This is a genomic window from Cupriavidus sp. WS, from assembly GCF_000395345.1.
GTDB classification, from domain to species: Bacteria; Pseudomonadota; Gammaproteobacteria; order Burkholderiales; family Burkholderiaceae; genus Cupriavidus; species Cupriavidus basilensis_B.
The window spans coordinates 1-54676 of record NZ_AQPL01000073.1 but is presented as its reverse complement, the minus strand read 5'-3'; the positions used below and the strand labels follow the sequence as shown (position 1 = coordinate 54676).

Sequence of the window (54676 nt, the reverse complement as noted above, 5' to 3'; positions counted from 1 at the left end):
GCTCGCCGCGATCCGCGACACGCGCCTGTGGTTCGAGGAGAACGAGCCGAGCAGCCCGGTCATCGTGCTGCTGCGGCAGGCCGAGCGCATGGTCGGCAAGCGCTTCTCCGAGCTGGCCCACATCATCCCCGCCGACCTGCTGCCGCTGTGGGACGCCGTCGATGCGTAGTCCGGGCCGGCCTTCCCGTTTATCCAGCGCCCCCGACTTCCGCGCGGGTTTCCGCCCCGGACCCGCCTCGTTTCCACGCCGTTCCCATCTCACTCCCTTCCAGCCATGAAAAGACCTTTCGCGCTACTGGCCTCCCTGTCCGCCGCCGGCCTGCTCGCCGCATCGCCGGGCGCCTTCGCCGAATGCCGGCCGATGACGCAGCCGGAGATCGACTACTCGGTCAACGTCGAAGGTATCAGAGCCCAGGCGTATTCGTCGTTCCAGATCAACTTCCCCGGGCCGGCCGAGGTCGATCCCGACCTCGGCATCGGCGAAACGATCGCGACAGGCGAATACAGAATGGACGACCGGCTCCGGTTTGCCATCTGCATCACTCCGTCCGGGACAATCAACTACGGGTTCTTCGCACCGTTCACGCTTTCCGTGCTGGGACAGAAAATCTATGACACCGGCATCCCCGGCGTCGGCTTCCGGCTCAGCTATCAGCGCCCCAACAACGGGCGTGTCGACGTCATGCCGGTCGCGCTCCCGTGGGCAGGCAGCAGCAGTGTGTACTACAACATCAATGCCGGGGCGGTATACCGCATGGAGCTGATCAAGACCGGCAACAACATGCCGAGCCGGTCGGTGGTGAATCTGGGAACGGTTGCCACCTTCTACGGCGACCTGCCTGCTCCGGCACTCGGGCACATCAGCGTCAACAGCATCGAACTCAAGGTCCTGCCGAAGTGTCATGTCGACAGCAGCACGCTGAACATCGACTTCGGTCCGTTCGGCCCGGCCGACGTCTCCACCACCGCGGGCCCCACGCGGCAGGTCGATTTCACGGTGCGCTGCTCCGGCCCGACCCCGCCCGCCACGATCACCGCCACGCTGGCCGGCACGCCCGACGGCGACGATCCCCGCTTCATCCGCAACACCGGCGCCACCAACCTGGCGATCCGGCTGGCGGACCGGAGCACGTCCTACGTCCTCAAGCCCAACGACAGCAACAGCGCGCTCATACACGAGCCGTATGGCGCGATGGCGTCCAGCTTCTCGCTCGACGCCACGGTGCTGCGGGTCGGCAGCCGGACCCCCACGGCCGGCCAGATCCAGGCCACGGCGACCGTCACGCTGAGCATCCTGTGAACGAACACCTTCCCTTCTCATCACCGCATCTCATGAAATGAAACCCACGATTTTTGTCCAGATGGCCAGCTACCGGGACCCCGAGCTGATCCCGACGCTGCGCGACCTGATCGAACGCGCGGACCGGCCCGACATGCTGCGCATCGTCGTGTGCTGGCAGCACGCGCTGCACGAGACCGTCAGCGAATTCTTCGCGCGCGGCTTCGCCAAGTGGCGCCTCGATGCCAGCGGCCAGCACACGGTCCATACGCTGGCCTATGGCGATGCATCGATCGAACTGATTGACGTGCCGCACATGGCATCGCAGGGCGCCTGCTGGGCGCGCAACCTGATCCAGCAGCAATACCGCGCCGAGCGCTACACACTGCAGCTCGACTCGCACCACCGCTTCGTCGATGGCTGGGACAGCCAGTTGACCGACATGCTGGAGTCGCTGCGCGCGGCCAGCCCCAAGCCGGTCCTCACGGCATACCTGCCGTCGTATTTTCCGCACGACGATCCCGGCGGGCGCCGCCAGAACCAGCTCGAAATGCGCTTCAGCCACTTCAGCAAGCGGGGCGTGGTGGTCTTTTGCCCGGCCCGACTGTCACACGCGACACCGCGGCAACCCGTTCCGGCACGCTTCTACAGTGGCCATTTCACGTTCGCCGACGGGAGTTTCTCGGTCGAGGTGCAACATGATCCGCAGTATTTCTTCCTTGGCGAGGAAATCTCGATCGCCGCGCGCGCCTATACCCACGGCTACGATCTCTATCACCCGCATCGGCTGATCGCCTGGCACGAGTACACGCGCAAGGGCCGCACCAAGATCTGGGACGACCACTCGGCGCAGGCCAAGGCCGACGGCGCGATTCCGATGTACTGGGGGGAGCGCGACAATATGTCGTACCAGCGCAATCGCGCGCTGTTCGGCATCGACGGCGAGCCGCGCGGCGACGCCGAATTCGGCACGTACGGACTGGGCAGCGAGCGCACGCTCGCCGAGTACGAGACCTACGCCGGCATCGATTTCACCCATCGCGGCGTGCAGCGCGCGACCCTCGAGGCCGCGCCGCCGGCGCAGGGAATGGTGCCGGCGCGTGGCACCGAAGCGGAGTGGAAGGCATCGCTGGTACGCTCGAACGAGCTGCGCCTGTGCCTGCATCGGAAGACAATGAACGTGGCATCGACGAAAGTCCACACCTGCCGCATGACCGTCCATGACGCCACAGGCAGCGTGCTGCACCATCGCGTCATGGAGGCCGAGGAATTCGGCCAGGCCATGCGCGGCGAGTGGTTCGACCGCAACCTAATCTTCACCTCCGGGCTCGGGCAGCTTCCCGCCAGCTACGTCGTCGAACTGCTCGACGATGCCGGTGAGCAACTGGGACGGATAGAGCAGGCGGTCGAGGCCTGACATCCGGAGCGCGGGCGCGCATGGCTGCATGCGCGCCATTTGCACCGCATGCCCGTCCGGATTGCCGCCGGTCAGCGGATTGAACACGTAGCGGTACGGGCTCGCGCCGGCCGGCGCGGTGCGGTCGGGGCTCAGATAACGGCCGGCGTCGGGATCGTAGAAGCGCGCGCCATTGAGATGCAGCCCGGTTTCCTCGTCCGCGTATTGCCCCGCGAAGCGCAGCGGCTGCCGCGCCTGCTCGCGCAGGCCGGTCGACGGCGCCAGTCCGCCCCAGGCCTTGTAGCGGCCGCGCCAGACCGGCTCGCCGCTCTCGTCGGTGAGCGCCACGGCGGTGCCGGCGCCATCGGTGTGATAGTGCAGTACGCGCATCGGGCCCAGCGTGCCGTCCTCGAGGCGCTTCTGGTCCACGCAGGCCAGCGGCGCGTATGCCGTCAGGCCATCCGCGGCCGGCTGGTACAGATAGGTCCGGATGCTGTCGCCGGTGCGCTCCTGCGCCAGGCGGCCGCCCTGCCAGACCAGTTGCGTGGCCTCGTCCTGCGCCCCGCCAAAAAGTGACCCCGGCAATCCGGGCAGCCCCTGCAGTCCGGCCAGGCCGGGCTCGGCCGGGCCGGCGCTGCGGCGGATGCAGCGGCCCAGCGCGTCGTAGCGGTAGCGCACCACGCGGTCGCGCTGCCGCGCGGCGACGAGCCGGCCCTCGGCATCCCACTCCAGCGACAGCGCGCCGGCCGCGCCGTGCTTGCCCGTCACCTGTCCCCAGGCATCGAATTCGTAGCGGTAGCCGCGGCACTCGAGCAGGCGGTGGTCCGCGTAGATGGCGGGCTGCCAGCCGGCGCGCGGCGTGTCGAGCAGGTTGCCTGCACCGTCCCACGTGAAATACTCGATGCCGAGGTCGTCCGACACGCAGCGCAGCAGCGCGCCGCGCCGGTCGTAGTCGAAATGGATGCGGCCGTCGTAGCGGTCGTCCAGGCGCGCGAGGTTGCCCGCGGTGCTGTATTGCAGCTCGCGCCATTGCAGCACCTCGCCCGGCGCCATCTCGCCGTTCTCGCCAGGCACGGCGGTCATGGCGAACCAGCGCAGCGGCCAGCCGGTCTCGGTGTAGTGAGTGTGGAGATAGAGCGCGCCCTGCGAGCGCAGCACGCAGCGGCGCATGGCGTCGTGCTGGAACGCGGCGATGCCATGCATGTCCTGGCCGCTGCCCAGGCCGAGCAGCGCGGGCGCGCCCGCTTCGTCGTGCTCGGTCTTGACCGTCTGGCCGTGCGGCAGCGTGACCTCGGTCGCGCGGCCGGCCGCGTCGTAGAGATAGGTCAGCGTGCCGTTGGCGCCGTGCTCGGCGGTCATGCGGCCGAGCGCGTCGTATTCGAAGCGGATCGTGTCCGGCTCCAGGCCGAGCGCGCGCCCCGCCTCGGTAGGCTCGTAGCCGACCGCCTCGGGCAGTCCCCGGCGCGTGTAGATGAAGCGATAGCGGGCATGCTGCGTCTCGCGCGAGACCAGCCGCCCGAGCGCGTCGTGGTCGAACGTCTCGGTGCGCGCGAGCGCGCCCGCGGTGGCCGTGACCTGCCCCAGCGTGCCCGCCGCCGCGTAGGCGAACTCGCGCCGCACGCCGTCGGCGTCCGTCACCGACTGCAGGCGCCCGGCCGGGTCCCAGGCCAGTTGCTGTATCGCGCCGTTGCTGCCCGCGGTGCGCGTGCGGCGGCCGTGCGCGTCGTACTCGTGCAGCGTGACATGGCCTTCCTCGTCGACCGCGCGCACGACGTTGCCGCGCGCGTCGCGGTGCCAGTGCCGGGTCTGCCCGTCCGCGCCGGTCCACGACACCGGCTGGCCGGCGGCGTTCCAGGCGTGGCGCTCCTCGCGGCCATCCGGCAGCGTCACCACGAGCGGGCGGCCCAGCAGGTCGGGCTCGATCCTGGTGAGCGCGCCCTGCGCGTCGATGACGGACACGACGTGGCCGGCGGCGTCGCGGCCATAGGCGGTGGCGCGGCCGCCCGGCTCCACGCGCCGCGTCAGCTGGCCGCGCGCGTCGTACTCCAGCACGGTCGCCTGGCCCTGCTCGTCGGTGCGGTGCTCCGACAGGCCGCCGTCCTGCTCTTCGTGCCGGATCTGCGTGATGCCGTGGCGCGGCGACTGGCGGCGCACCGCCTGCAGGCGGTCGTTGCGCTGCCACAGCCAGGTCCGGCCGTCGTCATGACGGATGCTGACGAGCTTGCCGGTGGCGAAGGCATAGACCCGCGAGCATTCGGCGCCGAGCGGGTCGATCTCCTGCGTGACGCGGCCCAGGTTGTCGTAGACCGCGCGCAGGCGCCGCTCGCCGGGCAGGCCCAGCATGACCGGCCATCCCGCGCCGTTGTATTCGAAGACGTGGCGGCGCCCGTCGAAGCCGACGTGGGCGCGCACGCGGCCGTGCGTATCGTATTGCCAGTGCGCCGCATGGCCGAACACGTCGACCGCCTGGCTGGTGCGGTTCTCGATGCGGTAGGTGCAACGCTCGTGCGCGCCGTCGCTGGTGATCCGCTCGGCCACGCGCTGCGCGCCGCCCACGGGCTGCCACACGTAGCGCGTGACGTGGCCCAGCGGCCCGGTCTCCTCGACCATGCGCCCGCCGGCATAGGCGAAGCGGCGCACCACGTCGCCGAGCCGGTTGCGCACCTCGGCAAGCTGGCCATGCGCGTCGTAGCCGTACCTGGCCAGGAAGCCGGCGGCGCCGCCGTCGACGCACTCGATGCCGGTCAGGCGCGAGCTCGCCTGCGCGTAGTGCAGGCGCAGCTCGTGCCCGCAGGTGCCGCGCATGCGCAGCAGGCGGCCGGCCTCGTCCCAGATGCAGCCGATGCGATGCTGGTGGATGTCCTCGACATACTTCAGCCGCGCCACGCCGCGCGCGTCGAAGTCCCCGAACACGCGGTAGCGCGGCGTCAGGTCGGCCACCACCATGCGCCCGTCGGGCAGGCAGGCGATGTGCAGCTGCTCCGCCGACACGATGACCTGGGCGCCGCGCGCGGGCGCCGGCACCGACAGCGCGCGGCCCTGCTCGTCGGTGTAGACCAGCCGGTCGTGCACGCGCGCGAGCGTGACTTCCCAGGGCGAGCGCCAGCCCGGTCCCAGCAGCCCGCCGCCGGGCAGCAGGCTGGAATAGAAGCGGTTCCAGGTGATCGGCAGGCGTCCGGGCAGCGCGAAATCGGCCTCGTTCCACGGCAGGCAGATCTTGGCCCCGGTGGTCATGTCCACCGTTTCGCACAACAGCCCCGAGAGCGCGCGGCGCGCGCCGTAGCGCCCCGCGAGGTCGCCCGGCTGATGCCGGAAGCGGCCCGCCGGCGGCGCCACCTCCAGCGATTCCAGCACCACGCCTTCCAGGCCGGCCAGCACGCCGCCCAGTCCTCCGATCCCGCTCATGCTTCTCCTTTGCTCAACCGCCGATGGAGACGTCGCCGGAGCCCGTGACGATGGGCGCTCCGCATGACGTCAGGCTGCCGACGAACGCCGCCGGCAGGCCATTGATGAAAACCGAGCCGGAACCCAGCACCACCGCCTGCGCGGAACAGTGCGGCCCGCACACGGCGATGCTGCCGCCGACGAAGGCGGCGGGGATGCCGTTGATGGACACGTCGCCCGAGGCCGTGACGACCACGCCGCCGTGGCCGATGGCGTCGCCGAGCCTTGCTGCGGGACTACCCATGATGAATCTCCTTCAGAAGAATGGGGCGACTGCGCCCTGGTTCGCGTAAACGCCGCGGCCCCTTTTCGGTCCCGCGGAGGGACCGCGGCGGCGCCGGATCAATCGACATCACCTGTAGTTTCGGGATACGTCTCGGGCGGCTCCGGTGTCGATGGTTCCGGCGTTGACGGCTCTGGTGTCGACGGCTCAGGCGTTGACGGTTCTGGTGTCGACGGCTCCGGTGTCGACGGCTCAGGCGTTGACGGTTCTGGTGTCGATGGCTCCGGCGTTGACGGCTCCGGTGTCGACGGCTCAGGGGTTGACGGTTCTGGTGTCGACGGCTCAGGCGTTGACGGCTTCGGCGTCGACGGCTCCGGCGCCGGCGGCAACGGCCGCAGCTTCGGCACCGTCACCGAGAACCCGAACGCGGGCAGCGGGATCGGCGGCACGACGCCGCTGCCGCCGCCGCCGCCGCTGGCGGCGCAATCGGAGTCGCCCGGGTTGAGGTCGACCTGCGAGCCCTGTATCACCACGTGGCTGCTGCCGATGATGCGGATCTTGGTGCCGACGATCTTGATGCTGCCATCGGGCGACAGCGTGATCCCGGCCGCGCCGCAGCAGAAGTTGATCAGGCCGCCCACGGCCAGCGCGTAGACGCCGCCGACCGAGGTCGAGTAGGCGCCGCCGACCGCGACCGCGCGCGCGCCGCCGACGTTCAGCGCGGACGCGCCGCCGACCTGGGTCGACTCGGCGCCGCCCACGGAATAGCTGGCGGCGCCGCCGACGATGCTGGTAAACGTCGCGCCGACCGAGCACGAGTACGTCAGGCCCACGCCGAGCGAGAGGTTCACGCCGACCGTGTGCGACTCGTTGTTCTTGGTCAGGCGGTTCATGTCCTTCTCCGCCTGGATCTCGACCTCCTCCGCGCCGAGCTTGTCCTCGAAGCGGATGGCGTTGTAGTTCTGCCGCCCGCCGGTGATGGTCTTGCTCTTGAAGCCGCTCTTGGTCGCTTCCGCGGGCAGATCCCACGGCGGCGGCGTCATGGTGTTGTAGAGGCTGCCGTGAATCAGCGGGCGGTCCGGATCGCCGTTCAGGAAGCCGACGATCACTTCCTGCCCGATGCGCGGAATGTAGATGCCGCCGAAGTTGGTGCCGGCCCAGGCCTGGCTGACGCGCACCCAGCACGAGTCGGTGGCGTCGTTGCGCGCGTAGCGGTCCCACAGGAAGCGCACCTTGACGCGGCCGAATTCGTCGGTCCACACCTCCTGGCCCTGCGGCCCGACCACGATGGCCGACTGCGGGCCGTGCGTGGTCGGCTTGGGCGTCTCGCGCGGCATGCGGAAGACCTCGCCGGTGGGCTGCACCACCAGCTCGTTGTTGCACTCGTAGCGGTAGCCGCTGCCGGTCTCGTCGGCGACCTCGGTCAGCGCCAGCGCGGATTCGATCACCAGGTATTCGCGGTTCGCTTCCTCGTGCTGGTGCCGCGTCAGGACGAAGGTCTGCCCGCAGCCGATGCCGCGCACGTTGCCCTTGCCGTAGGCCCGCGTGCCGGGCGCGCGCCGCTCCTCCATGCGCACGCGGCTGATGAGCTCGCCGTGCTTGCTGTCGGTGTAGTCGCCCGGCCACTCGTAGAGCTCGCCCTCGCCCCAGTTGGTCTCGCGCGGCTGGTGGTTGGAGGTGCCGATCAGCGCGCGCGGGCGCGTGAAGTCGAAGTCGTCGATGACCACGCGGCCCGGCCGCAAGGCCTCGTCGGTGGAGAAGTAGCCGATGTACTCGATGTCGATCTTGCCGCCGTCCGGATGGTGGACCAGCTCGTGATAGGCCTCGCTGGGCGACTTGCGGTGCGCGCCGATGTGGTCGCACAGCACGAGGCGGTGCTTGTTGTCGGTGTGCTCGAAGAACCAGTAGATGCCCCACTCCTCCATCAGGCGCTGGATGAAGTCGAAATCGGTCTCGCCGTACTGGACCTGGAACGCGCGCGGCTCGTTGCGCTCGCTCTCGCCGCGCACCGAGTACTTCTCGATGTCGAGGCGCTTTTCCACCGGGTAGGGATAGTCGTGCAGCACCGTGTCGATGATCTCGACCACGGTCTTGTCCTGGAAGATCTTGTAGTCGCTGGTCAGCGTGGCCAGCCACAGCCAGGGCCGCAGCTCCACGCGGTAGATGTTGTAGCGGCCCTCGCCGCGCAGGAAGCCCGCCTTCACCACCAGCCCGCTGATCTCGCGCACGCCCGCGCCCACCCCGCCCAGCGCCCCCGTGCCGATGCCGTCGAGCTGCAGGCTGACCGTCATTTCCGTGCCGATCATCGCCTTCAGGTCCAGATTGGCGCTGGTGGACAGCGGCACGTGGAAGTCATCCGGCGTGCGCAGGAGCAGCTCATATGCGTAGAGCTTCCCGAGATGCTCCTCGCCCCGCAGGGACAGGAACCGGAGTGCCGGCTGGCCAAGCAACCGGGGCATCGCGTCGCTGCGGATGGCCACCGTGTGATCCTGGACAATCCGGCTCGCAGAAGAATTCATTGACATACAGTCCTCTCGATCCTACTCAACCAAACAAATTTGCGCCACGCGGCCGGCCCGGCCGCGCGGCTTCGCACCGCGCCGCTCAGGGCCGGGCGCCGCCGCTGTTCAGCGGCGGCTGCACGCGCACCTGCGCGCGCCGCAGCAGCACCTCGATCAGCAGGTCGGCGCCGATGCCCTGCGCGGCCTCGACCAGGTAATCGGCAGCCAGGTCGAGATCCCTCGGACCACGCGCGTCGACGATCTTCTGGCCGAACTCGGCCACCCGCCGCATGCAGTAGACCGCCCGCGGCCCCGGCACGGCGGGCTCCCCCGCCGCCGTGGCGATGCCCTTCACCCATCCGACCGGCGTCGCGTGGACGCCCAGCCACTCGCCGAGCATGCCGGCAATGGTGTGGAGGTTGCCGGCGGCGCACAGCGCGGCCACCCTGGCGCCGTCCACCTCGCGCAGGCGCCAGGCGGCGCGCCACAGCGCGCTCTCCAGCTTCTTCGCGTGCGGCAGGCGCCGGAAGGCGACGATTTCCCGGTATTCCCGGTGGCGGCTGCGCAGCGTGGTGCAGTTCGAGGCGATGGCGCGCTCGAGGGCGCGCGTATCCGGCTCGTGCCGGCTCGGCAGCTTGTCGAAGGTGTAGGTGTCAGCGTCCCTGATGTTCATGAATCCGCCTATTGTCCTGTTGACGAGTAAGGGGCCGTGCCGCCGGCCGGCTCAATGCACCGCCGGCAGCCCGGCGCCGGCCGGCCGCGCCGCGGCCATCTTGCGCGCGCCGCCGGGGCCGCGGCCCGCGGTGGTGCCGGGGCAGCGGAAGTCCTTCAGCAGGTTGGTCGCGAGCGGGTTGAACTGCCCGCCCGTGACCAGTTCCAGCGCCGCGTGCCGGCCGTCGAAATCGAAATCCACCACCAGCCGGCTGGCCGACGCGGTGCCGCTCAGGCGGCCGCGCTCGATCAGCCGGAACAGCGCCCACGGCCCGCTGGCGACGATCGTCGAGGTGTCGGGCCGGATGCGCGGCTTGGCCGTGATCTCGGCCACCGCGCCGCCGCGCGGCCCGGGCCAGCTCAGCGCGAAGGGCCGCACCGGGCCGTGCGCGTAGCGCAGGCCCTGGCCGTCCACGTCGACCGCCAGTTCGGTGATCTCCGGGTCGATGGCGGCGATCCTGGCATCCATCTTCCACGCCATGCGCTTGGCGCCGGGCTCGCGGAAGAACAGCTCGCGGATCGCCGCGGCGCGCTCGAACGGCTCCAGGCTCGGCCCCTGGATCGGCGGCATGCCGGGATTGAGCGCCTTGTAGCGCCACGGCCTGACGTTGGTGTCCACATAACTGGCGAACGATTTCTGGAAGAAGTCGTCGAGCAGGCCGCCCGCGGCGAACACGCGGTTGAAGTCCTCGATGTCGACTTCCTGGCTGCTGGCCGCGAACGGATATTTCCCCTCGATGGCCAGGCGGCAGCTCGCGCCGACGCTGGAGTCCATCTGCAGCGCCAGCAGCGCGCCCACCTCGCGCCCGACCTTGCTGGCCGACTGCGAGGCGATGCCGCCCAGCACCAGCCGCAGCGGCGCGGGCAGCTTGTCGGCTTCCATCTGCAGCGTGGTGCCGATGTCCAGCGCGGGCGGCATGCTGCTGCTGGCCAGCGCGTTGTCGGCCACCGCCAGCCGCGTGTACTGCTCGTTGAGCAGCGCGATGAGCGCGTCGAGCTGCAGCGCCTTGCTGCCGCTGACCGGCGGATTGCTCATGGCCGGGCCGCTGCCGGTGTCCGCCTGGCCGGTGACGACCTCGCGCAGCGCGGCGAAGCGGTTGTCCACCAGCTCTTTTTCCAGCCGCTGCTCGGGCCGCTGCGCGGCGATCCTGGCGGCGGTGGTCGCCGCCGCCTGCGCGGTGCCGGACTTGCGCCCCACCGCGGCCAGCGCCATGTCGGCCAGCGACGAATCCTCCTCGCGCCCGGCCAGCGACAGCGAGGTCTCGCGCACGGCGGCGCGGGCCAGCCGCACCAGCGGCGAATCCGGCGAGGCCAGCACGCGCAGCGTGTTCAGATCGAGCGCCAGCGTGCCGCCGACACTCTGCGCGCCGGCCGCCGCCGGCCGCACGTCGGCCAGGAACTGCTGCCAGTGGTTGCCGTAGTCGGTCAGGTACTGGCGGCGGATGTCGTCGGCGACCGCCGACCTGCCCGCCACCAGGCTGGTGTTGCGCAGCCCGCCCAGCGGCGCCGCGGCGGCCTCCGCGCGGCCCATGACCCAGGCGTCGTCGCTCTGCGCGCGCGCCAGGAACTCGGGCAGGCGCTTGCCGAAGACCTCGTGGTAGCCGTCATAGGTGTAGAGGCCGGGAACGCCGCGCTCATACCGCGTGCCGTCGGCCAGCACGAAGATCGACGCGCCCTGGATGCCGGCCGCGCGGGCCAGCGTGAAGTTCTCCGGCGCTTCCTTCTCCATCGAGGCCATCGCGCGCTCGTAGAGCCGGCGCGGCGCCGGGTTGCTGCTCAGGAAGCTGCGCGCGCGCTGCACCAGCGCCGCGTCCTGCGGCACGCCGGGTCGGGCCGGGCGCGCGGCGAACATGGCATCCAGATGCTGGCTCATGGCCTCGCGGCCGCCCATCGCCGTGGCGCCGTCGGTGCGCTCCCAGTCGCGCAGCACCCAGTTCCCGACGGTCTGCGCGTCGAAGCGCTTGTCGTCGTAGAGCATCAGGTAGGCCATCAGCGTGCGGTAGACCTCGTCGGCGTTGCCGGCGTCGACCTGCGCGCCCAGCACCGCCTCGACGCGGCGCACCACCTGCGGGAACAGGGCCTGGTGCAGCAGGCTCGAGTATGTCGTCCGCGACGCGTCGACGATGACGGGCGCCGTGTACAGGCCGTAGCGGTAGGCGCCGCCCGGCGCGAGCAGATCGAGGCTGCGGTACTGCGGCAGGTCGCGCGAGGCGTCCAGCATGCCGGCGATGGCACCCGCCTGCGGCGCCTTGTTGTAGGCCTTGACGCCGGCCGCCAGCTCGCCGGTCTTCTGCGAGATCACCGTCAGGTAGGCGCGGTTGTTGTCGAAGCTCACCGTGAGCGCGCTGACCAGCCACAGGAACAGCGTGGCGACCAGCAGGTGCCCGGCCCAGCGCACCATGCACAGGCGGATCTCCCATTTCAGGTTGGGCCGCACCAGGTGCGCTTCCGGCACGATCACCTGCCGGAACACGTCGCGCAGGAAATAGCCGCGGTGGACCGGCGGCGCCGCGTCGGCGCGGGCGGCCTCGGCCGCGCCGTCGTCCGGGCGCAGCCTGGCGAGCCGGCGCCGCAGGCGCTGCATCAGCGTCTCGCGATCGGCCGGCACGACCTGGCCGGTCTGCTCGGTGCTGGTGAAATAGACGCCGCGCATGGTGGTCTGCAACTGCGTGTCGTCGTAGCGCGAGTCGAGGAACACCAGCCCGAGCGTGTCGACCAGGACCGCGCACAGGCTGCGGAATTCCCGCGGCAGCGCGTAGAGCGTCTTGCGGCGGTCGTTGTCGTACTCCTCGAGCAGGCGGTTGTTGAGGCCGGCGTCGATGCGCGCCTCCAGTTGCGCGAGCTCGTCGGCGCAATGCCGGCGCAGGTCGGCGACCTCCGCCGAGGCGCCGTCGCCGCCGTGCGGCAGCGTGAAGCCCCAGGCCTGCGCGCGCCCTTCCGCGCTCAGCGACTGGAAATACTCGGGAAAGCCCGGCAGCAGGTCGAGCTTCGTCACCAGCACGTAGACCGGGAAGCGGATGCCGAGCTGGTTGCGCAGCTCGCCCAGGCGCGCGCGCAGGCTGGCCGCCAGCGCGGTGCGCTCGCCGTCGGACTTGTCCAGCAGTTCGGCCGCGCTGATGGCCAGGATGGCGCCGTTGACTGGCGCGCGCGGACGGTGCTTGCGCAGCAGGCCGAGGAAGCCCCGCCATTCCGCCGCGTTGACCGCCGCGGCCGGTCTGTCTTGCTGGCCTTGTTCGCCGCGTTCCTCATCTCCGGCTTGTTCGGCCTGCTCGGCCTGTCTGGCTTGCTCGACTTGTGCGTCGCTCCGGCTCTCGTGCTGGACGTAGCGCCCGGCCGTGTCGATCAACACCGCCTCGTTGGCGAACCACCAGTCGCAGTTGGCGGTGCCGCGCGCGCCGCGCGGCGCCGACTGCGCGCCCATCTGGTCGGCCAGCGGGAATTCCAGCCCGGAGCCCAGGATGGCGCTGGTCTTGCCGGCGCCGGGCGTGCCCAGCATCAGGTACCACGGCAGCTCGTACAGATGGCGGCCTCTTTCGAGCACGCGCGTGCGCAGCGTGCCGCCGCGCAGCCGCTTGAGCTGCCCGACCGCCTTGGCCACCACCAGGCTGACCGTGCGGATCTCGTCGCGCGCCACCGGGTCGGCCTTGTCGGAGGACGGATTGAGGATCCGCTTGAGCAGGTCCGGGTTGGCGCGCACCGCGTGCCACAGCCGGTACAGGCCATAGGCCGAGTAGCAGAAGACGATCACCGAGATCAGCAGCACGCGCACCCACACCGGCGCCAGCGGATGATGCTCGGCCAGCCCGAACAGCGGCCCCGCGTGCCACAGCAGCACGCACAGCGCGACGGCGGCGACCGGGCTCAGCGGCCACCCCAGCAGCCAGAACAGCAGCAGCGCCAGCAGCAGCACGATGACGGTCACGCGCGGGCCGGCATCCTCGAGCGGATGCAGCTGGCCGAAGGCCAGCAGCGGGCCGACGAACCACACCGCCAGCGACAGCAGCGCGACCGCGATGAACGCGAGCGTCTGCCGCGAGAACAGGAATCGGAAAAAACGTTTCAAGTAAGACATGGCGGGCTCCGTCGCTACAGCGTCACCGTGATTTCCACGCGGCGATTGCGCGCGCGGGTTTCAGCGGTGGCGTTGTCGGCGACCGGTTGCGAATCGCCCCGGCCGACCGCCTGGATGCGGCTGGCGGGGGTGCCGTGGGCCTGCAGAATCTGCGCGACGTAGGCCGCGCGCTTCTCGGAAAGCACCTGGTTGTTGGGAAATTCCGCGCTGCGGATGCGCTGGTTGTCGGTATGGCCGGTCACGGTCACGCGGCCGCCCACGCGCGCCACTTCCTGCGCCACCTTGACCAGGATCGGGTCGATCTCCTGGCGCACCCGGGCCTGGCCGGACACGAACATGGCGTCGCCGCGGAACACCACCACGCTGCGGCGCTCGTCCTCGGCCACGGTCAGCAGCCCGCGCGCGATTTCCTGCTTGAGCAGGATCGACAGGCGCAGGCGCTGCGCCGGCACGGCGGGCGCCTCCTTGCCGATGGCGAGAATGCGCGCGGCCAGCGCGTTGCGCTGCGACAGCAGGTGGTATTGGTAGAACGCGAACAGGCCGAACAGGAACAGCACCGCGCACGCGGCCGTGGCCCACACCGGCACGCTGCGCAGGAACGGCAGCTTGCCGGCCTGCGCGCCGCGCCAGTGCGGCGACAGCTCATGCTGGAGGGCGTCGCGCGCGCCGGCGATCAGCGTCCACAGGCGCTGGCGTATCTGCTCGAGATGGCGGCGGCCGTCGGCGACCACGCTGTAGCGCCCCTCGAAGCCCAGGCCGAGCACGCGGTAGAGGATCTCCAGGATGTCGACGTATTCCTGCGGGTCGGTCGCCATGCGGCCGATCAGCAGGAAGAACTTCTCGCCGCCGTCGACCTCGCCCTCGAACGTGATCAGCAGGCTCTGCGCGGCCCACACGCCGCCGCCGCCCCAGCGCGTACGGTTGGCGGCTTCGTCGAGCGCGGTGCACAGGCAGTAGCGCACCACCGCCATGTGCTTCCACGGCAGGTCGGCCTTCTCGCACAGCTTCTGGAACACGCTGACCTCGCGCACCAGCAGGGTGCGCAGGCTGGCCACGGCGTCCGACGAATCGAGCGCAGCCGGCATGTCGGCCAGCGCCCGCAGCAGCGGATGGGCGGCCTCGAGCAGCGGGTTCGCGGCCGCGCGCACCGCGTCCAGCCGCGCCGGGATGTCGACGGGCAGGTCGAACGCGCCGTCGCCTTCGGGCGCTTCCGGCGCGCCGAAGGCGCCGAGGGTGCCGGAAGCGGGCCGCGCCATCCCGGGCAGCAGGCCGGCGTCCGCGCCGGCGCTGGCGGCGGCATCGGACAGGAAATCGAACGCGCCGTCATCGAACGTGGCCGAGCTCATTTATGACGCACTCCCCACAGTTCGAGCTTGAGCTCGGGGAAGCGGCCGGCGATGTGCATGGCGAGGCCGCCCTGCTGCGCGATCTGCTCCCAGAACGGCCCGCTGCGCGACAGCTCGTAGTAGATGAAGCTGGAATTGAACGGAATCTGGCGCGGCGGCACCGGCAGCGGCAGCAGCGTGAGGCCCGGCAGGTGCGAACGGATGAGCTCGGGCAGGCGCTGCGGCTGGCTGATCTTGGTCTGCGCCGCGAACTGCTGCTGCAGCACGTCGGGCGACATCTGCGCGCCGACCGCGAGCACCAGGCTGGAGTAGCCCGCGAGATCGGCCGGCAGCATGGTGGCCACGCGGATGCCGTGCGGCTGCTCGGTCAACGGGATCGGCTGCGCGCCGCGGATCAGGACCTGGTTGAGCAGGTAGTGGACCTCGTCGACCAGCGGCCGGATGCTGCGGTACAACTGCGCGTGGTCGTAGCCCGGCGTGGGCAGCGGGCGGCGCGTCTGCGGGCGCACGAAGGTCGACAGCTCGCCGGCCAGCATGGCCAGCTCGCGGTACAGCGTCACCGGCGGCGTCTCGCGGATGCGGCAGACGTGCTCGAGCAGCGGCTCGTAGCGGTTGAGCACCTGCAGCAGCAGGTAGTCGGCCACTTCCGCGGCCGCGCCGGCGCGGCCGTCGCCGCCGGACAGGCGGGCCGCGAGCGCGTCGGCGCGCAGCTTGGCCAGGCCATGCAGTTGTGTGGCCCATTCGCGCAGCAGCGGATTCGCGCCGTAGTGGCAGACCGGCGGGATGTGGTCGGTGTCGTGCAGCGTCACCGAGCCGTCCGCGCGCAGCGCCTTGACGCGCGTGAGCGCGATGCCGATCCACGACTGGGTCAGCTCCTTCTCCGGCAGCAGGCGCAGGCGCAGGTTGGCCAGCTGGACCGGCTTCGGGCCCTGGCCGATCGCATTGCTGTCGCGCAGCTCGTTCTCGAAGGCGGCATAGCGCGCCAGCGAGCCGGGCTGCTCGTCGAACGCGGTTTCCTCGGTGTTGGGCAGGCGCAGCGGCACCGCCAGGTAGATCATCTGCTCCTGGTGCTCGGGCCCGATGGTCAGCGGCGGCGGCGGCGGCGTGTGGCCGGGCACGTCGAACGGCGTGCCGTCCGGGAACACGCCCGTGCCGTTCTTGAACACGAGCTTGCCGAACGACAGCGATTCCTGGTCGATCTCGTACTGGCCGAAGCCCCAGAAGAACGGGCCGAGCACGGCCGCGCGCTTGTGCGCGAAGTGCTCGAAATAGCGTTCCTGCTGCTGAAACAGCTGGGGAAGGAGAAACAGCCCTTCGCTCCAGACGACTTTGTTATGCCAACTCATTGCAACTAATCCAATTCAGTAACCAGAATGGCCTGCTGGCCGATATCGACGTTCAGCCTGACCTTGGTGCGCGGCATGACCGCCCGGTACCAGCCTTCCTCGGGCACCGGCGGCGCCTGATAGACCGCGCGCCATACGGATTTGCCCAGTTCGCGGTAGGCGGCCAGCACGCCGATCGCCACGGTGGCGGGATTGGCGCGCCGGCGGATGTCGCGCGTGTCGCCGGGGCGGAGGATGAATTCGTCCATCGCCAGCGCGTCTTCGCCGAGCACCTTCCTGCTGTCGTTGTGCAGCGTGAAGAAGTCGGCGTTCTCGAACGCCGTCGCCGATTTCAGTTCGTAGATCCGCACCATGACGGGCGCCGGGCGCCCCTTGTCGTCCGGATTCGTGCCTTCGCCCGACTTGATCCGCACGTGCAGGTCCGCCCGCTCCTTGCGCGGCTGGGGCAGGCTGCCGCAGGCGGGCAGAAGCAGGCATAGCGTCCCCGACGCGAGCCACCGGGTGGCCGCGCGCCGCGTCATGCGCCGGGAGGAAAGTCGAGAAGGCATCTGGATGATCATGTCGGGGAGGACCGCTGGCCGCACCGCCCGCCGCGCGGGCGCTCCGGTCAGCAGCCTCGGGCTCCGCCGCGGCGCGGCGGAGCCCTCTTCCGGAAAACCGGCGTCGGGGGTTAGGCTGCGTTCTTCTTGACGTCGAACGTTGCGGTGATCGCGCCGCCGCTGCCGCCCTGGGCGTTCTGCACCACGTATTCCTGCTTCAGGCGCGAGAACGACAGGCGCACGCTTTCACGCGGACGCGATTCGCCGGTGGCGACGCCGGACGGGCTCACCTGGGTCACCAGCACGTCGCTCATGGTCAGCTTGATGTACTCGAGCGGGTTGCCGCCGGCCTTGCGGACCACCAGCTTGGCTTCGTCGATATGCTTGCCCAGCAGGCAGTACTGGATCAGGTTGGGGCTGGCACGGTCGATGTAATGCTCGAACTGCAGATCGTCCACGGTCGCCTTGCCGGCGCCGCCACCCGAACCCAGATGCATGTTCGATTGCTGGGACACGTTCCATGCCCAGCTCAAGACTTCGATTTCGCCCTTGTGCGTGGCGTCTTCCGCTTCACCATCAATGCCGTTGATCTTGAGGAAGATGTCGTGCGACATGGCAATACTCCTTACGTTCTCGGTTAACAATGCGTTGAGGCAGGCAGGGATGTTTCACGAGCGCCTGCCCGTCGCTCGGCCGGGCGGCCGTCAGGCCGCCCCGCATGCCTTGATGCCGGCCGGGACCGCGCGGCAGGCCGCGCCCGGCCGCGGCCTCGCATCGTGTGTGTGGGGTGGCCGTGCCGCGGCGGCACGGCCGGGCGTCAGGCGGCTTCCTTGACCGAAGGCAGCTTGGCGACGAGGCGCAGCGATACCGTCAGGCCTTCGAGCTGGAAGTGCGGGCGCAGGAAGAACTTGGCCTGGTAGTAGCCCGGGTTGCCTTCCACGTCCTCCACGACCACTTCCGCGGCCGCGAGCGGGCGGCGCGCCTTGGTGTCCTGCGAGGAATTGCCGGGATCGGCGTCGACGTAGTTCATGACCCATTCGTTGAGCCACGTCTGCATGTCGCTGCGTTCCTTGAACGAGCCGATCTTGTCGCGCACGATGCACTTCAGGTAGTGCGCGAAGCGCGAGCAGGCGAACAGGTACGGCAGGCGCGCCGACAGGTTGGCGTTGGCCGTGGCGTCCGCGTCGTAGTATTCGGCGGGCTTCTGCAGCGATTGCGCGCCGATGAACGCGGCGTAGTCGGTGTTCTTGCGGTGGATCAGCGGGATGAAGCCGTTCTTGGCCAGCTCCGCCTCGCGGCGGTCCGAGATGGCGATCTCGGTCGGGCACTTCATGTCCACGCCGCCGTCGTCGGTCGGGAACGTGTGGCACGGCAGGTTCTCCACCACGCCGCCGCTCTCCACGCCGCGGATCAGCGTGCACCAGCCATAGTGCTTGAACGAGCGGTTGATGTTGACCGCCATCGCGTAGGCGGCATTGGACCACGCGTACTTGCGGTGGTCGGCGCCGTCGGTCGATTCCTCGAAGCCGAACTCGTCGACCGGGTTGGTCTTGATGCCGTAGGGCAGGCGCGACAGAAAGCGCGGCATGGCCAGGCCGATGTAGCGCGCGTCCTCCGAATTGCGCAGCGAGTTCCACGGCGCGTACTCGAGGTTCTGCGTGAAGATCTTGGTCAGGTCGCGCGGGTTCGCCAGTTCCTGCCACGAATCCATCTGCAGCACCGACGGCGAGGCGCCGGTGATGAACGGCGCGTGCGCGGCGGCGGCCACCTTGGCGATCGAGCCCAGCAGGTCCACGTCGGGCGGGGTGTGATCGAAGTAGTAGTCGGCCACCAGGCAACCATAGGGCTCGCCGCCGAGCTGGCCGTATTCCTCTTCGTAGATCTGCTTGAAGAACGGGCTCTGGTCCCAGGCCACGCCCTTGTAGCGCTTCATGGTGCGGCGCAGGTCGTCCTTGGACACGTCCATGAAGCGGATCTTCAGCTTCTCGTCGGTCTCGGTGTTGGTGACGAGGTGGTGCAGGCCGCGCCACGCGCTCTCCAGCTTCTGGAAGTCTTCGTGATGCAGGATCAGGTTGATCTGCTCGGACAGCTTGCGGTCGATCTCGCCGATGATCGCCTCGATGCTCTTGTAGGCGTCATCGGACATCGTGATCGAGTTGGCCAGGGCCTGCTCGGCCAGCGTCTTGACCGCGCCTTCCACCGCTTCGCGCGCCTGCTCGGTCTTCGGCTTGAATTCGCGCGACAGCAAGGCATTGAAATCCGGTTGCGTGGCGAGCGTCGCCTCGGCGGACCGGGATTGTGATTCACGTACAGCCATTTCTACTCCTGTGGACTAGTCCAGATTCAATCTTTTCCTTCAACGAAAATCAGCGTTTTTCCGCCGGTGCGGCGGCGCCTTTCTTTTCCGTTTCGGGCTTGGGCGCCTTGGCCAGCGCGCTGAGCAGCGCCGGGTCCTTGAGGACCTTGCTGACCAGGTTCTCGGCGCCGGACTTGCCGTCCATGTAGGTCTGCAGGTTGGCCAGCTGCGTGCGCGCATCCAGCAGTTGCGCCAGCGCGTCGACCTTCCTGGCGATGGCCGCGGGAGAGAAATCCTCCATGCTCTCGAAGGTCATGTCGACCATCATCTGGCCGTCACCGGTCAGCGTGTTCGGCACCGAGAACGCCACGCGCGGCTGCATGGCCTTCATGCGCTCGTCGAAGTTGTCGATGTCGATGTTGAAGAACTTGCGGTCGCTGACGGCGGGCAGCGCCTCCAGCGGCTTCCCCGAGAGGTCCGCCAGGACGCCCATCACGAACGGAAGCTCGACCTTCTTCTCCGAGCCGTAGATCTCGACGTCGTACTCGATCTGGACGCGCGGCGCGCGGTTGCGCGCGATGAATTTCTGTGAACTGTTTGAAATGACAGACATGAACTCTCCAGCCTTATGTCTTTTGGTAAAAATCTATTGAAAAATTCTTCGTTTTTAGAATTCCCAATAAAACCAGTCGCAATGCTACGTGTTTGGTTGTACCGCTTATATGGGAATTGTTCGAAAAATGGCTTTCGACTCTGAATTTATTGACGCCGTGAAAATGAAGATGACGACGCTGCTCCTGGCGCCGGACCACGCGCGCGCCGGGGCGGCGCGGCGCGTGAAGTGCCGGGCGCAACGGCTTACCGCGCCGCGCTCTCGGGAATGAAGAAGATGTCCACGCGGCGGTTCTGCGCGCGGCCTGCCGCGCTGCGGTTGTCGGCCACCGGGCGCGTGTCGCCGTAGCCCTGGATGGCGAAGCGCGTGACGGGCAGGGGGCCCTGCGCGACGAACCAGTCGCGGATCGCCCGCGCGCGCGCTTCCGACAGCACGAAGTTCGCCTGGGCCGAGCCTTCGCCGTCGGCGTGCCCGGCGATCAGGATGCGCTGGCCGGGCGTCGCGCGGATGCGGTCCAGCACGTCCTGCAGGTCGCGCCGCGCGGCGCCCGGCGCGAACGTCGCCTTGCCGCTGTCGAACAGCGACAGGCTGTCGATGCGCACCGCGGGCTGGGACGGGTGGCGCGACGCCAGCTCGTCCAGCGCGCGGTCCAGCGGCGCCAGCGCCGCCGAAGTACCGTCGCCATGCTCCTCGCCTGTGTGCCAGTAGGCATACAGGCCGGGGAAGGCACGCAGGATGGCCTGATGATTCGCCCATGCCGCGATGCCCAGCCCGAAGGCCAGCGTCGCGGTTGCCAGCAGCAGCGGCCGCCGGTGCGGCCACGGGCGCGCGCGGCTGCGCGGCGGCGGCGCAGCGGGCCTCGCGGCCGGCGCCGTGGTGGCGGCCAGCGGCGTCAGCACGGCGTGGAACGCCTGCGCCGGCGGCGCCTCGAATTCCGCCTCGAATGCCGCCTCGGGAACCATCGCGGGTGCGGGTGCGGGTGCGGGTGCGGGTGCGGGTGCGGCCACCGGCGCCGCCGCCGGCAGCGGCTGCCCGACCGGCACGGGCACCGGCAGCGGCCCGGTCGCCGGCGTCGTCAGGCGCGGCTGCATGCCGGTGCGGCCGACCAGCCAGCGCGACCACGCGCCAGGCCGCACCGGCGTCTGCGCCAGGTCGGCCAGCAGCAGGCCCTGCAGCGCCAGCGGCGCGGTGTTCGCCAGCGACGACAGCGACGACAGCAGCGCCGCGGCGTCGAGCCACTCGAACACCGCCAGCCCCAGCGCGCCGCGCGCGGCGCTGCCGTGCGGCGGCGCCTGCTCCAGTTGCGCGCGCAGCGCCCGCAGGCGCTCGCGGACGTGGCCGGTGCCGGCCAGGACCGGCGCGCCGAAATCGACGGCATCGCCGAACCATCGCGGCTCCCGCGGCGCCGGCGCCTGCGCGCCGAGCGGGCCCAGGCAGGCATACACCGCGAGATAGCAGGGCAGCACGCATCCGGGATGGCACAGCGCGGTCGCCAGCACGTGCTGCCACTGCGCGAACTCGCGCCGCAGCGTCGCCTCGTCGTCGCCTTCGGGCAGCACGGGAATCAGCGCCGCGTCGGGGAAACGGCCGCGCGATGCCTTGACCTTGGCCATCGTCTCGGCCAGTTGCGCGGGCGTATCGACGCGCAGCCACACCGCGCGGTCGTCGCGCCGCAGCGTGGCGCGGGATGCCTCGCGCGCGAACAGCGCACCCGCGTAGGGGCCGAGCACCAGGACGACCGGCAGCTCGCGGCCGTCGGCCGCGGCCTGCTCCGGCGCGCCTGCGCCGCCGTCCGGTTCCGCCCGCGCGCCGGCCGTCTCTTCCGGGTGCCGCCCCGCGGCCGCCGCCAGGCGGCGGCGGTACGCCTGCCGCAGGTCGCGCCCTGCCAGGAAACCGAGTTCGAGCACGAGGTCATACCAGTCCAGCAGCGCCGGCGACGGCGCCGCCGAGTTCAGCAGCGCCTCGATGCGCACGCGCACGCGGCTGGTGCCGTCCTGCGCCGCGTGGAAGCGCGCCTGCAGCGTCTCGCGCATCCAGTCGTCGCGCTGGCCCGGCGGCAGGCTGCGCAGCGTCACCTCGTCGAGCAGCACGCAGTGCGCCAGCCCGATCTCGCTCACCGCGGCGTCGGCGTATCCGCGGTCCCGCAGCGCCTGCGCCAGCGTTTCGGCAAGGCCGGCGCAGCGCGCGCGCCAGACGTGGAGGGGCGGCAGTTGCGCGCCGTGGGAAAGCAGGGCGAGATGCAGCGCGGTGTCGTGCATCAGCGGGCGCAACGATGCACCGGGTGTTCCGAGGTTCATGCGAGGAAATGTCTGGATGGAGCGATGCCGCCGTCACGGCATCTGGAGGATGTAGGTGACGTAGGTCTGGACCACGCCGGCGCCGGTCTGGCCGGTGGCGAAATAGCGCGCGAAGAACGGGATCTGCAGGTTGGTCCGGCCTTCGACCGGCACGGGACTGACCGTCGAGCGGTCGCCCACCTTGATCGGCGAGCCGTCGCCGTTGGTGAGCTGGACCTGCACGCGGGTCGCGCTTTGCAGGCCGGCCTGGTCCTGCACCTGGAGATTGCCGGTGCCGGGGTCGGTGGTCGGCCCGCTCTGGAAATAGGCGATGACCGAGTCCACGCCGCTGTCGCATTGCACCGGGATGTGGAAGCCCGTGGCCCCGGCGGTCTCGCCGGCGGCGGTCAGCACGCGCGTCGAGATGGTCGGCAGCGTGACGGTCTGGTCCGTCGCGCCCGCCGCGACCGTGCACGACACCGCGTGATAGGTGCCGGTGAAGTTCAGCGTGACGGTCGGCGAGCCCGCCGCGAACGCGGCCGGCGCGGTCCATGCCAGCGCCAGCGCGGCCAGCGCGGCCCGCCGGGCGCCGCGCGCAAGTTGTTTCAACGTATGCCTCTGTGTCGTCATTTCGGTTCGCCCGACGAAGTGGATTGCTGGGCCGGCGCACGGCCGGGATGGCGCGCCGCCGCGCGGGCGGGCGCCCCGGGCGGCGGCGCGGATGTCTTCATGTGGACGCGCATGCCGATGCCCTCATGCGGACGGCCGGCAGCGCCATTGCACGCGCAGCGTGGTGGCGCCTTTCCTGGCCTGCAGGCCGGCCGGCGCAATCGCGTAGGGCACGGTGCAGCTTTCCTCCGCGCGCTCGCCCCACTTCGCCGTGAGCGCGCCGCTGCCCTCGAGCCCGCGCAGGAACGTCATGCCGCCCTGCCCGATGCCGCCCAGCGACTTGCCGGACATGTCGAACAGCTCGGCGCCCATCGGCAGCGGGCTGCCGTCGGCCTTGCGCACCGTGGCGATGAGCGGCCGCCCCAGGCGCGTGGCCATCTTCACGAACACCACGGCATTCAGGCGCGGGACCACTTCCTCGCTGGTGTTGTTCAGCTCGACGTCGTCGGGCATGGCGGCCGGATCGAGCGCCACCGTGTTGGCACGGTATGGCATCAGCGACGGAACCACGGCATAGCCGAAGCGGTCGATCGAGGCCCCCTGGCCGTTGATCACCTTGCCGCCCTTCGCCCCCTTGGCTTCGATCAGCGCGGCGGCGGCGCCGAGCGGGGGGCTCAGCGTCACGCCGCCGCGGTGGACGACCACCGCGCCCGTGGCGCCGAGCGACGCCTGGCGCGTGCGGTTGTTCAGCGACGCATTCGCCGTGACCGTGCCGACCGGCGAGCGGTACGTGCCGTAGCCGCCGAGCGAGGCGTTGGTGCTGTCGCCGCTCACGATGCGCGCCATGTTGACGCCGTAGTCGAGGCCGATGTCGGTGCGGCTGCCCGACAGGCTGGTCTGCAGCGCGCTGTTGCCGCTCGAATCGCGCGATGCCGATGCCGACAGGAAGCTGAACGTGTTGCGGTTCGCCGCGGTGGCGCGGCCGAGCGGAATCGACAGGTTCAGCCCGACCTGCGTCACCGTGCGGCCGTTGCCGTCGGTGGCGCGCTGCGCGTAGAGCGAATAACCGACGTGCCGGAACACGCTGCTGAAGCCAAACTGGAACTGCAGGTCGCGCCCGCGCGCCGTGCCCCAGTAGTTCTGCGTGCTGCCCGATACATAGAACGCGCTGCGCGTGCCGACCTGCTGGTTGACGTTCACCTGCAGGCGGCTGCGCGCGCGATAGTCGCGATAGTCGCGATAGTCGTCGGCGCCGCCGGCGCCGGCGTGGTCCTCGCGCGCGCGGACCGCGTCGCCCAGGCTGTAGAAGCCCGGCGTCGAATAGCGGTAGGCCGCCAGCGAGAAATTGGTGCGCGAGCCCGGCATCATCTTGCTGTAGCTGGCGCGCGTGCTGATGCCGCTGCGGTTGCCGCGCCCCGGCAGCTCGGTGCGCGCGGCGGTGGCGTCGAACGCGATCGCGCCGATCGGCGTGTTCAGGCCGAAGCCGAGCACGCTCGAGACGTAGCCGGCCGATGCCAGCACGCCGCCGTAGGCCGTCACGAGATTGGTGAGGCCGTGCTGGTAGGTGCCCTGCGCGACCCACGGCGTGGCGCCGTGCGCGGCATCGCGGTAGCGGCCCGCCGCCACGCTGAAGCGGTAGCTGCCTGGACGCAGCATCTGCGCCACCGAGGCGAACGGCACGGAGAACTGCCGCGCGCGCCCGTCGGACTCCGTCACCGTGACCTCGAGGTCGCCGCCGTAGCCGGTGGCGGGCAGGTCGGTGAACTCGAACGGGCCCGGCGGCACGCTCGCTTCGTAGATGATGTTGCCGTTCTGCCGCACGATCACGCGCGCGTTGGTGTCCGCCACGCCGCGGATGACCGGCGCGTACGAGCGCAGCGAGTCGGGCAGCATGCGGTCGTCGCTGGCGAGCTGCACGCCGCGCACGCCGAACGAATCGAAGACCTCGCCGCTGGTGTAGCTGTCGCCGGCGGTCAACTGGCTGCGCAGCGCGGTGATGTCGCGCTGCGCGTAGGCCTCGAGGCTGCGCCAGCCCACGCCGGCGCCGCGGCTCATCCAGCTCACCGTGGAGCGCTGGCGGAAGCGCCAGGCACCGATGTTCAGCCCGCTCTGCAAACCGAGATAGGCGCTGCTGAAATCCTGCGTGCCGGTCTTCTGCTCGCTGGTGTAGGTGTTCAGGCTGTATTGCAGCAGGCCGGCGTCGATGCCGTTGTCCCAGCGCGCGGGGTCGATGTACCCCCGCGGCGTCTTGCTCATGGCGAGCTGCGGGATGGTGAGGTCGAGCTTCAGGTCGGCGCTGTCGAACGAGGCGCTGGCGCCCGGCAGTGCCTCGCGCAGCGGCAGGCAGGTTTCGGGGTCCAGCGTGGCGCGAGCGGCGTCGACGGTGGCGTCGGCGTCCTCGTCGTCCAGCCCCTTGAGCTGGCGCACCACCGCCTGGCTGTCCACGCCGAGCCGCTCCAGCGTCGCGAGCGTGAAGCACGGCGACGCGGTCTCGCTGCCGGGCACGGCGCGGAACTCGACCTCCAGGCGGCCGCGCCCGGCGCCGTTGACGGAGACGTCGACCGGATAGGTGCCGGGCTCGACCGGATTGCCGCGCGCGTAGCGCGTCAGGTCGACGCCCTTGCCGGCGAACAGGGCGGAATTGAAGGCCACCACCAGCGGCTCGGCGGGTTCCTGGCGGCTGGCGGGCGCGCGCGGCGGCATGCCGTCGGCCAGGATCTGCGGGGCGGCGCTGGGGGACAGCGCCGCCAGTTCCACGCTTGGCCGGCGCGTCACGGCGAGCTTGCCGGCCTCCTCTGCGGATGCATCCACGGCCCACGCTCCCGCGCCGAAGGCCAGAATCGCTGCCGAAACCGTTTGACGGCAGCGGAAAACGCCATGATCGCCGCCCTGCGGTCCACCCTGCATTGCCCTGCTTACTACGCCAGCCACTCAGCTCACCCCCAATCGTTTTACCGCCTGGTCCACTTACTCCACTGTTTCCACGTTTGCCGTGTCCTTCACTTCCGCGCCGTAGTCATTGAGCAGCCCGTAGGAAACGAGCCCCGGCGCCTTCACCAGGCCCGGCTCGCCCTGCTTGCGCTCGAAATCGAGATGGCCGAACGGCGCCACCATGTCCTGGTTGAACGATGTTTCCCTGTCGCCCGACTTCAGCGTCACGCGGCTGAACGAGATGTGGTACGGGGTCGGGTTGTCGACGCGCAGCACCGGGCCGCCGCCCTTCTCGTCTTTTGCGTCTTTTGCGTCTTTCGCGCCCGGCACCAGCCGCCACTTCAACCGGGCCCGCACGGCGGCGGGGTCTTCCTGCAGCGCAGCGGGCCGGTAGAACAGCTTGATGCGGGTGCGGAAGGCGAACTGCAGCAGGTTGCGGCTGGCCGCGTCCTGTGCCGTGGGCGGGATTTCGAGGACGTTCAGCCAGTAGAGCGATTCGCGCTCCGGCGGCGCGTTCTCGCCCGCGTACATCACCCTGAGCGTCTGCCCTTTCTTCGGCTCCATGCGGAACACGGGCGGCGTCAGGACAAAGGGAACCTGGATTTCGTCGGGCTGCGCATTGACGTCGCCGTCGTCGATCCACGCCTGCACCAGCACCGGGGAATTTTCGATATTGGTCATGCGTACATTGACCTCGCGGCTTTGCTCCGGATAAACGACCCGCGTTCCGGTAATGACGACGGCTGCCTGCGCCGGCAATAACATCATGGCCACCATGAAGGCGCCGATTTTCCATAAGCGCACGCAATACTCCTTTTCATTCTTTTTCCGGAAAATTCCGAACCGCCTCTGGCGAGACAGCCCGGAATTCGCCGATCCCGGCGGATCGATTTAGTTGTAGGCCAGCGTGAAGCGGGCGAACGACTCCACCTTGCCGGCCGTGGTGGCGGCGGTGGCGTAGTACTGGCCGCCGTACGTCAGCGTCGCGCCGCGCGCGGCACCGGTGCCGGTGAGGTTGACGGGCTTGCCGCCGGCGCCGAGCGGAATCGGCGCGCCGCCGTCGCCGTCGACGAGCTGCACGTTGACGTTCCCTGCCGGGTTGGTGGTGGCCAGGTTCTTCAGGTTGCGGGTGGCCGGATCCATGTTGTCCATCTCGAAATGCGCCTTGACGGTGTTCAGGTCCGCCGAGCACTGCGTCACGCCGATGGTGAACGAGGTGGCGCCGGCGGTAGCGCCCTGGGTGGCCAGCGCGGTGGTCGACACCGTGGGCATCGTGACGGTCTTGTCTTCGTCGCCGGCGGTGATCGAGCAGGTGCTGCTCACCAGTTCACCGTTGAACTTCACCTTGCCCGCGGATTGCGCGAACGCGGTTTGCGCAGCGGCCAGGCCAAACAGCGTGGCGATGGAAAAAACGATTGCGTTCTTCTTCACTAATTACTCCTGTTCATATGAATAAAAGGCACCAACTTTTAATTGGTCGGCGAGATTGACGGGATTTTCTGCGGAATAATAAAAATGGATTCGCCTTATCCCGTCGATCAAACCCGAGGGCGATAGTAGTGCGCGGGATACGGGTGCGCCATATGACAAGTATTAAAGTCACCCGCTTGAAGTAACAGAGTGAAATGCATGTGCCGCACAGCCCATATGGGGATACCGATATGGCTGCAATGGAAACATTTCAGACACAAAGCGCGGCCACGGATATTCGAATCGGGGCGCTGGAACGGCGATATGGAAATGGGCGCGCGGGCTTGGGCGCGCAGAGCGACGGCGCGCGGAACGCGTATGGGAAGCGAGCACGAGGAAAGCGGCGAGGCGGAGAACACGCCGGCCGTTCCACCCGGCGACCGCCGCGCCGGCGTGGCCAGGACGCGCGGAGCCGGCGGCCTGCCCGGACGCCGCGACACGTGCGCCGCAAACGCGGCATGGCCGGCGGCGGCCGGACCGCCGATGGCCGCCCCCGCCGGCAGCGCTCACGCCGCCGCCGGCACGGCCTCGCGGCGCGGAGGGCCCGTTTTTACGCACCATTCAGGTGCATTTACGGCGCCGGGCGCAAGAAAGCGGGCCAAAGTCAGGCCTCTGAAAGCAAAATCAGGCAAAATCTCACATTTACCGCGGACTGCGATCCAGCCGGCGGCGCCTTCCCTACCTATTTCTTGACCTTGAGGTAAGCAATGAGTACCCAGCCCACCATCATCTACACGCTGACCGACGAAGCCCCGCTGCTGGCGACCAGTGCCTTTCTGCCTATCATCCGCACGTTCACCGCGCCGGCCGGCATCAACGTCACGACCAGCGATATCTCGGTGGCTGGGCGCGTCCTGGGCGAATTTCCCGAATTCCTGACCGAAGAGCAGCGTGTGCCGGACAACCTGGCGGAACTGGGCCGCCTGACGCTGCTGCCGGACACCAACATCATCAAGCTGCCCAACATCAGCGCCTCGGTGCACCAGCTGGTCAGCGCCATCAAGGAACTCCAGTCGAAGGGCTACAAGGTGCCCGACTACCCGGAAGATCCGAAGACCGACGAAGAGAAGGCCATCCGCCAGCGCTATTCCAAGTGCCTGGGCAGCGCCGTGAATCCGGTCCTGCGCGAAGGCAACTCGGACCGCCGCGCGCCCGCCGCCGTCAAGAACTACGCCCGCAAGAACCCGCACAGCATGGGCGAGTGGAGCATGGCTTCGCGCACCCACGTGGCGCACATGAAGCACGGCGACTTCTATCACGGCGAAAAGTCGGCCACGCTGGACCGCGCGCGCGAAGTGCGCATGGAACTGGTCACCAAGAGCGGCAAGACCATCGTGCTCAAGCCCAAGATCGCGCTGCTCGACGGCGAGATCCTCGACAGCATGTTCATGAGCAAGAAGGCGCTGCTGGCCTTCTACGAAGACCAGATGGAAGACGCGCGCAAGACCGGCGTCATGCTGTCGCTGCACGTCAAGGCGACCATGATGAAGGTGTCGCACCCGATCGTGTTCGGCCACGCCGTCAAGGTGTTCTACAAGGACGCCTTCGCCAAGCACGCCAAGCTGTTCGACGAACTGGGCGTGAACGTCAACAACGGCCTGATCGACCTGTACACCAAGATCGAGGCGCTGCCGGAATCGAAGCGCGAGGAAGTCATCCGCGACCTGCACGCCTGCCACGAGCACCGCCCGGAACTGGCGATGGTGGACTCGGCCAAGGGCATCTCGAACCTGCACGCGCCGAACGACGTGATCGTCGACGCGTCGATGCCGGCCATGATCCGCATCGGCGGCAAGATGTGGGGCGCCGACGGCCGTCCGAAGGACACCAAGTGCCTGATCCCGGAATCGACCTTCGCCCGCATCTATCAGGAAATCATCAACTTCTGCAAGACCAACGGCAACTTCGACCCCACCACGATGGGCACGGTGCCGAACGTCGGCCTGATGGCGCAGAAGGCCGAGGAATACGGCTCGCACGACAAGACCTTCGAGATCCCCGAAGACGGTGAAGCCCGCGTCGTCGACAACGCCACTGGCGAAGTCCTGGCCGCGCTGACGCAGCAGGTCGAGCAGGGCGACATCTGGCGCCTGTGCCAGGTCAAGGACGCGCCGATCCGCGACTGGGTCAAGCTGGCCGTCACCCGCGCGCGCAACTCCGGCATGCCGGCCGTGTTCTGGCTGGACCCGTACCGCCCGCACGAAGCCGAGCTGATCAAGAAGGTCGAGACCTACCTCAAGGACTACGACACCAAGGGCCTGGACATCCACATCATGTCGCAGGTGCGCGCCATGCGCTACACGCTGGAGCGCGTGATCCGCGGCCTGGACACCATCTCCGTCACCGGCAACATCCTGCGCGATTACCTGACCGACCTGTTCCCGATCATGGAACTGGGCACCAGCGCCAAGATGCTGTCGATCGTCCCGCTGATGGCCGGCGGCGGCATGTACGAAACCGGCGCGGGCGGCTCGGCGCCCAAGCACGTCAAGCAACTGGTGGAAGAAAACCACCTGCGCTGGGACTCGCTCGGTGAATTCCTGGCGCTGGCCGTGTCGCTGGAAGACCTCGGCCTCAAGACCGGCAACGCCGCCGCCAAGATCCTGGCCACCACGCTCGACGCCGCCACCGGCAAGCTGCTCGACAACAACAAGAGCCCGTCGCCCAAGACCGGCCAGCTCGACAACCGCGGCAGCCAGTTCTACCTGGCCATGTACTGGGCCCAGGAACTCGCCGCGCAGACCGCCGACGCCAAGCTGGCCGCCCACTTCGCGCCGCTGGCCAAGAAGCTGACCGACAACGAGAAGACCATCGTCGGCGAGCTGTCGGACGTGCAGGGCAAGCCGGCCGACATCGGCGGCTACTACTGGCCCGACTCCGCCAGGCTGGAAGCCGTGATGCGCCCGAGCAAGACGCTCAACGCTGCGCTGGCCGCCACGCAAGGCTAAGCAGGACCGGCCCGAAAAAAACGGCCGGGCCGCCCCGAGGATCGGGGCCGGCCCGGCCGTTTTTTCGTTTGCGGCAGCCGGATGGCTCCCTGGCGCGCGGGCCTTGCCCGGGCGCCGGCGCGGCTAGTCCCAGAGACTCCGGAATGCCGCCGCCACGATCACCGGGATGGTGAGCACCAGCGGAATCGCGAAATACGGCAGGTCCAGGTCGACGTAGCGCTTGTAGATGAGCCAGGCGATGCCGAGCGCAAGCGTGACCAGTCCCACGAGCACAGAGAGCACATTCAAGGTCCGGTCCGACGGACGCTTTTGCGCTCGTTCCTTGGTGGAATGCGTGTCCATTTCAACTCCGAAGCAGGTCGTGGTGGGCATCCGTGCATTCAGTCTACTCCAGCCCGCGCCGGCGTGAATACCGGTCTGCCGGGCCGGCCGCCGCCACCGTTGTGACGCGCATGCCATTTCCGCCGGGCATGGCATCCGCCACCGCCAATGTGTCAAAATGCCACGGCTCGCGCGGCCCCGGCCGCGTCCCGCTTCGGGTAGACTGCACGCGCCCCGATCGCACACCCACATGACGCCCCGCAAACGCATCTCGACTACCGCATGGCTCGGCTTGCTCGCCATGTGGCTGATCGTGTTCGCGCCGGTCGTCAGCCAGTTCGTGGCGTCCGCCCATGCCGCCGACCCGGCCGGCTACATCTGCTCCGCCGCCCATCCCGACGATGCCGCCCGCCAGCCGGCGGCCGCCGACCTCGCCGCCTGCGGCTACTGCGACCTGCTGGCCGATCATCCGGCGGCGCCCGCCATGCCCGCGCCGCCGCCCACGCTCGTCCTGCTGATCGCCTTCGTCGCCGCGGCGGCGCTCTTCACCCGGTTCGTGCCGCTCGGCGCGTTCCCCTCGGGACGCCCGCGCGCCCCGCCAGCCCTGCCTCGTCTGCGCCCCTGAGTATCCGCGGCGCCCCTGCGCGCCCGCGGCGTCCGCATGCACCGGCATGCGGGCGACGGACATCGATTCGAGGTAGACCCAGATGCACAAGATGCTTTCCCGCGGCCGCACCGCGCTGCGCGAGGCCGCTCCCGCGGCCGCCCGCACCCTGCTTTGCGCCGCGCTGGCCGCGCCCGGCGCCCACGCCCAGGAGGCTGGCGGCAACCCGGCCAGAGCCGCCGGCGAAACCGGCGCCGACGACCACAGCCTGCCCGCCGTGAGCGTGACCGGCACGCGCTCGTTCGCCGAGAAGAACCAGTTGCCGCAGACCACCGCCGGCATCACGGCGCAGCAGGCAGCCGAGACCATCAACGCGATGGGCACGGAAGACATGCTCAAGTACCTGCCCGACGTGCTGGTGCGCAAGCGCTTCATCGGCGACACGCAGTCGCCGATGGCCACCCGCACCACCGGCATCAACGCCAGCGCGCGCAGCCTGATCTATGCCGACGGCGTGCTGCTGTCCACGCTCGTGAACAACAACAACGGCAACGGCTCGCCGCAGTGGTTCATGGTCGCGCCCCAGCAGGTCGAGCGCATCGACGTGATGTACGGCCCGTTCTCCGCCGCCTACCCCGGCAACTCCTACGGCGCCGTGACGGAGATCGCCACGCGCATGCCGAAGAAGCTGGAAGGCAGCATCGAAGTCACCGGCGCGATCCAGCACTTCGGCCAGTACGGCACCAGCGAGAACGAGCCGTCCCAGCAGTACAGCCTCACGCTGGGCGACCGCGCGGGCAAGCTGTCGTGGTGGTTCAGCGCCAGCCATCTCAACAGCTTCAGCCAGCCGCTGAGCTTCGGCACCGTCACCCAGTCCACCACGCCGGCGGGCGCCGCGCTGCCGGTCGTCAGCGGCGCCTTTGCCGAGCGCAACCGCACCGGCGGCGCGATCCAGGTGATCGGCGCGGGCAACTTCCAGCACACGCTGCAGGACAACGCCGCCATCAAGCTGGCCTACGACTTCACGCCCGCGGTCAGCGCGGTCTACTCGCTCGGCTACTGGCAGAACGACGCGAAGGCCAGCGCCCGCACCTACCTGAGCACCGCCGGCGGCACGCCCTATTACGGCGGCGGCGGCGGCAGCGTCAACATCGGCGGCTTCGCCTACAACGCCAGCACCATCGCCGGGCAATTCACCGGCAACAACGTCGAACAGCAGCACCTGATGCAGAGCCTCAAGGTGGAAAGCCACACGCAGGGCGTGTTCGACGGCGAGGCGACGGTCAGCAATTTCTACTACCTGCGCGACCTCAGCCGCCTGTCCACCGGCACCTACCCGGCCGCGCTCACGGGCGGCCCCGGGCGCGCCACCGACATGAGCGGCACCGGCTGGACCACGCTCGACCTCAAGGGCACCTGGCGCCCGCAGGGCGTGGCCGGCGCCAACATCGTCAGCTTCGGCGCGCACTACGACCAGTTCAAGCTGGTCAGCCCGACCTACACCACGGCGGACTGGACCGCCGGCAGCAGCGGCGCGCTGTTCAGCAACTCGCTCGGCAAGACCCAGACCACCGCGCTGTGGCTGCAGGACGTCTGGCGCGTGGCGCCCGGCGTGCAGGCCACGCTGGGCGGGCGCTACGAATGGTGGCGCGCCTACGACGGCTACAACTTCTCGCTCGGCAGCAACGGCGCGGGCGTGTCGATCAGCCAGCCCAGCGTGGACCAGTCCGGCTTCTCGCCCAAGGCTTCGCTCACCTGGGACGCCACCGAGCGCTGGTCCGTCACCGGCTCCTTCGGCAAGGCGCTGCGCTTTCCCACGGTCGGCGAGCTGTACCAGAGCGTGCAGACCGGCACCACCTTCACGCAGGCCAACCCGTTCCTGCAGCCCGAGCGCGTGCTGTCGAGCGAACTGGCGATCGAGCGCCACGACAGCGACGGCAAGATCCGCCTGTCGGTCTTCAACGAATACGTCTCCAACGCGCTGATCTCGCAGACCTCCAACATCGCCGGCTTCGCCACGCCGGTATCGTTCACGCAGAACGTGGGCAAGACGCGCCAGACCGGCGTGGAGCTGGCCGGCCAGCAGGACAACGTGCTCATCCGCGGGCTCTCGCTCTCGGGCAACGCCACCTATGTCGATTCGCGCATCCTCTCCGACGACAGCTACGTGCCCACCGTGGCGGGCGCCACCGCCGCCGGCAAGCGCGTGCCCTACGTGCCGACCTGGCGCGCGACGCTGGCGGCCACGTACCGGCCCGACAACAAATGGACCTACACGCTGGCGGGCCGCTACAGCTCGCGCGTGTACGCCACGGTCGACAACACCGACGTCAATCCGGCGACCTACCAGGGCTTCCAGAGCTTCTTCGTGATGGACGCGCGCGTGCGCTACGAATTCGACAAGCACTGGAGCACGGCGCTCGGCGTGGACAACCTGAACAACCGGAAGTATTTCCTGTTCCACCCGTTCCCGCAGCGCACGTTCTATCTCACCGTGCGCTACGCGCTCTAGGCGCGCCGCCGCCGGCCCGCGGGCGCTCGCGCGCCTGCGCCGCCACCGCCACCAGCGCCTCGATCAGCCCCGCCACCGGCGCCCGCTTGAGCGCCGACTGCCGCACCAGCACGCCGATCTCGCGGAACATCGGCTCGCCCGGCAGCGGGATCTCCACCACGTTGCGCGTGCGCCCGAGCGGCACCAGCTCGGCCGGGATGATGGCGCAGCCCAGGCCTTCGCTCACCATCTGCAGGATCACCGCCGGCTCGTCCAGCTCCATGCCGCCATCCACCCACAGCCGGTGCCGGCGCAGGTAGCGGTCCACCAGCTGACCGCCCATCGAATGGCGGTTGTAGCGGATGAACGGCAGCGCCGCCAGCGCGGCCTTGAGGTCGCGCGGCGCGCCCCTGGGCGCGATGCCGACGAAGCGCTCCTGCATCAGCGGCACCCACTTCAGCTCCGGCGGGATGCCCAGCCGCGGCTTGACCAGCACGGCCACGTCGAGCTCGCGCGCGTCCACCTGCGTGAGCAGCTGGGTGGACATGCCGGGGACGACGTTGACGTGCGTCTTCGGAAAGCCGTCGCGGAAGCGCTTCATCGCGCGCGGCAGCAGCGCGGCCTGCACGGTGGAGACCGCGCCCAGGTCCAGCGGCGCGGTGTCGGGGGCCGATTGCGCGTGGCCCTTCATCGACTCGTACAGGTCGATGAAGCGGCGCGCCTCCGGCAGCAGGCGGCGCCCGTCCCCGCTCAGCGCGACCGATTTGCCGGCGCGGTCGAACAGCGTGCAGCCCAGGTCTTCCTCGAGCCGGCGGATCTGCGTGCTGACGGCGGACTGGGTCAGCCCGAGCCGCGCGCCGGCCGCGGAGAAGGAGGCCGTCTCGGCGGCCACGAGGAAGGTCTGGAAGTAGCGGATCATATATAGAAACTTTCGATACTCAGAGCAGAAAACATTCGTTTCATATTACGAGTTCTGCTGATTACAATCAACGGACCAGCGCCGCGCCGGCCGCGGCGCGGAACCGGCCAACCCGTCCCCCCGAGAGCCCCCGATGAGCGCCATCCCGTTGTTTCACCTCGCCTTTCCCGTCAACGACCTGGCGCAAGCGCGCCGCTTCTACGGCGGCCTGCTCGGCTGCCCCGAAGGCCGCAGCTCCGACGCCTGGATCGACTTCGACTTCTACGGCCACCAGGTGGTGGCGCACCTGGCGCCGCAGGAATGCGGCCATCGCGCCACCAGCGCGGTGGACGGCGACGAGGTGCCGGTGCGCCACTTCGGCGCGATCCTGCCGATGCCCGAATGGGAAGCGCTGGCCGACAGGCTGCGCGCGGCCGATACGCAGTTCGTGATCGAGCCGCACGTGCGCTTCAAGGGACAGGTCGGCGAGCAGGCCACCATGTTCTTCCTCGACCCGTCGGGCAACGCGCTCGAGTTCAAGGCCTTCGGCGACCTCAGCCAGGTGTTCGCCAAGTAAGTGCCGCCAGGCCGCAAGCCACGTTTGCCAAGCAGGCGCCGGATCGTTCCGGCGCATTTTTCCAAGCCCCCTCACCTACGGATTCCAAGATGACCGATTTCGTGATCCAGCCGCCCGCCCAGGCGAGCGTCGCCGTGGCCGGCAGCGATGCCCGCTTCCCCATCCGCCGCGTGTTCTGCGTCGGCCGCAACTACGCCGCGCACGCGCGCGAGTTCGGCAACGACCCCGACCGCGATCCGCCGTTCTTCTTCACCAAGCCGGCCGACGCCGTGGTGCCGGCCGAAGGCACCGTGGCCTACCCGCCGCTGACCGGGAACCTGCACCACGAGATCGAGCTGGTGGTGGCGATCGGCAAGGGCGGCGCCGACATCAAGCCCGAGCAGGCGCTGGATTTCGTGTGGGGCTACGCCGTGGGCGTGGACATGACCCGCCGCGACCTGCAGGACGTGGCCAAGAAGATGAGCCGGCCGTGGGACTGGTCCAAGAGCTTCGACGCCTCCGGCCCAAGCGGCCCGCTGCACCCGGTGGCCAGCGTCGGCCATCCGGCCAAGGGCCGCATCTGGCTCGCGGTCAACGGCGAGACCCGCCAGGACGGCAACCTCGACGAACTGATCTGGCCGGTCGCGGACGTGATCGCCTATGTCTCGCAGAGCGTGACCCTGGCCCCCGGCGACCTGATCTTCACCGGCACCCCGGCCGGCGTGGGCGAACTGCGCCAGGGCGACAAGGTGACGGCGGGCGTGGAAGGCGTGGGCGAGATCGCGTTCACGGTCGGCAAGCGCTGAGGCAGCGGGGTCAGGCCAGGAATGAAGCCGGCGGGTTTTCCGGCACGGTAGCATTCGCCAGCGCTGGCCCTCTCCCCCGACCCCTCTCCCGCGAGCGGGAGAGGGGAGCAAACCCGCAGTCGTGGCAACCTGAGCAGCAGCCCCCGGCTTATACTTCCCCGCAGCAGCGCGGATCGCCGCGATCCGCCGTCGAGAACACGCCGGGGGCACGTGTCGCCTGGCGAAGACCAGCCAGGAGACAAAGCCCGATGCGCGAGAACCGGATTCGAAAGATGTGGGCGGCCGACCAGGCCGTGGTCAATGGCTGGCTCTCCATCCCCAGCAGCTTCGCGGCCGAGACGATGGCGCACCAGGGCTGGGACTCGCTGACCGTGGACCTCCAGCACGGCGCGCTCGACTACCGCGACGCGCTCGCGCTGTTTACCGCCGTGTCCACCACCGACACCGTGCCGGTGGCGCGCGTGCCGTGGAACGAGCCCGGCATCCTGATGAAGGTGCTGGACGCCGGCGCCTACGGCGTGATCTGCCCGATGATCAACACGCGCGAGGACGCGGAGCGCTTCGTCGCCGCCACGCACTACCCGCCGCTGGGCTCGCGCAGCTTCGGGCCGATCCGCGCGCTGCTCTACGGCGGCGCCGATTATCCCGAGCGCGCCAACGAGACCATCGTCACCTTCGCCATGATCGAGACCCGGCAGGGGCTGGACAATCTCGACGCGATCCTCTCGGTGCCGGGACTGGACGCGGTCTACATCGGCCCGTCCGATCTTTCGCTCGCGCTCGGCTGCCGCCCGGTCTTCGACGACGTCGATCCGCCGGTGGCCGCCGCCATCGCCCACGTGCTGGCGCGCGCGCAGGCGCACGGCGTGGTCGCCGGCATTCACAACGGCGCGCCGGAAGCGGCGCTGCGCCGCATCGGGCAGGGCTTCCGCTTCGTCACGGTCGGCTCCGACGCGCGCCTGATGGCCGCCGGCGCCCGCCAGGTGGTGACGCAGATGCGCGCCGGGCAGGCGCCGGCCGGCGGCGGCGCCCAGGGCTACTGACCGCCGGCATGCCGACAATACCAGCGCGCGCTACACGTACTTGCCGGTGATGCCGCCGTCCACCACCAGCTCGGTGCCGGTGACGTAGGCGGCCGCGTCCGAGGCCAGGAACGCGCAGGCGTGCGCCACCTCCCACGCGCTGCCCATGCGGCCCAGCGGCACCTGCGCGGCGCGCGCTTCCTTCGCCTGCTCCAGGCTGGTCGCGGAGAACATGCCGGCCACCGTGGTGGCGATGCGCGGCGTGTCGATCAGGCCCGGCACCACCGTGTTGGCGCGCACGCCGTGCGGCGCGTACTGCTGCGCCAGCATGCGCGTGAACTGGATCACCGCCGCCTTGGTCACGTTGTAGGCCAGGTGCGGATAGCCCAGGTAGCGCATGCCGGCCACCGACGAGATCGCGACGATGGCGCCGCGCCCGCGCGCCACCATGTCGGGCAGCACCTGCTGGCTGGCCAGCAGCAGGCTGCGCACGTTGACGGCGTGGATGCGGTCGAAGTCGGCCGCGCTGGTCTCCAGCGGGCCGCCGGTCTTGCCGATGCCGACGTTGTGATGGAGCACGTCCACCACGCCGAAGTGCTCGCGCGCCTCGGCGAACAGGCGCACCACGTCGTCCTCCACGGCGACGTCGCCGACGAAGGTCTCGGCCGTGCCGCCTTCGGCGCGGATCAATGCGGTGGTTTCCGCGGCCGAGGCCGCGTCGCGGTCCGCCACGCAGACCCGCGCGCCGAGCCGCGCGTAGGTCACGCTCGACGCGCGGCCGATGCTCCAGCCCGGCCCGGCCGAACCGGCCCCCGCCACGAATACCGTGCGCCCGGACAGATCGAGCGGCAGCGCCGGCGGGCGCGCATCCCGCGTCGCGTCCGCCGTCATGCGCCCTCTCCCGCCGCGCGCCCGCCTTCGCCCACGTAGGGAATGGCGTGCTCGACGGTATCCCAGATGAAGCGACCCGACGGGCTCTGCTGTTCCTCGACGATATGCGCCACCAGCCCGGCCGCGCGCGAGATCACGGCAAAGCCGCGCATCACCGCCGTGGGCACGCCCAGTTCGCCCAGCAGCGCGGCTACGGCGCCGGTGGCGTTGATGGTGATGGGCCGCCCCGCCACCGCGTCGACCGCCGCGGACAGGCGCTCCAGCGCGCGGATCTTGTCGCCGCCCAGCTCGGGCTCGGCGCGGCCCATCTCCAGCAGCTTGTAGGCGCGCGGGTCCACCGGCTTGTGCAGGTGGTGGCCGAAGCCGGGCACGTGGGCCTTGATGGACTTGTAGTGCCGCGCGATCTCCATCGCCTCGGCATCCGGGTCGGCGGCCGCGCCGATGCGGTCGAGCAGCTGCGAGCAGTTTTCCATCGTGCCCACGAAGGAGCTGCCCACGGCCAGCAGGCCGGCGGCGACGGCACCCTGCAGGTTCTCGGGCGCGCTCATGTAGATCAGGCGCGTGGCGATGGCGCTGGGCGTGAGGCCGTGCTCCATCAGCACGATCAGCACCACGTCGGTGATGCGCAGGTCCACCGGGCGCGGCGCGCGGCCCAGGATCTGCATCAGCATCACCTCGGTGAAGGTCTGCTTGCCCATCAGGTCCTCGACCAGGTCGGCATCGCGGTAATGCAGGCTGGTGAGCGTGTGCGTGCACAGGCGGGTGACGGGCGTGGCGGCGTTCGAAGCGGCGTTGGTCATGGCTTGGTCTCTTGTTGTGCGGCGGGACGGAGGTGCGGAGGCGCGGACCATCAGGATACGTCGGCGGGCGCCAGCGCGCGGTCGCGCACGGCGGTCTTGAGCACCTTGCCCACCGGCGAGCGCGGCAGGCTGGCATGGAAGTGGATGCGCTTGGGCGTCTGCACCGGCCCCAGGCGCTCGCGCACGAAGGCGATCAGCTCGGCCTCGCTGGCGTGCTGGCCGGGGCGCAGCTCCACCGCCGCCTGCACCGCCTCGCCCCATTTCTCGTCGGGCACGCCGAACACGGTGCATTCGTGCACGGCGGGATGCTGGCCCAGCGCGTTCTCGACGTCGATCGGGTAGACGTTGAAGCCGCCGGTGATGACCATGTCCTTGAGCCGGTCCTTGAGATACAGGTAGCCGCGCGCGTCGATCAGGCCGCGGTCGCCGGTGTGCAGCCAGCCGTCCACCAGGGTCTCGGCGGTCTTTTCCGGCAGGCGCCAGTAGCCGCTCATCAGCAGGTCGCCGCGCGCCACCACCTCGCCCACCTCGCCGGCGGGCAGCAGGCGGCCGTCGGGCGCCATGACGGCCACGTCGCTGAACCACGTGGCGCGGCCCACGGCGGCCCAGTTGCGCTCGTCCTCGAAATCCTCGGGGCGCATCACGGTCAGGTTCTGCGGCGCTTCGGTCTGGCCGTAGGTGGTGCCCAGCACCGGGCCGAAGAATTCGCGCACCTCGCGAATCTTCTCGGGCGGCATCGGCGCGCCGCCGTAGATCAGGCGGCGCAGGTGCGGGAAGTCCGCGCGCGAGGCGCCCGGCAGCGCCATCAGCATGTAGACCAGCGTGGGCGGCATGAAACACACCGTGCCGCCGCGCTCGCGGAAGGCGGTGCGCACGGCCTCGGCGCCGGCCTCGGCCAGCACCACGTGGCAGCCGCCCTGCGCCAGGATCGGCAGCAGGTAGGTGGAGGTGCCGTGCGTGACCGGCGCGGCCACGATGTAGCGCTCGTGCTCGTCGAAGCCCCAGGTGTGGATCTGGTTGGCGATGTTGGCCATCCACGCGCGGTAGGTCTGCATCACGCCCTTGGGCGCGCCGGTGGTGCCGCCCGTGAACTTGATCGCCTGCGTGGCCTCGGGCGGCAGCGAGAACACCGGGCGCGCCGCGCCGGCATGCTGCGCCACCAGCCCCGCCAGCGTGCGCTCGCCGGCCGGCGGCGGGCCGCAGTAGATGCGCTCGCCGGGCGCGCCTTCGAGCAGGCCGGCGCAGGCGGGATCGATCACCAGGATGGACGGCTCGGTCGCGTCGATGATGCGGCGGATCTCCGGCCGCGTGCTCTTGGGATTGAGCGGCACCCAGACCTTGCCGCAGGCCAGCGCCGCCAGCAGCGCCACGATGTGCTCGGCGCTGTTGCGCGCGCAGATGCCGACGCGGCTCTGCGGCGCGGGGTCCAGCGCCACCAGCGCCGCGGCCAGCGCCGCGACCCGCTCGGCCAGCGCGTCGTAGCGGATGGCGCCCTCGGGCGCGTCGATGGCGATGTTGCCGGGCCAGCGCGCGGCCGCGCGCCAGAAGAAATCGATCGGGAACATGCGGTAAATCCTCCTTATTCGGCTTTGGCGCCGGACTGCTTGACGACATCGCGCCAGCGCCTGGTTTCGGATGCGATCAGCTTGCGCAGCTGGTCCGGCGTGCCGGGCTCGGGCGTGGCCGCCAGGTCCTGCAGGCGCTGGCGCACGTCCGGCATGGCCAGCACCTTGCCCAGCGCGGCGTTGAGCCGCTCGACCACCGGCTGCGGCGTGCCCGCCGGCGCGGCGAGCGCGAACCACGACTGCACGTCGAAGCCGGGAAAGCCCGACTCCGCCACGGTCGGCACGTCGGGCAGCAGCGGCGAGCGCTGCGCGCTGGTGATGGCGATGGCGCGCAGCCGGCCGGCCTTCACGTGCGGCAGCGACGACGGCGTATTGTCGAACATCGACTGCACCTGCCCGCCCAGCAGGTCGGTCACGGCCGGCGCGCTGCCGCGGTAGGGCACGTGCAGCATGTTGAGCTTGGCCTGCATCTTGAACATCTCGCCCGACAGGTGGATGGACGAGCCGCTGCCCGACGAGGCGAACGTCACGCCCTCCGGCGCGCTCCTGGCCAGGCGCATGTAGTCGGCCAGCGTCTTCACCGGCAGCTTGGGGTTGACCACCAGGATGTTGGGAATCCGCGCGATCAGGCCGACCGGCTCGAAGTCCTTCTGCGGGTCGTAGCCGAGCTTGTCGTACAGCGAGGCGTTGATGGTGTTGGCGATGGTGTAGACGTAGAGCGTGTAGCCGTCCGGCGGCGACTTGGCCACCAGTTCGGCGCCCACGTTGCTGTTGGCGCCGGCGCGGTTGTCCACCACCACCGACTGGCCGAGCTGCTCGCCGAGCTTGACCGCGACGAGGCGGGCGATCACGTCGGTGGCGCCGCCGGCGGAATAGCCGACCACCAGCCGGACCGGCTTGGTCGGCCACGCGGCGGGCTGGGCCCGCAGGGCCGGCGCGGCGCCGCAGGCGAGCGCCGCGGCGAATGCCAGCAAGCGCCGGCGCAGTGCGTTGTGCGAAGTCATGTTGTCTCCTGTTTTGGCGGTGCGATGCCGTCTCGGGCCCCCTTCTGACCGCGCTGCGGCATACTGCGGGGTGGCTCCGTCGACCGAGAAATTCTTCCCCATGCCTGCCCGCACTGCCAGCCGAAACGTCCGCCAGCCGGACGTTCACTCCGCCGCCGAGGCGGCCGAAGACTGTGGCGCGCGCACCCTGCGGCGCGGCCTGCAACTGCTCGACGCGGTGCTCGACAGCGGCCGCGACGGCCTGCGCGTGGTGGACCTGTGCCGCATCGCGGCGCTCGAGCGCGCCACCGTCTACCGCCTGCTGGCGACCCTGATCGAGAGCGGCTACGTGGCGCAGCGCGGGCGTTTCCGCTACGTGGCGGGACCGCGTGCGGCAGCGCTGGCGCAGCCGCGCGCCACGCCCGGCTTCGCCGCGCGCCTGCAGCCGGTGCTGGCGCGCGTGAGCGCCGCCTGCGGCGACGCGGCCTTCGCCATCGTGCGCGAGGGGCCGATCTCGCATTGCATCGCGCGCCACGTGGGCACGCACCCGGTGCAGATCCTCGTGATCCAGATCGGCACGCGCCAGCCGCTCGGCGTGGGCGCCGCGGGGCTGGCGCTGCTGGCCGCGCTGCCCGACGAAGAGATCGAGCGCTGCATCGCCGCCAACGCGCCGGCGCTGGGCCGCTACGGCGGCATGACGCCCGAGCGCATGAAGATCCTGGTGCGCTCCACGCGCGAGCGCGGCTGGTCGGTGATCGGCAACCATGCCACCAGCGGCGTGCTGGCGGTCGGCATGGCGGTGCACGCGCCGGACGGCGAGCCGGTCGCGGGCATCAGCGTGGCCTCCACGCTGGCGCGCATGCCGCGCGAGCGGCAGCAACTGATCGCGCGCGCGATGCGCGAATCGCTGGCGGCGCTGTTGCCGAAGGGGTTGTGAGGAGACGCGGCGCGCGACCCGCGAAGTCGCACCGCCGGGCGACAGACTGATGACCGCCGGCGCATCGGCGCCGGCAGTTCAGTAGCCGCGGGACGGGACGCGCGGAACGCGCGCGCCGGCATGCCTGTTGGCTGGACAACGCCAGGTGGCGCGAGTAGCCTACCCGGGCCACCGTGACGTGGCAGACCCGTCATCCACCAGGATGAGGCAACCCCCCAGGCTCAGACCGGGCACCGGCCCGGCCACACTCAAGAGGCCCCCATGAGCATCACCAGCAAGCTTCGTTTCGCCGCAACCATCCTCGGCACCGCCGCGGCCCTGAATGCCGCCTGCCTGTACAGCGGCAGCGCCGGCGCGCAGACCGTCAACGCGCCGCCCGCGGGAACGGCCACCGCGACGCCGGACAACGCGGTGCTGCTCACCGTGTTCCTGCGGCACGACCAGTCGCGCCCGCTCAGCGAGCTGAACGCGCAACTGGCCAAGCAGGGCTTCTACAAGGCGTTTCCGCCGGCGGGCGTCGAGGTGGTGAGCTGGTACGTCGCGATGGGGATCGGCCAGGTCATCACGCTGCGCCTGCCCGCCACGCGCATCCGCGAGGTCAACCGCGTGCTGGAAGACACCGCCTGGGGCGCGTACCGCACCGAGTTCTACCCGACCTACGACTACAAGGCCGTCGGCCTCGCCGAGCACGACAAGGCGGCCAAGTAACCGGGGATCGCGCGGCCGGGGCCGGACCCTGAGCGGACCCTAAGCGCCGGCGATGAGTCTTGCGACCCGGGCCAGGTTGTCCGGGCTGACGTGAATCAGTCCCCGGCCCGGCACGTCGATGTCGGCGATGAGGGCGAGCGAAATCGAGATGACCGCGGGAAACACCACGAGGAGCCCGCGGTGATTGCGAACGCCGGCGCTGTAGCCGATGAGCGCGCTGCAGAAGGCGGCCAGCGCCGTGATCAGGCCCCAGGCCGCGGGTGGTATCTGGCTTCGCCAACTGGCCGTCGAATTCTCATACGAACCGAGCAAGTCGCTCATTGCGGACACCGGCAGCACGGCGACCGGATTCGGCTGCCTTCCGGCGTTCCGCGCCACGATCGCCCACATCTGCGACCTGAGCAGATTCGCATTGCCGGCCAGCTCATCCGTCTGCCTGCCGTGGCCGGTCTGATAAAAACCCAGCCGCGCATCCAGATACTGCCGGAGCAAGCCGCGCACTTTGCCGGCGTCCTCGCCCGGCAACAGTTCCGCCTTGAAAAAGGCGGACTCGATCCTGTTGGCCTCCATTGCCTCGTTGGCCTGGCGCGCGTTGTATCCGCCGATGGCAAGCGAGAAGGCGAAGCCCACGACCAGCGCCAGCAGCGTCAGCGTGGCGCTCAGGACCACCCTGATATCGTCGGTGGCCCCCGATTCGGCGTTCCGCACATACCTGGCGCCAACCGCGCCGCACGCGCTCACGACCGACAACAGGGCAAGGTACTGCAGGAGCAGCGGCCATGAATAAGGCACGACGTGGTAGAACTGGTGCAGCATGGCAATGTTTTCCAGGGGCCGGATTCGATCACAACGCCGCGCGGCGACGCTCGATGCTTAATTCCTGATGTCTTGCTTCCCGACGCGCCGCCGCGTCATTGCCCGAACAGCAGGCGCGTGTACTTGGGCGAGTCCACGCCATCCCGAACGCCGTTCTTGTCGAAATATCGGCCGAACCGGCACACGCGCTGATTGGCATCGCAAAACAGACCCGATTCGAACGTGAATGCCGTCAGGTCGAATTCTCCCTGGGAGCGCAATCTTTCCACCGCCTTCCTGCCAAGGTATTTCTCCGTCAGCGCGTAGGATATTCCGCCTGCGCCCGCGCACACGTAGCGGTCGCACAGGACCCCCGCTCCGGGCGAGAACACCTTCCCCGGCTTTGCCGCCCGGGCAGGCGCGGCAAGCACGGCCGCAAGCAACAGCGGGAGGAAACGGACGAAGCGGACGAAGCGGACGAAACGGACGAAACATCTGATCATGACTCCCTCGGCATCTCTTGTCTCCCAATGCGATCGCCGCCGCGAGGATCTCCCCGGGCAAGACCGGAACCAGCCTTGACGCGCTTCTCGCGGAAATTCGCCGATGTAGTATGCCATCAGCCAACGGCAACGTGACGTCTCCGTGGCCAGCAAGACCGGTCACGCGCATTTGTCCGGCGCCGGGCATGCCGCATTGAACGGCAGCCCGCCTGTCCCGCGCGCGGGGATTGGCTGGAAAGATCCGCCGCAGGAAGCGGCATGACGGGCCGGCGGCGGTTGCGCGAACGGCAAGCCGCGGGCATGTGGAATTCGATGATGTGCATTCGATGGCGTTCGGGCGGAACGCCATCGCGGAGGGCTCCGGGCCGGCGCCGGCCCGCCGCTCAATACGTTTCCAGGTGCAGCCGCCCCTCGCGCCTGAGGTCGGCGCCCAGCGTCTCCCACGACAGCCCGGCCTGCTGCGCCACGTCGCGCAGCGCCAGCACCACGCCCTCCTCCATGCTCTTGAGGCCGCACACGTAGAAATACGTGTCGGGGTCGGCCAGCAGCGCCGCGAGGTCGGCGGCGCGCTCGCGCATGGCGTCCTGCACGTAGCGCCTGGGCTGGCCCGGCGTGCGCGAGAACACCATGTTGATGTCGATGAAATCCCTGGGCAGGTTCTGCAGCGGGCCGAAGTAAGGCAGTTCCTCCCTGGTGCGCGCGCCGAAGAACAGCATCAGCTTGCCGCCCTCGAACTTGCCCGACTTGCGCAGCCGGCGGCGCCATTCGGTCATCGCGCGCATGGGCGCGCTGCCGGTGCCGGTGCAGATCATGACGATGTTGGAGCGCGGGTGGTTGGGCATCAGGAAGCTGCTGCCGAACGGGCCGATCACCTCCACCTTGTCGCCCACCTGCAGGTCGCACATGTAGTTGGACGCCACGCCGCGCACGGGATTGCCCTGGTGGTCTTCCAGCACGCGCTTGATGGTCAGCGAGAGGTTGTTGTAGCCGGGCCGCTCGCCGTTGCGCGCGCTGGCCACCGAATACTGGCGCGCGTGGTGCGCGCGGCCGGCGGCGTCCACGCCGGGCGGCACGATGCCGATCGACTGGCCTTCGAGCACCGGGAACGGCAGGGCGCCGAAATCCAGCACGATGTGGTGCGTGTCGTAGTCGTGCCCGGCCTCGCGCCCGACCTCGGTCACGCGCACGTTGCCGGTCACGGTGGCGGCGATGGTCCTGGCGGCCTTGGCGCCGTACAGGTTGGTGTAGGCATGCGCGGCCGACCACGGCGGCACGGTGGCGCCGTACTGCGCGCTGTTGAACGCCTCCTCGCCGCTGGCGGCGGCGGGCAGCGAGACGACGGCCGGCGGCGGCGGCTCGGCGCCGGCCGCCACGCCGGCGGCGGCCAGCTGCTCGGGCGTGAGCTCGGCCGGCAGCTCGTCCCAGCCGAGCTGCTCGTCGATGCCGTAGGCGCGCGCGCGCGGCATGGTGCGCCAGTTGTCGATCGAGCCGGTCGGGCACGGCGAGATGCAGGCCATGCAGGCGTTGCATTTGTCGGCATCCACCACGTAGTTGCGCGCGTCGTGCGTGATGGCCGCCACCGGGCAGGTGGCTTCGCAGGTGTTGCAGCGGATGCAGATCTCGGGGTCGATCAGGTGCTGCCTGACGACCTGGATGTCGGACATGTCCAAGGCGATCTCCGGGTAGCGTGCCCCCTGTGGCCGGGGGCTTCCCCATTGGCTTGCGGCGGCAGGCGCGGGGGTCCCTGCCGCAGGTAGCGCCCGCGCGCGGGCGCGGCGCTCAGTTGAAGCGCACGTACTCGAAATCCACCGGCTGGCGGTTGATGCCCATCACCGGCGGCGCGATCCAGTTGGCGAACTTGCCGGGCTCGACCACGCGGCCCATCAGGCTGGACACGAAGGCGCGGTCGCCGTCGCTGGGCAGCCACTGGTCCACGTTGTCGCGCCATTCGGCCTCGGAGACCACGCGGCCGTCCGGCGAGATCTTCACGCCCGAGAGCGCGCCGATGTTGCGGTGGAACGCCTTGTGCGGCACCTTCAGGCGGAACGGGATGGCGGCCTTCTCGATGACCTTGTTCCAGCGCTCCACGCCGGCCATGCTGTCCTTGATGTAGTCGTCGCGCAGCACTTCGTTGAGCGCGTTGAGCAGCGGCACTTCCTTCTCCACCAGTTGCCCGCCCACGGCCTGCAGCACCTTGTAGCTCTGGCCCTTGAGCACGTGGTCGTCGGTGCGCTTGCCTTCTTCGTAGCGGCCCTTGAGGCCGGTGCTGTAGAAGGTGGCGGCGTTGCTGGACTCGTCCGCGCCGAACAGGTCGATGGTGACGCTGTAGTGGAAGTTCAGGTAGCGCTGGATGGTCGGCAGGTCGATCACGCCGGCCGCGCGCAGGCGGGCCGGGTCGTCGGTCTTGAGCTCGTTCATGACCTGGCAGGTGCGCTGGATCACGCGCGACACGCCGCTCTCGCCCACGAACATGTGGTGCGCTTCCTCGGTCAGCATGAACCTGGTGGTGCGCGCGAGCGGGTCGAAGCTCGATTCGGCCAGCGCGCACAGCTGGAACTTGCCGTCGCGGTCGGTGAAGTAGGTGAACATGAAGAACGACAGCCAGTCCGGGGTCTGCTCGTTGAACGCCTGCAGGATGCGCGGATTGTCCTGCTGGCCGCTGCGGCGCTCCAGCAGCGCCTCGCCTTCCTCGCGGCCGTCGCGGCCGAAGTACTTGTGCAGCAGGTAGACCATCGCCCACAGGTGGCGGCCTTCTTCCACGTTGACCTGGAACAGGTTGCGCAGGTCGTACATGCTCGGCGCGGTCAGGCCGAGGTGGCGCTGCTGCTCGACCGAGGCCGGCTCGGTGTCGCCCTGGGTGACGATGATGCGGCGCAGGTTGGCGCGGTATTCGCCGGGCACGTCCTGCCAGGCGTCCTCGCCCTTGTGGTCGCCGAAGTGGATCTTGCGGTTGGCCTCGGCCGGGTTGAGGAAGATGCCCCAGCGGTAGTCCGGCATCTTCACGTGGCCGAAGTGGGCCCAGCCCTGCGGGTCCACGCTGATGGCGGTGCGCAGGTAGATGTCGAAATTCTGCGAGCCGTCCGGGCCCATGTCGTTCCACCAGCTCAGGTAGTTGGGCTGCCATTGCTCGAGCGCGCGCTGCAGCGTGCGGTCTTCGCTGAGGTTGACGTTGTTGGGGATCTTTTCGCTGTAGTTGATGCCGGACATCATTGTCTCCGTGGCTGGCTGTGCTGCGTTGGCTTGGGTGGAGAAGGATCGGTGCCGGCCGCGGCGCCCCCACCGGGAAACGCGCCGCGCCGCCGGGGGCGTGCGGTCTAGACGCGGTTCCAGTCGAACGCGGCCTTGTCACCCTTGCCGTAGACCTTGAGCGCGCCCTTCTCGCCCACGGCGTTGGGGCGCTGGAAGATCCAGTTCTGCCAGGCGGTGAGCCGGCCGAAGATGCGGGTGAACATGTTCTCGGGGCCGTTGAAGCGCAGGTTGGCTTCCATGCCGGTGAGCGCGTCGGGCGACATGGCGGCGCGCTCCTCCAGCGCGATGCGCACTTCGTCGGTCCAGTCGATGTCGTCGGGGTTGGCGGTGACGAGGCCGAGCGCGTGGGCCGCGTCGGCGTCGAGCGGCTGGCCGGCGCGGGCGCGCACCGCTTCGAGCGCGGGCTGCTCGTCGTAGAAGCGGCGGCCCAGGCGGCTTTGCCCCGTCACCATCGGGTAGAGGCCGAAGTTGGCCTCGGCCACGGTGATCTTCGGCGCGCGCGCCTCGTCGTCGGGCAGCGCGAGGTGGTAGCTGCGGTCGCAGGCCAGCGCCAGTTCGAGGAAGGTGCCGGCGAAGCACGAGCCTGGCTCGATCAGCGCGAACAGGCTGCGCGACGACACGTCCAGGCGCGCCAGCGTGCGGCGCAGCAGGCCGATGGTCTCGCGCACCAGCCAGTGGTCCTTGTGCGCGAGCAGCGTGGCATCCATCGCCAGCACGTCGGCGGCCTCGCCCTCGGTCTTGATCAGCCAGGTGCCGATGTCGAGCTCGTTGGTGCGCATCGACAGGATGGCGTCGTCCAGCTCGCGCGCCAGCTGCAGCGGATACCACGCGGCGCCCGCCTCGGCGATGGCGCCGAGCGTCCGCGGCTGCGTGGCCGACGGCGCCCTGACGACGAAGGTGGCGCGGCGCGCGGCGCGGTCGATCTCCACGCTCACGTGCTCGTAGCGCAGCGCATCGGCGTCCACGCCGCGCCGAAGCGGGGTCAGCGCCACGCCGCGGCCGTCGGCCGGGCGGTCGCTCCGCGCGGCCAGCGCCAGCGCGCGCTCGCGCACTTTCTGCGCGAACACGGCGGGCTTGGCGATGTCGTCGACGAGGCGCCAGTCCCTGGCGCGCTGGCCGCGCACGCCTTCGGTGGTGGTGCAGAAGATGTCGGCGAGGTCATGGCGCACGTGGCGCTTGTCGGTCACGCGGGTCAGGCCGCCGGTGCCCGGCAGCACGCCCAGCAGCGGCACCTCCGGCAGGCTCACGGCGGAGGCGCGGTCGTCGACCAGGATGATCTCGTCGCAGGCCAGCGCCAGCTCGTAGCCGCCGCCGGCGCAGGCGCCGTTGACCGCGGCGAGGAATTTCAGGCCGCTGTGCCGCGACGAGTCTTCCAGGCCGTTGCGGGTCTCATTGGTGAACTTGCAGAAATTCACCTTCCAGGCGTGGCTGCTCACGCCCAGCATGAAGATGTTGGCGCCCGAGCAGAACACGCGGTCCTTGCCGCTGGTGACCACCACGGTGCGCACCTCGGGATGCTCGAAGCGGATGCGGTTGACCGCGTCGTTCAGTTCGATGTCGACGCCGAGGTCGTAGCTGTTGAGCTTGAGCTTGTAGCCGGGGCGCAGGCCGGCGTTCTCGTCGATGTCCACCGCCAGCGTGGCAACGGGACCGTCGAACGTCAGCTTCAGGTGCTTGTATCGGGACGGGTCGGTCTGGTAATCGACGCGGGGGGCGGTAGTCATGCGGTGTCTCCTCGGCAGCGAAGCACGATAGTGCAATGATCGGGAATCTGGTGGAACGAAATATAGTTCCCACCAAAACCAACGTCAAGCACTATTGTGCATCTTTTCTGCCGAGGCGTCTGAAACGCCCCTCCGCCGCTAGAGCGGCAGCCGCAAGGCCCGCCGCACCACGTCCCGCAGCGCCTGGAACGTCTCCTCCAGCGGCTCGGCGCTGGTGTCCACGCTGAACTCCGCCTTGGAATAGAACGCCGCGCGGCCGGCCAGGATGTGGCGCAGGTCTTCCATCGCCTCCTTGCTGGCGGCCATCGGCCGCAGGTCGCCCTGGGCGCGCACGCGGCTCATGTGGTCTTCCGGGTCGGCCTGCAGCCACACCGTGGTGCAGTGGGCCAGCAGCAGGTTGAAGGTGGCCGGGTCGGACACCAGCCCGCCCGGCGTGGCGATCACCGCCTCGGGATAGATCTGGATCGCCTCCTCCAGCGCGCGCCGCTCGTAGCGGCGGTAGGCGTTCATGCCGTACAGGCCCTGGATCTCGGAGATGCTGCAGCCGGCGAACTGCTCGATCTCGCGGCTCAGCTCCACGAACGGAAAACCGAGGTCCTCGGCCAGCATCGCGCCCAGCGTGGACTTGCCGGCGCCGCGCAGGCCGATCAGCGCCACGCGCGGGCTGCGCGCGGCGTTGCCGCCGCCGGTGCCCAGCATCTCGCCGATGGCGATGCGCACGCGCCGCAGCGTGGCTTCGTCGCGGTGCTCCAGCAGCTCGCGGATCAGCAGCCATTCCGGCGACGAGGTGGAGACGTCGCCCAGCAGCTCCGCCAGCGAGCATTGCAGCGCGCCGGCGACGTGCTGCAGCACGAGGATGGAGGCGTTGCCGCTGCCGTATTCGAGGTTGGCGAGGTGCCGCTCCGACACCCCGGCGGCCAGCGCGGTGGCCTTGCGGGTCAGGCCGCGGCGCGCGCGCAGCTCGCGCACGCGCTCGCCCAGGCCGGCCAGCAGCGCGTTCCGCTCGCCGGCGTTGGCGGCCGCGGAAGCGGCGTCCTGACCGGCGGCCGGCTGCGCACCCGGTTGTGCATCCGGTTGTGCTGCGCCGGCCTCGCCCTCATCCAGCGCGGTCTCTTGCTCGATCGGCTGCTGGATCGGCTGCTCGATCGGCGTTAACCCGGTCGCATGCAATATATTGCTTGACATGATTTCTCGTCGGCTCTATGTTTCACACATGCACAATAATGCATGAAGCGTGGGTATGCAACCCGGCTAAGTCTAATGGAGCCCCCAGATGTCCCCAACCGAATTTCATGCGCAGGCATTCCGCGCACGGATCGCGCGGCTGACGGCCGAGATCGCCGGCCGCCCGCTCGATGCCGCCCTCGACGCCTGGCTCAACACCGAACACGGCGCCGGCAGCCCCGCCTACCGCGAACTGAAAGCCGCCTGCGAGACCGGCGTGGCCGAGGGCTGGCTGTGCGACCGCGAAGGCGGCGGCATCCGCTACGGCCGCATCTTCAGGCCGGACGACGAACTGCACGGCTTCTCGGTCGACGTGGTGGACATGCGCAACATCGCCGGGCCGCACCACGTGCATCCCGAAGGCGAGATCGACCTGATCATGCCGCTCGAAGGCGACGCGCGCTTCGACGGCCGCCCGGCCGGCTGGCTGGTCTGCCCACCGGGCAGCGCGCACCGGCCCACCGTCACGCAGGGCCGCGCGCTGGTGCTCTACCTGCTGCCCGCCGGGCGCATCGAATTCACGCGGTGAATTCGCACTAGATTCACACCACAGGCAACCCGCATCATGACCGAACTGCTTTCCAACCATCTCGGCGGCCGCTGGCAGGCCGGGACCGGCGCCGGCACGGCGCTGCGCGACCCCGTGCTGGGCCACGAACTGGTGCGCGTGGACGCCGCCGGGCTCGACCTCGCCGCCGGCTTCGCCTTCGCCCGCGAACAGGGCGGCGCGGCCCTGCGCGCGCTCGGCTACCGCGAGCGCGCCGCCCTGCTCGGCGCCGTCTCCAGGGTGCTGCAGGCCAACCGCGACGCCTATTACGACATCGCCACCGCCAACAGCGGCACGGTGCGCAACGATTCGGCGGTGGACATCGACGGCGGCATCTTCACGCTCGGCACCTACGCGAAGCTCGGGGAGTCGCTCGACGCGCGCCGCTTCCTGCTGGACGGCGAGGCCGCGCGCCTGGGCAAGGAGCCGCTGTTCCAGTCGCAGCACGTGCTCGCGCCCACGCGCGGCGTGGCGCTGCTGATCAACGCCTTCAACTTCCCCGCCTGGGGGCTGTGGGAGAAAGCCGCGCCCGCGCTGCTCTCGGGCGTGCCGGTCATCGTCAAGCCCGCCACGGCCACGGCATGGCTGACGCAGCGCATGGTGCGCGACGTGATCGAGGCCGGCATCCTGCCGCCCGGCGCGCTGTCCGTAGTGTGCGGCAGCGCGGCCGGCCTGCTCGACCAGTTGCAGCCGTTCGACGTGGTGTCCTTCACCGGCTCGGCCGCCACCGCCGCGCTGATCCGCTCGCACGCGGCGGTCACGCGGCGCTCGGTGCGCGTCAACATCGAGGCCGACAGCGTCAACTCGGCGCTGCTGCTGCCGGGCGAAGCCGCCGGCGGCGAAGCGTTCGACCTGCTGGTGCGCGAGGCCGCGCGCGAGATGACGGTCAAGTCCGGGCAGAAATGCACCGCCATCCGCCGCATCTTCGTGCCCGCGGCGCTGTACGGCGCCGCCGCCGAGGCCATCGGCGCGCGCCTGCGCAAGACCACCGTGGGCAACCCGCGCAACGACGCGGTGCGCATGGGCGCGCTGGTCAGCCGCACGCAGCTGGACGCGGTGCGCGAGGGGCTGGCTTACCTGCGCGAACAGGCCGAAGTGCTGCACGACGGCGCCACGCACGCACTGGTCGACGCCGACCCGGCCGTGGCCTGCTGCGTCGGCCCCACGCTGCTGGGCGTGCGCGATGCCGATGGCGCCGACCGCGCCGACCGCGTGCACGACACCGAGGTGTTCGGCCCGGTGGCCACGCTGGTGCCCTACCGCGACGCCGCCCACGCGCTGGCGCTGGTGCGGCGCGGGCAAGGCTCGCTGGTGGCCTCGCTGTACGGCAGCGACGCCGCCGCGCTGGCCGCCGCCGCCATCGCGCTGGCCGACAGCCACGGCCGCGTCCACGTGGTCTCGCCCGAGGTGGGCCAGTCGCACACCGGCCACGGCAACGTCATGCCGCAGTCGCTGCACGGCGGCCCGGGCCGCGCCGGCGGCGGCGAGGAACTGGGCGGGCTGCGCGCGCTGAACTTCTATCACCGGCGCAGCGCCGTGCAGGCCGGCACCGGCGTGCTGGCGCAACTGTAGGCCGGGCGCACGACCCGCCACCCACCAGGGGAGACAAGCATGACCACCGACACGCCCGCGCAGCCGCCGGGCACGCCCTTCAATTTCGCCGCGCACCTGATCGCCCGCAACGCGCGGCGCGCCGGCAAGACCGCCTATATCGACGACCGCGGCAGCCTCAGCTACGGCGCGCTGGCCGAGCGCGTGCGCCGCCTGGCCGCCGCGCTGCGGGACTGCGGCATCCACCGCGAGGAGCGCGTGCTGCTGCTGATGCACGACTGCAACGACTGGCCGGTGTCCTTCCTCGGCGCCATGTACGCCGGCATCGTGCCGGTGGCGGTCAACACGCTGCTCACCGCCGACGACTACGCCTACATGCTGGAACACAGCCGCGCCCAGGCGGTGCTGGTGTCGGCCGCGCTGCTGCCGGTGCTGCGCCAGGCGATGGCGCAGGGCGGCCACGAAGTGAAGGCGGTCATCGTCTCGCACCCGGACGGCGCGCCCGCCAATGACGCCAATGACGCCGCCGACGCCGACTACGCCGGCACCGTCGCGCTCGACGCACTGCTCGCGCGCCACGCGCCGCTGGCCGCGCCCGCCGGCACCGGCCCCGACGACCCCGGCTTCTGGCTCTATTCGTCCGGCTCCACCGGCCGCCCCAAGGGCGTGCTGCACAGCCAGGCCAACCCGTACTGGACCGCGCAACTGTACGCCGGCCCCATCCTCGGCCTGCATGAAAACGACGTCTGCTTCTCCGCCGCCAAGCTGTACTTCGCCTACGGGCTCGGCAACGGCCTGAGCTTCCCCCTGAGCGTGGGCGCCACCGTGGTGCTGATGGCCGAGCGGCCCACGCCCGAAGCCACCTTCCGGCGCTGGCTGGAACACCGGCCCACGGTCTTCTTCGGCGCGCCGACCGGCTATGCCGGCATGCTCGCCTCGCCGGCCCTGCCCGCGCGCGGCGCGGTCGCGCTGCGCCTGTGCTCGTCCGCCGGCGAAGCGCTGCCCGCCGAGCTCGGCGAGCGCTTCACCGCCCACTTCGGCTGCGAGATCATCGACGGCATCGGCTCCACCGAGATGCTGCACATCTTCCTCTCCAACCGCCCCGGCCAGGTGCGCTACGGCACCACCGGCTGGCCGGTGCCCGGCTACGCGGTCGAGCTGCGCGACGAGGAAGGCCGCCCGGTGCCCGACGGCGAAGTCGGCGACCTCTACATCCAGGGGCCGAGTGCCGCGCTGATGTACTGGGGCAACCGCGAGAAATCGCGCGAGACCTTCCGCGGCGGCTGGACCAAGAGCGGCGACAAGTACGTGCGCAACCCCGACGGCAGCTACTGCTACGCCGGTCGCAGCGACGACATGCTCAAGGTCAGCGGCATCTACGTCTCGCCGTTCGAGGTGGAAGCCACGCTGGCCCAGCACCCCGCCGTGCTCGAGGCGGCCGTGATCGGCGTGCCCGACGCCGCCGGCCTGACCAGGACCAAGGCCTTCATCGTGCTCAAGCCCGGCGCGCGGGCCGGCGAGGCCGAGCTCAAGGCCTTCGTCAAGGAACGCCTGGCGCCCTACAAGTACCCGCGCGTGATCGAGTTCGTGCCCGCGCTGCCCAAGACCGCCACCGGCAAGATCCAGCGCTTCCGGCTGCGCGAGCTGGAAGGCGCGCCGGCCTGACGCCGGGTCGCGCAAAGCGCCACGATGGCCGCGTACCTGCCGACGGTCTGCTCCCCTCTCCCATTGCATGGGAGAGGGGAGCAGACCCGCAGTCGTTCCGCGGCGCGCCTCACGCCGCCGCCTTCGCCTCCTGGTACGCCGCATACAGCCGCTTGAACACCGGCCCCGGCACGCCCGCGCCGATGGTCTTGCCATCGATGGTCACCACCGGCAGCACTTCCTTGCTGGCCGAGGTCAGCAGCACCTCGTCGGCCGCGAATACTTCCTCGCGCGCGATGCGGCGCGCCTCCAGCGAAATGTCCAGCCTGGCGCAGAGCTCCTCCATCCAGCCGTAGCGGATGCCTTCCAGGATCAGGTTGTCCTTGGGCGGCGCGCTGACGCGGCCCTGCGTGACGATCCACACGTTGGACGAGGACGCCTCGGTCAGGAAGCCGTCGCGGAACTGGATGCTCTCGGTGACGCCATGCTCGGCCGCGTTCTGCGCCGCCAGCACGTTGCCCAGCAGCGAGGTGGACTTGATCTGGCAATGGAGCCAGCGCTTGTCTTCCTGCGTCACGCACACCACGCCCTGCTCGCGCATCTGCGCCGACGGCGGCGTCATCGGGTTGGTCATGATCAGCACCGTCGGCGTCACCTCCCTGGGGAAGGCATGGGCGCGCCGCGCCACGCCGCGCGTGACCTGGATGTAGACCATCTGGTCGGACAGCCCGTTGGCCTTGACCACGCGGTCGATCAGCGCCATCCATTCGGCCTCCGTATGCGGATTGGGAATGCCGATGGTTTCCTGGCTGCGCGCCAGCCGCGCCAGGTGCTGCGGCAGGCGGAACGGCCGGCCG

43 protein-coding genes are annotated in these 54676 nt (G+C 69.8%); 14 read left to right on the top strand and 29 right to left on the bottom strand.

Annotated features, from left to right (window positions below; all coding sequences use genetic code 11):
• Positions 1-274 precede the first annotated feature (274 nt).
• The gene (locus tag K206_RS0107550; protein WP_020201807.1) at positions 275-1300 is read left to right on the top strand and encodes a fimbrial protein; all 1026 of its coding nucleotides are present in this window, start codon (positions 275-277) and stop codon (positions 1298-1300) included.
• 37 nt (positions 1301-1337) lie between these two features.
• A complete protein-coding gene (locus K206_RS0107545) occupies positions 1338-2696 on the top strand; it encodes a GlcNAc-transferase family protein (protein ID WP_029043340.1) in 1359 nt (452 codons plus the stop codon).
• Here the strand turns inward: K206_RS0107545 and K206_RS0107540 are convergent.
• The 15 genes from K206_RS0107540 to K206_RS0107470 all read right to left on the bottom strand — a co-directional run bounded on the left by K206_RS0107540 (position 2589) and on the right by K206_RS0107470 (position 26386).
• Positions 2589-6080 carry an RHS repeat-associated core domain-containing protein gene (locus K206_RS0107540; RefSeq protein WP_020201805.1) on the bottom strand — a complete coding sequence of 1164 codons (3492 nt, stop codon included), beginning with the start codon at positions 6078-6080 and terminating at the stop codon, positions 2589-2591. The genes K206_RS0107545 and K206_RS0107540 overlap by 108 nt on opposite strands.
• A gap of 13 nt (positions 6081-6093) precedes the next feature.
• A complete protein-coding gene (locus tag K206_RS0107535) occupies positions 6094-6363 on the bottom strand; it encodes a PAAR domain-containing protein (RefSeq protein ID WP_020201804.1) in 270 nt (89 codons plus the stop codon).
• 98 nt (positions 6364-6461) lie between these two features.
• Complete coding sequence (locus K206_RS37730; protein WP_231401576.1) at positions 6462-8861, bottom strand: type VI secretion system Vgr family protein; 2400 nt, start codon at positions 8859-8861, stop codon at positions 6462-6464.
• Between the two features lie 85 nt (positions 8862-8946).
• Complete coding sequence (locus K206_RS0107525; RefSeq protein ID WP_020201802.1) at positions 8947-9516, bottom strand: hypothetical protein; 570 nt, start codon at positions 9514-9516, stop codon at positions 8947-8949.
• Between the two features lie 51 nt (positions 9517-9567).
• The gene (gene tssM / locus K206_RS0107520) at positions 9568-13626 is read right to left on the bottom strand and encodes a type VI secretion system membrane subunit TssM (RefSeq protein ID WP_020201801.1); all 4059 of its coding nucleotides are present in this window, start codon (positions 13624-13626) and stop codon (positions 9568-9570) included.
• Between the two features lie 14 nt (positions 13627-13640).
• Positions 13641-14972: a type VI secretion system protein TssL, long form gene (gene tssL / locus K206_RS0107515; protein WP_020201800.1), complete on the bottom strand. Its 1332-nt coding sequence runs from the start codon at positions 14970-14972 to the stop codon at positions 13641-13643.
• A complete protein-coding gene (gene tssK / locus K206_RS0107510) occupies positions 14969-16318 on the bottom strand; it encodes a type VI secretion system baseplate subunit TssK (protein ID WP_020201799.1) in 1350 nt (449 codons plus the stop codon). The genes tssL and tssK overlap by 4 nt, the downstream gene beginning before the upstream one ends.
• A 5-nt stretch (positions 16319-16323) precedes the next feature.
• Positions 16324-16878 (bottom strand): type VI secretion system lipoprotein TssJ, encoded by a 555-nt coding sequence (gene tssJ / locus K206_RS0107505; protein ID WP_231401575.1) that lies wholly within the window; start codon positions 16876-16878, stop codon positions 16324-16326.
• A 110-nt stretch (positions 16879-16988) separates the two neighbouring features.
• Positions 16989-17471 (bottom strand): type VI secretion system tube protein Hcp, encoded by a 483-nt coding sequence (locus K206_RS0107500; RefSeq protein WP_020201797.1) that lies wholly within the window; start codon positions 17469-17471, stop codon positions 16989-16991.
• 203 nt (positions 17472-17674) lie between these two features.
• Positions 17675-19174 (bottom strand): type VI secretion system contractile sheath large subunit, encoded by a 1500-nt coding sequence (gene tssC, locus K206_RS0107495; protein WP_029043338.1) that lies wholly within the window; start codon positions 19172-19174, stop codon positions 17675-17677.
• A gap of 49 nt (positions 19175-19223) precedes the next feature.
• Positions 19224-19766 carry a type VI secretion system contractile sheath small subunit gene (gene tssB, locus K206_RS0107490; RefSeq protein ID WP_020201795.1) on the bottom strand — a complete coding sequence of 181 codons (543 nt, stop codon included), beginning with the start codon at positions 19764-19766 and terminating at the stop codon, positions 19224-19226.
• Positions 19767-20011: 245 nt separating this feature from the next.
• Positions 20012-22063: a DotU family type IV/VI secretion system protein gene (locus K206_RS37725; protein WP_081651348.1), complete on the bottom strand. Its 2052-nt coding sequence runs from the start codon at positions 22061-22063 to the stop codon at positions 20012-20014.
• Between the two features lie 33 nt (positions 22064-22096).
• Entirely contained in the window at positions 22097-22672 is a 576-nt protein-coding gene (locus tag K206_RS0107480; RefSeq protein ID WP_052165805.1) for a fimbrial protein, read from the bottom strand.
• 123 nt (positions 22673-22795) lie between these two features.
• Entirely contained in the window at positions 22796-25354 is a 2559-nt protein-coding gene (locus K206_RS0107475; RefSeq protein ID WP_052165807.1) for a fimbria/pilus outer membrane usher protein, read from the bottom strand.
• Positions 25355-25618: 264 nt separating this feature from the next.
• Positions 25619-26386, bottom strand: coding sequence for a fimbria/pilus periplasmic chaperone (locus K206_RS0107470; RefSeq protein ID WP_029043337.1), 768 nt, complete (start codon positions 26384-26386; stop codon positions 25619-25621).
• Here K206_RS0107470 and K206_RS44620 point away from each other — a divergent pair.
• Positions 26349-26477, top strand: a complete 129-nt coding sequence (locus K206_RS44620; protein ID WP_255359634.1) for a hypothetical protein — start codon at positions 26349-26351, stop codon at positions 26475-26477. The genes K206_RS0107470 and K206_RS44620 overlap by 38 nt on opposite strands.
• Here the strand turns inward: K206_RS44620 and K206_RS0107465 are convergent.
• The gene (locus tag K206_RS0107465; protein ID WP_020201790.1) at positions 26474-27013 is read right to left on the bottom strand and encodes a fimbrial protein; all 540 of its coding nucleotides are present in this window, start codon (positions 27011-27013) and stop codon (positions 26474-26476) included. The genes K206_RS44620 and K206_RS0107465 overlap by 4 nt on opposite strands.
• Positions 27014-27759: 746 nt before the next feature.
• Here K206_RS0107465 and K206_RS0107460 point away from each other — a divergent pair.
• On the top strand, positions 27760-30000 hold the full coding sequence (locus K206_RS0107460) for an NADP-dependent isocitrate dehydrogenase (RefSeq protein WP_020201789.1): 2241 nt from the start codon (positions 27760-27762) through the stop codon (positions 29998-30000).
• Positions 30001-30123: 123 nt separating this feature from the next.
• On the opposite strand, the gene K206_RS0107455 is transcribed toward K206_RS0107460, so the two are convergent.
• Entirely contained in the window at positions 30124-30288 is a 165-nt protein-coding gene (locus K206_RS0107455) for a hypothetical protein (protein ID WP_020201788.1), read from the bottom strand.
• Between the two features lie 283 nt (positions 30289-30571).
• On the opposite strand from K206_RS0107455, the gene K206_RS0107450 reads away from it, so the two are divergent.
• Positions 30572-30946 carry a DUF2946 domain-containing protein gene (locus K206_RS0107450; protein ID WP_043365765.1) on the top strand — a complete coding sequence of 125 codons (375 nt, stop codon included), beginning with the start codon at positions 30572-30574 and terminating at the stop codon, positions 30944-30946.
• Between the two features lie 82 nt (positions 30947-31028).
• A complete protein-coding gene (locus K206_RS0107445; RefSeq protein ID WP_020201786.1) occupies positions 31029-33437 on the top strand; it encodes a TonB-dependent receptor in 2409 nt (802 codons plus the stop codon).
• Here the strand turns inward: K206_RS0107445 and K206_RS37720 are convergent.
• The gene (locus K206_RS37720; protein WP_020201785.1) at positions 33415-34335 is read right to left on the bottom strand and encodes a LysR family transcriptional regulator; all 921 of its coding nucleotides are present in this window, start codon (positions 34333-34335) and stop codon (positions 33415-33417) included. The two genes, K206_RS0107445 and K206_RS37720, sit on opposite strands and share 23 nt — an antisense overlap.
• A 133-nt stretch (positions 34336-34468) precedes the next feature.
• Here K206_RS37720 and K206_RS0107435 point away from each other — a divergent pair, with 133 nt between their 5' ends.
• The 3 genes from K206_RS0107435 (at position 34469) to K206_RS0107425 (ending at position 36719) form a co-directional block, all read left to right on the top strand.
• Positions 34469-34891, top strand: coding sequence for a VOC family protein (locus K206_RS0107435; RefSeq protein WP_020201784.1), 423 nt, complete (start codon positions 34469-34471; stop codon positions 34889-34891).
• A gap of 89 nt (positions 34892-34980) precedes the next feature.
• Positions 34981-35676 (top strand): fumarylacetoacetate hydrolase family protein, encoded by a 696-nt coding sequence (locus K206_RS0107430; RefSeq protein ID WP_020201783.1) that lies wholly within the window; start codon positions 34981-34983, stop codon positions 35674-35676.
• Between the two features lie 248 nt (positions 35677-35924).
• Positions 35925-36719, top strand: coding sequence for an HpcH/HpaI aldolase/citrate lyase family protein (locus K206_RS0107425; RefSeq protein WP_029043335.1), 795 nt, complete (start codon positions 35925-35927; stop codon positions 36717-36719).
• A gap of 30 nt (positions 36720-36749) precedes the next feature.
• Here K206_RS0107425 and K206_RS0107420 read toward each other — a convergent pair whose 3' ends face one another.
• The 4 genes from K206_RS0107420 to K206_RS0107405 are packed head-to-tail and all read right to left on the bottom strand — an operon-like array spanning position 36750 to position 40958.
• On the bottom strand, positions 36750-37589 hold the full coding sequence (locus K206_RS0107420) for an SDR family NAD(P)-dependent oxidoreductase (protein WP_020201781.1): 840 nt from the start codon (positions 37587-37589) through the stop codon (positions 36750-36752).
• Positions 37586-38440 carry a citryl-CoA lyase gene (locus K206_RS0107415; RefSeq protein ID WP_081651346.1) on the bottom strand — a complete coding sequence of 285 codons (855 nt, stop codon included), beginning with the start codon at positions 38438-38440 and terminating at the stop codon, positions 37586-37588. Before K206_RS0107415 ends, K206_RS0107420 begins: the two co-directional genes overlap by 4 nt.
• The gene (locus K206_RS0107410; protein ID WP_020201779.1) at positions 38440-39954 is read right to left on the bottom strand and encodes a class I adenylate-forming enzyme family protein; all 1515 of its coding nucleotides are present in this window, start codon (positions 39952-39954) and stop codon (positions 38440-38442) included. Before K206_RS0107410 ends, K206_RS0107415 begins: the two co-directional genes overlap by 1 nt.
• Before the next feature lie 14 nt (positions 39955-39968).
• Entirely contained in the window at positions 39969-40958 is a 990-nt protein-coding gene (locus tag K206_RS0107405) for a tripartite tricarboxylate transporter substrate binding protein (RefSeq protein WP_020201778.1), read from the bottom strand.
• 100 nt (positions 40959-41058) lie between these two features.
• On the opposite strand from K206_RS0107405, the gene K206_RS0107400 reads away from it, so the two are divergent.
• On the top strand, positions 41059-41874 hold the full coding sequence (locus K206_RS0107400; RefSeq protein WP_020201777.1) for an IclR family transcriptional regulator: 816 nt from the start codon (positions 41059-41061) through the stop codon (positions 41872-41874).
• A gap of 261 nt (positions 41875-42135) precedes the next feature.
• Positions 42136-42582 (top strand): hypothetical protein, encoded by a 447-nt coding sequence (locus K206_RS0107395; RefSeq protein WP_020201776.1) that lies wholly within the window; start codon positions 42136-42138, stop codon positions 42580-42582.
• Between the two features lie 39 nt (positions 42583-42621).
• On the opposite strand, the gene K206_RS0107390 is transcribed toward K206_RS0107395, so the two are convergent.
• The 6 genes from K206_RS0107390 to K206_RS0107365 all read right to left on the bottom strand — a co-directional run bounded on the left by K206_RS0107390 (position 42622) and on the right by K206_RS0107365 (position 50038).
• Complete coding sequence (locus K206_RS0107390) at positions 42622-43398, bottom strand: hypothetical protein (RefSeq protein WP_020201775.1); 777 nt, start codon at positions 43396-43398, stop codon at positions 42622-42624.
• Between the two features lie 95 nt (positions 43399-43493).
• Complete coding sequence (locus K206_RS0107385; RefSeq protein ID WP_020201774.1) at positions 43494-43880, bottom strand: YcgJ family protein; 387 nt, start codon at positions 43878-43880, stop codon at positions 43494-43496.
• A 383-nt stretch (positions 43881-44263) separates the two neighbouring features.
• Positions 44264-45550, bottom strand: a complete 1287-nt coding sequence (boxA, locus tag K206_RS0107380) for a benzoyl-CoA 2,3-epoxidase subunit BoxA (RefSeq protein WP_020201773.1) — start codon at positions 45548-45550, stop codon at positions 44264-44266.
• A 109-nt stretch (positions 45551-45659) separates the two neighbouring features.
• Entirely contained in the window at positions 45660-47087 is a 1428-nt protein-coding gene (boxB, locus tag K206_RS0107375) for a benzoyl-CoA 2,3-epoxidase subunit BoxB (RefSeq protein ID WP_020201772.1), read from the bottom strand.
• Between the two features lie 107 nt (positions 47088-47194).
• A complete protein-coding gene (gene boxC / locus K206_RS0107370) occupies positions 47195-48853 on the bottom strand; it encodes a 2,3-epoxybenzoyl-CoA dihydrolase (RefSeq protein WP_020201771.1) in 1659 nt (552 codons plus the stop codon).
• Positions 48854-48991: 138 nt separating this feature from the next.
• Positions 48992-50038 (bottom strand): helix-turn-helix transcriptional regulator, encoded by a 1047-nt coding sequence (locus K206_RS0107365; RefSeq protein ID WP_029043332.1) that lies wholly within the window; start codon positions 50036-50038, stop codon positions 48992-48994.
• 88 nt (positions 50039-50126) lie between these two features.
• On the opposite strand from K206_RS0107365, the gene K206_RS0107360 reads away from it, so the two are divergent.
• Genes K206_RS0107360 through K206_RS0107350 form a run of 3 tightly spaced genes read left to right on the top strand, consistent with a single transcriptional unit; the run spans position 50127 to position 53840 of the window.
• Positions 50127-50606, top strand: coding sequence for a DUF4863 family protein (locus K206_RS0107360; RefSeq protein ID WP_020201769.1), 480 nt, complete (start codon positions 50127-50129; stop codon positions 50604-50606).
• A gap of 36 nt (positions 50607-50642) precedes the next feature.
• Positions 50643-52196 carry a 3,4-dehydroadipyl-CoA semialdehyde dehydrogenase gene (locus tag K206_RS0107355; RefSeq protein ID WP_020201768.1) on the top strand — a complete coding sequence of 518 codons (1554 nt, stop codon included), beginning with the start codon at positions 50643-50645 and terminating at the stop codon, positions 52194-52196.
• A gap of 39 nt (positions 52197-52235) precedes the next feature.
• Positions 52236-53840, top strand: a complete 1605-nt coding sequence (locus K206_RS0107350; protein WP_020201767.1) for a benzoate-CoA ligase family protein — start codon at positions 52236-52238, stop codon at positions 53838-53840.
• A gap of 109 nt (positions 53841-53949) precedes the next feature.
• Here the strand turns inward: K206_RS0107350 and K206_RS0107345 are convergent.
• Positions 53950-54676 (bottom strand): aminotransferase class IV (locus tag K206_RS0107345; RefSeq protein WP_020201766.1); only part of this gene is annotated, 727 nt, incomplete at its 5' end.

Bases quoted from the DNA above. Each gene is read 5' to 3' on its own strand.
- K206_RS0107550 (WP_020201807.1), top strand. From the start codon at position 275: ATGAAAAGACCTTTCGCGCTACTGGCCTCCCTGTCCGCCGCCGGCCTG.
- K206_RS0107545 (WP_029043340.1), top strand. From the start codon at position 1,338: ATGAAACCCACGATTTTTGTCCAGATGGCCAGCTACCGGGACCCCGAG.
- K206_RS0107540 (WP_020201805.1), bottom strand. From the start codon at position 6,080: ATGAGCGGGATCGGAGGACTGGGCGGCGTGCTGGCCGGCCTGGAAGGC.
- K206_RS0107535 (WP_020201804.1), bottom strand. From the start codon at position 6,363: ATGGGTAGTCCCGCAGCAAGGCTCGGCGACGCCATCGGCCACGGCGGC.
- K206_RS37730 (WP_231401576.1), bottom strand. From the start codon at position 8,861: ATGAATTCTTCTGCGAGCCGGATTGTCCAGGATCACACGGTGGCCATC.
- K206_RS0107525 (WP_020201802.1), bottom strand. From the start codon at position 9,516: ATGAACATCAGGGACGCTGACACCTACACCTTCGACAAGCTGCCGAGC.
- tssM (WP_020201801.1), bottom strand. From the start codon at position 13,626: ATGTCTTACTTGAAACGTTTTTTCCGATTCCTGTTCTCGCGGCAGACG.
- tssL (WP_020201800.1), bottom strand. From the start codon at position 14,972: ATGAGCTCGGCCACGTTCGATGACGGCGCGTTCGATTTCCTGTCCGAT.
- tssK (WP_020201799.1), bottom strand. From the start codon at position 16,318: ATGAGTTGGCATAACAAAGTCGTCTGGAGCGAAGGGCTGTTTCTCCTT.
- tssJ (WP_231401575.1), bottom strand. From the start codon at position 16,878: ATGATCATCCAGATGCCTTCTCGACTTTCCTCCCGGCGCATGACGCGG.
- K206_RS0107500 (WP_020201797.1), bottom strand. From the start codon at position 17,471: ATGTCGCACGACATCTTCCTCAAGATCAACGGCATTGATGGTGAAGCG.
- tssC (WP_029043338.1), bottom strand. From the start codon at position 19,174: ATGGCTGTACGTGAATCACAATCCCGGTCCGCCGAGGCGACGCTCGCC.
- tssB (WP_020201795.1), bottom strand. From the start codon at position 19,766: ATGTCTGTCATTTCAAACAGTTCACAGAAATTCATCGCGCGCAACCGC.
- K206_RS37725 (WP_081651348.1), bottom strand. From the start codon at position 22,063: ATGAACCTCGGAACACCCGGTGCATCGTTGCGCCCGCTGATGCACGAC.
- K206_RS0107480 (WP_052165805.1), bottom strand. From the start codon at position 22,672: ATGACGACACAGAGGCATACGTTGAAACAACTTGCGCGCGGCGCCCGG.
- K206_RS0107475 (WP_052165807.1), bottom strand. From the start codon at position 25,354: ATGCCGCCGCGCGCGCCCGCCAGCCGCCAGGAACCCGCCGAGCCGCTG.
- K206_RS44620 (WP_255359634.1), top strand. From the start codon at position 26,349: ATGGCCACCATGAAGGCGCCGATTTTCCATAAGCGCACGCAATACTCC.
- K206_RS0107460 (WP_020201789.1), top strand. From the start codon at position 27,760: ATGAGTACCCAGCCCACCATCATCTACACGCTGACCGACGAAGCCCCG.
- K206_RS0107450 (WP_043365765.1), top strand. From the start codon at position 30,572: ATGACGCCCCGCAAACGCATCTCGACTACCGCATGGCTCGGCTTGCTC.
- K206_RS0107445 (WP_020201786.1), top strand. From the start codon at position 31,029: ATGCACAAGATGCTTTCCCGCGGCCGCACCGCGCTGCGCGAGGCCGCT.
- K206_RS37720 (WP_020201785.1), bottom strand. From the start codon at position 34,335: ATGATCCGCTACTTCCAGACCTTCCTCGTGGCCGCCGAGACGGCCTCC.
- K206_RS0107435 (WP_020201784.1), top strand. From the start codon at position 34,469: ATGAGCGCCATCCCGTTGTTTCACCTCGCCTTTCCCGTCAACGACCTG.
- K206_RS0107430 (WP_020201783.1), top strand. From the start codon at position 34,981: ATGACCGATTTCGTGATCCAGCCGCCCGCCCAGGCGAGCGTCGCCGTG.
- K206_RS0107425 (WP_029043335.1), top strand. From the start codon at position 35,925: ATGCGCGAGAACCGGATTCGAAAGATGTGGGCGGCCGACCAGGCCGTG.
- K206_RS0107420 (WP_020201781.1), bottom strand. From the start codon at position 37,589: ATGACGGCGGACGCGACGCGGGATGCGCGCCCGCCGGCGCTGCCGCTC.
- K206_RS0107415 (WP_081651346.1), bottom strand. From the start codon at position 38,440: ATGGTCCGCGCCTCCGCACCTCCGTCCCGCCGCACAACAAGAGACCAA.
- K206_RS0107410 (WP_020201779.1), bottom strand. From the start codon at position 39,954: ATGTTCCCGATCGATTTCTTCTGGCGCGCGGCCGCGCGCTGGCCCGGC.
- K206_RS0107405 (WP_020201778.1), bottom strand. From the start codon at position 40,958: ATGACTTCGCACAACGCACTGCGCCGGCGCTTGCTGGCATTCGCCGCG.
- K206_RS0107400 (WP_020201777.1), top strand. From the start codon at position 41,059: ATGCCTGCCCGCACTGCCAGCCGAAACGTCCGCCAGCCGGACGTTCAC.
- K206_RS0107395 (WP_020201776.1), top strand. From the start codon at position 42,136: ATGAGCATCACCAGCAAGCTTCGTTTCGCCGCAACCATCCTCGGCACC.
- K206_RS0107390 (WP_020201775.1), bottom strand. From the start codon at position 43,398: ATGCTGCACCAGTTCTACCACGTCGTGCCTTATTCATGGCCGCTGCTC.
- K206_RS0107385 (WP_020201774.1), bottom strand. From the start codon at position 43,880: ATGATCAGATGTTTCGTCCGTTTCGTCCGCTTCGTCCGCTTCGTCCGT.
- boxB (WP_020201772.1), bottom strand. From the start codon at position 47,087: ATGTCCGGCATCAACTACAGCGAAAAGATCCCCAACAACGTCAACCTC.
- boxC (WP_020201771.1), bottom strand. From the start codon at position 48,853: ATGACTACCGCCCCCCGCGTCGATTACCAGACCGACCCGTCCCGATAC.
- K206_RS0107365 (WP_029043332.1), bottom strand. From the start codon at position 50,038: ATGTCAAGCAATATATTGCATGCGACCGGGTTAACGCCGATCGAGCAG.
- K206_RS0107360 (WP_020201769.1), top strand. From the start codon at position 50,127: ATGTCCCCAACCGAATTTCATGCGCAGGCATTCCGCGCACGGATCGCG.
- K206_RS0107355 (WP_020201768.1), top strand. From the start codon at position 50,643: ATGACCGAACTGCTTTCCAACCATCTCGGCGGCCGCTGGCAGGCCGGG.
- K206_RS0107350 (WP_020201767.1), top strand. From the start codon at position 52,236: ATGACCACCGACACGCCCGCGCAGCCGCCGGGCACGCCCTTCAATTTC.